Raw genomic sequence first — 53342 nt, 5'->3', positions numbered from 1 at the left:
CCATGCCCCGCTTCCAGCCGAGCCGCGCGAGCAGAGGTGCCGCCGCGTACCAGTACGCCATCGCGAGCAGGTACCACGGGGCGGACGTGAACTGCAGGAAGCGCCCCAGGGTGAGGCTGGCCCCGTTGATCAGCATGAGCGCAAGCTGGTAGAGCGCGGCGAGAAGGGCAAACGAGAGGATGCGGTTTGGGTTAACCCCCCCCGTTCGTTTTTCGCGTGTTTGGCAAAGAGGCCCGAGACAAAGACGAACAGCGGCATGTGGAAGAGGTAGATGACGTCGAAGAGGCAGCTTATGGCCTCATTGTCGTTGTGGACGGGATGCGCCACATGGCCCACCACCACGAGGATGATGAGCAGTCCCTTGATGTTGTCGAAGAGCGCGATACGACCCGCGCCCGCACGCGTCCGATGTTGCATTGCGCCCCCGTGCCGCCCGGCAAAACGACAGCATTCTAGCGCGCGGGCCTGCGGACGACGCGGTCCTTCTCGGCATCCTTCGGAGGCAGTCTACGCGGGGTAGTCCTCGTCCGCGACGGGCTCGAGCCACTCGTTCGTGCAGTTCTCGCCCGGCGCCTCGAAGGCGATGTGGGAGAACCAGCTGTCGCGCGCGGCACCGTGCCAATGCTTCACGCCCTCAGGGATCACCACGACAGTGCCCGGCGTGAGCTCCTGCGGGTCCTTGCCCCACTCCTGGTACCAGCCGCGACCGTCGGTGCAGACGAGGATCTGTCCGCCGCCCTTGTCGGCGTGGTGAACGTGCCAGTTGTTGCGGCAGCCCGGCTCAAAGGTGACGTTGGCGAGGCCGACGCCGCACTCCGCGGCGCTGGTCAGCGGGTTGAGGTACGAGTTGCCAATGAAGTACTGGGCATATGCGTCGTTGGGTGCGCCCAGGCCGAACATGGGCGAGAAGGACGTCCCCTCGCCAGCGTCTGCCTCGTCCCCGTAGACCTTGAGGGCCACGCGGAAGGCCGCCCACGCGTTGGGCCAGCCCGCGTAGAACGCCTCGTGGGTGAGGATCTCCGCCATCTCCTCACGCGTGACGCCGTTTTTGCGCGCCGTGGCCATGTGGTACTCGAACGAGCTGTCCACCATGCCCTTGGCCACGAGCGTCACCACGGTCACGATCGAGCGCATCTTGAGGCTGAGCGCTTCCTCGCGGCTCCACACCTCGCCAAAGAGCACGTCGTCGTTGAGCTGCGCGAACTTGGGGGCGAGCTCTCCCAGCTGGTCCCGACCCGCCGTCTGCTTCACTGCCATGTTGTTCTCCTTTCCTCTGAGTGCCCAGGCGGGCGCCCGTTTTGGTTAGTTCTTCGCGTTTGGGTTCGTGGTGCCCGCAAGGGGCTTCTCGCCGGGACGAGCCGCCGGGCCCACAAGCTCATGCGCCACGTAAGGCTCCTCGAGGTAGGCGATCTCCTCGGACGTGAGCGCCACGTCGAGCGCGGCCGCCGCGTCGTCCACGCGCTCGGGCTTGGAGCAGCCCACGATGGGCGCCTCCACGCCACGTGCCCAGTGCCAGGCGAGCGCGATGCGCGACATGGGCACGTCGTGCTTCTCGGCCAGCTCGGACACGCGCGCGACGATGGGCATGTCGCGCTCGCGGTCCGCATCGTACTTGTTGCGCATCGTGGCGTCGGTCGTCGAGCGCTTGGACGCGGAATCCCAGGTCGGTCGGCACAGGTGCCCGGACGCGAGCGGGCTGTACGGCGTGAGCGCCATGCCAAACTGGCGGCACACGGGAATCATCTCGCGCTCGTCCTCGCGGTAGAGCAGGTTGTAGTGGCACTGCATGGACGAGAAGGGCGTCCACCCGTTCTGGGCGGCTACGTTCTGCATGTTGTGCAGCTGGTAGGCGTACATCGCGCTCGCGCCGAGGGCGCGCACCTTGCCCGCGCGCACGAGGGCGTCGAGCGCCTCCATGGTCTCCTCGACGGGCGTCTCGTAGTCGAAGCGGTGGATGATGTAGAGGTCCAGGTAGTCGGTCTGGAGGCGCCGGAGCGTGCCGTCGATCTCGCGGTTGATCGCCTCGCGAGAGAGGCCGCCCTCGTTGAAGAAGACCTTGCTGGCGAGAACCACCTGGTCGCGCGGCACGCCCAGCTCGCGCAGGGCGGCGCCGATATACTCCTCGCTCGTGCCGTGCGCGTAGCAGTTAGCCGTGTCGATGAAGTTCACGCCTAGTTCGAGCGCTCGCTTGATCACCGCGCGCGTCTCGTCCGGGCCAATCGTCCACTGGTGGAAGTCCGCCGAGGGCGCGCCAAAGCTCATGCCGCCGAGGCAGAGGCGCGGGATGGTGATTCCAGAGTGTCCGAGCGTCGTGTACTGCATGGTCTACCTCCCCTGTTCCGAGATGGCAATGAATGCGTCGTGGAACCCCTCGAGCTCACGCAACGCGTCGAGCGGACCCACCGCGTGGCCCAACGTGACCTGGCCGCCGTAGCGTGCGGAGTTGCGCTCGTCGTCAAAGAAGAGCGCGAGCCAGTCGCCCTCGGGCTTGTAGTTGAGGTCGCCGTCGGACCAGCCAGGGTGGACGTCGGTCGCGTCGCACGGCAGCGAGAAGCCCGGCTGCCCGCAGCACCCCACGCTCGAGACGCTCATGCGGAGCGTCTGCGGCAGGTGGGCGGCAAAGGTCTGGGCGGCTGTGGACCCGTTCAGCTCCACCGGCAGCACGACCTCGCCTATCCGCAGCTCAACCCTCACGTTCGCCTCCCCTGTGGAAAAGGGACTGTCTCTTTTCCACATTCTCGGACGAAGCTGAATGAGGCACAATTGCTTATAATTAATACTGTGGTATTACTAAATATAATGAGGTGCTCATGGAACTCCGCACGCTGCGCTACTTCCTCGCCGTCTGCGAGCACGGCACGATGTCGCGCGCCGCCGAGGCGTTGCACGTGACGCAGCCCGCGCTCTCCCGGCAGATCGCGGCGCTGGAGCGCGAGCTCGGCACCCCACTCCTCGAACGCCACAGCCGCAGTGTCACGCCCACCGAGCAGGGTCTCTACCTGCGACGCCGTGCGCAGGAGATCGTCGGCCTCGCGGACCAGACCACCTCTGACCTCACTCACGGAGAGGACATCGTAGAGGGCGACGTCTTCATCGGCGCCGGCGAGTCCGAGGGCCTGCGTGTGATTGCTCGCCACGTGCGCGCCTTTCGCGAGAAGTACCCCGGTGTGCGCTTCCACCTGCACAGCGGCAACGCGCCGGACCTTACCGAGCGCCTGGAGCACGGCGTCGACGACTTCTCCGTGCTTATGAGCTACCCCGACGTGGACCGCTACGCACACCTGCGCCTCTCCCCCACCGACGCCTGGGGCGTGCTCATGCGCGACGACGACCCGCTGGTCACGCGCGAGGCCGTGAGCCCCGCCGACCTTCTCGGCGAGCCGCTCGTCGTGCCAGAGCGCCACGCCAAGGGCGACAAGCTCACTTGGCTTCTCGCCACGTGGTTTGGCGAGCGCGCTGGCGAGGCCGACATCGCGGCGACCTATAACCTCTCCTACAACGGCGCCCTGCTCGTTCGCGAGGGCGTGGGCCGCATGATCTCCTTCGACGGACTCACGACCGTGGGCCCGGGCACGGGACTGGAGTTTCGCCTGCTCTTCCCGCCGCTCGTCTCGGTCATTGACCTCGCCTGGAAGCGCAACGTCCCCCTCGGCGACGCCGCGCGTCGGTTCCTGGAGCTCGTCCGCCCCGAGTAGACTTCAGCCAGAAAACACCCACCAACAGAGTTATCCAGAATAGCTGACGGCAAAACGTATGACTTGCTACGCCACCGGCGTCAAGGCGTTCTCCCTCACTTGGTTGATAATCTGAACCAGCCGTTTTTGTCGGCCATCGTCAAACAGCCGGAAGAATGAAACAGGCCTGTCAAATGGCGTCTTCATCAAGGCGGACGGGTCCATGTAGCCGTTCTGCTCAACGTAGTCCACCACGCGATGCACGAAGGCCATCTGCTGCTGGCTCAGGGACTCGTCATTGATAAACTCCGCAAACGCTTCCATGGCAGCGTCGTGATCAAGCTTTGCGATCCTTCTCACGAGCAATCCAAGAGGCGTCTCGCCGTACGTCCTGCGATAGTCAGCCTCGGAGCCGAGCTCTTCCATAAACACACGCTCAAGCTCCCGATACTCAAGCTCCGTCATTGGTATGTTATTTCGCAGCTTATGTATGACGGTCATATCCCCATGGTCGATAACGTATCGATTGACCTTGAGCCGGTAGTCAGCGAAGTCCTCCCCGGGACTAATCTCTTCGCCCTCGCGCCTTGAGATGACAGGATCGGTCAGGCTCGTCACAAGAGCGGGAAGCTCGCTTCCGTCAATCAAGAACTTGATGAGTGAGCGCAGTTCTGTTCTAACCCCCTCGAGCATCAGAGCGTCGGCGTGTTCGAGATAATCCTCTTCGACCACAAGGGCAATGGTCCGCTTCCTCTCCTTAACCTGTGGAATGGTCATCTTGTGCTGCAGACGGAAGGCAAGGTCAACCACCCTGCGACGATACGCATCAACAGACTCGCCGAGAAGAACCGCGACCATGTACCCATACATCAGCGCGTCAAAGCGAAGGGCATACTGGTCCGATTCGTCAAGCACAATCAGAGGGGCAACCTCTCGCTCCAGCTCACCCACGTCCCCTTTGTTCAGACTCAAGAAGGCAGATTCGCTCGAGAACCTCTCAATCGCGTGAAGATGGAGCTTCACCGCCACTTTGAGAGGTTCCGCGCGGAGCTCGCCCACGGCCCGGACAATCTCTCCGATCAGCTCGCCTCGCCATGTCTGGTAGTCGCCCGACGAGAACGCAGGGTTCTGGAGAGCCTCAACGATTGCGACCTTTCTCTTGAACACCCGCTCCGAAAGCGACTCGGGATTCTTGCCTTCCGCAACGTCCTTCCCCTGACGGAAGAACTCGAAGTTTCCACAGTAGTCAAAGATGAAGAAGCGTCGCTTGCCCAAGTACTCCCCGTCCAAGCAGTCCGTAACCATAAGGTCGGGGCACAGCCGTGTGCCACGGCCAATCATCTGCCAGAACTTTGTCTTTGAGTGCACCTGCTTAAAGAACACGAGATTGAGCACCTGCGGAACGTCAATCCCCGTATCCATCTTGTCAACGGAGACGGCAATGACCGGCATCTCTTTGAACTTAAAGTCCTCGATGATGGTATCGGAGTAGTCATCACCATGAACAACACGTCGGGCAAACCCTCCCCTCTTGGGATAGAGGGCGTTGAACCTGTCCACTACAAACTGAGCATGCTTCTTGTTTTTGGCGAAGATGATCGTCTTTCCCAAGCGCTCTCCGCCAGCCACCTTTGCACCGTTCTCCATAAGGTCCTGGAGCACCGTATCAACGGTCTTCTCGTTAAAAACCCAGCTGTTGAGCGCAGAAGATGGCATAAACTCCGGAGCTGCGACGTCCTCGCCGTAGGCTTCCTCCCAGTCGTCGTCGAGACGTTCCCGATCCTCTTCCGTGAGATCGTCATAGGAGATTCCCTCGTCGAGGAACTTGGTCGCCACTTCGATGTTGTAGTACGGGACCAGATAGTGATCCTGTTTCACTGCGGTGTCGTACTCGTACACATAGGTCGGCACACCGCGCTCCACCTCAAAGAAGTCGTACGTGTTGCGGTCGACCTCGTCTTTGGGCGTGGCGGTGAGCCCCAGCACCTGAGCGTCAAAGTAGTCGAAGATGGCGCGGTATTTCTTGAAGATGGACCTATGAGCCTCGTCAACGATGATGAGGTCGAAGTGGGCCGGGGTGAAGATGCGACGACCGTCGCCCATCTTCACGGTGTCGATGGCATTGAGGATGCTCGGATATGTAGAGAAGACCATTCGGGCAGAGCTGTTCTCCATTCGGTCTTTGGTGCTGCACAGATTGCAAAGGCTCAGATTGGGCAGATACTCCTGAAAAGCCGCTTTCGCCTGGCTGACCAAGGCCACTCGATCAGCCAAAAAGAGGACGTTTGACGCCCAGTTCGCGCGAGTGAGCACATCTACCAGTCCCGCAGCCGTCCTGGTCTTACCTGTCCCCGTTGCCATGACGAGCAGGTTTCGGCGGTGGCCCTCCTCCATGTTTGCGCATATCGCACGAATTGCCTCAATCTGGTAATACCTGCCAGCAATGTCCTGGTTAACCCGCATGGACGAAAGCGGCAGAGCAATTCCACGACGGTTCGTGAGCCGCTGGAGGTCCTCGGGCGAGAAGACCCCGGAGCAAGGCCTTTCGGATCCGGAGATGTCGTCGCAAAAGTACGTCTCGAACCCATTGCTCAGAAAGATGAAAGGAGCGTAACCGTAGCGCATCTCAAGACACTGTGCGTAAAGACGAGCTTGCTGGAGGCCTTTCTTGGTGTCATGCATGGTGCGCTTTGCCTCAACGATGGCAAGCGGCTTTCCGTCCGCTCCGTTAAGGACGTAATCGATGTACCCAACGCCCCGGGAGTTGGGCATTCCCTGGACCTCGACCTCCGTCTCCACGTTGCGCTCAAGATCCCAGCCCGCATACTCGATGTCAAGGTCGATGTAGCGCCTGCGTGTCTCGCGTTCCGAAATGGTATCGGGATTGAAGTCGTCTTCGACAATGGCCTGAGCCTTAGCTGCAGCAAACTGCGAACGCAGCTGCTTGATCTCCTCTTCTTGGCGCCGGATGACATCTTCTTTCTGAGCGAGAAGAGCCTCTCGCTGTTTGATTGCCTGAACATCCAGCGCTAGCTTGACGAGCGGAACCTTGTGCTCGTCGAAGACGCGCTCCTCATAAGCGTCTCCACCGTAGCAGTAGTCAATCCACTGAACGAATCCAAACAGAGCCTTGAGCGCAAGGAGAGCGTCCTGTGGGGAGACCCTACGGTCTGTGTGAACCGACTTGTTGCCCAGCTTGACGATAAACGGCAGCGTCCTCCACGTAACTCGATCAACGACACGTTGGAACGACGCCTCGTGGATAAGCGAGGACAGGTTGTCCTTATAGGGCATGGTCAGGGAGGAATCAGCCGCATACACCCATTTCACTGCCAGCTCAAACGCCTTGCGACAACCAACGGCACACATCGCGGGGCTAGTGGAGAGCGTTCTCTCGGCCTCGGCGCATGCCGGAGCAAACATGGCATACTCCGCGCGCGTCTTGAGAAAGTCGAAGTTCATGGCCCTCCTCTGGATGCGGAACGGATGTGTGAGACGGAGAGTGCTGGCGTCCTTTCCTCTACTTTAGTCTGTTTGAAGAGAAGCACGGAGATCTTCCCTCTCAGCTGTCGAACTCGTCTCCCGAACGTAGCAATAAAGGACGTCTCTCACTGCTCTGCCAACAAATTGCGATTTGGCGACCTCGGCGGCGAAGGCGGCGAACTCCTTCTGGAGGGAGAGGGGTGGAACCATCATGGGATACTCCTTCAATACGCGCAGGCTCAGATTCTTTTGATTGCCGCCATAACTAAGCTCCCGCAAATCCTGATAGCTGTGCTGCAAGTACGCCAAAGCAAATTGCGAATCAATTTGATTGCCAAATTCCAGAGCAGCACAGGCTTGATTTGTTGCCGCCTCAATTGTGAGCAAGGCGGCCCTACCTCGCGTGTCGCCCTGTCCATACATTGCGACAAGGACGGTGCCAACGCCCAAAATACGACAGGAAGTCTCCTGAAGAGCCTCCTCTGTAATATGCTCCTCCGTCTCAATGATATTCCCCGAAGCAACTTCGCCAGTCTTCACCCACGGAATTGTTCCTTCGTAATATTCCGGATGCTTGCGACTCGGAGTAGCTCCTGAGCTCACTCTGGCAAGCTCGCCAATCTTTGCCTTCGGATACCTCGTCAAAGGATCACACGGATCCCCGAACATCTCGACAAAGCGGGATTTGACCAGGTCGTCGAGGAGGGAGAGTGTGCGGGAGCAATCCGATGCAAGCTTCTCAACGCTCCCCAGAGTAGAGATGACGTTCAGCTGCTCGTCCAAGCTCGGCAGGGGAACCTGCATCGCAGTCAGATTCTCGGAAGTAATGCTACGTCGTCGTGCGGTGGTTCCCCGCATTCTCTCGGCATAGTACGCCATGCTTCTCGGAGAATGCAAAGCTAACTCGAGGTATGCAGGAACGATTCTGTCAGAATCTATATCCCATACGTTATACGCAGGACTCATAATGCCCGGGCAATCGTAGCCCTGAACATAAATCACGCCCTCGTCTATCGGAAAACCCACCACGAGCTGATTGGGGCGCACGACTTTGTACAGGCTGACATCTTTGGATGCGATGGCTTTCTTGAATCGGTCAGTCTGCCTCACAATTCCGTCGTGCATCGTCATCGAGAGTACGGGGAAATCCCTGTCTCCGCATCTCTCAACCTTAGCTTTTGAGATCAGCTCTCCCAGCCGGACGCGGCGCACCTCCCCCGCAAAGGGGGGTTTGCTTACGCGATGTACTTCCGATGCGAGTGTCGAACGTTGCGCTGATCAACCATCGCATACTTGAGAGTCGTATCGATTTTCTGATGCCCAAGCAGCACCTGCACCTGCTCTATGGGCATGCCCTTGTCGATAGCACGCGTAGCGAGCGTCCTTCTGAACTTGTGCGGGTGAACTCGGCACACTCCTAGACGTCGTCCCAGCTCGCGTAGCCGTATCTCAACCCCGCTAATCTGTAGCCTCTTGCGAGGGTTGCACAGCGAGACAAACAGCGCCGGGTTGTCATCCGAGCGCTCCTCCAGGTACTCAAGCAAATGGAGCTTTGTACGAGCATCGAAGTAGACCCGCCGCTCTTTCCCGCCTTTCCCCAGCACAACGCACTCCCGCGCCTCAAAGTCTATGTCCTCGCGCTCTAGGTTCACCAACTCCCCAACGCGAATCCCCGTCGAGGACAGCAGGTCAACGATGGCAAGATCGCGCTTGGTTGTGCAGCCATCCCGCATGAGCTCGATCATCTCGTCCGAGTAAGTCTCCTTCACAGTCTTGACCGTGCGAATCTTCTTGATGCGGCGAGCCGGGCTCTTGTAGATGTAGTCCTCCGTCTCGAGCCACGAGAAGAAGCTCGAAATGATGCGCCTCACATTATCGATCGTCACGTTGCCGGCGTTGTTTTCCTGACCATATCCACCCAGATACGAGCGAATCTGCTCGGTCGTGACCAGCGCGAGAGACCCGTCGAGTGACCCCAGAAACCTTACGAGCGTGCTGCGGTAGTACTTGAGAGATCGCCCGGAACAGCCCTCAAGGCGCTTGGCGTCGAGAAACGCCTCAAGGAGCTCGGCATTGCCGATTCTCTTGTGACGCTCGACGGTCTGCTCGACAAAGCACTCGACAAGAGCATCATGCAGGCGACGCATCTGAGTGCCGTCCAGCGCCGTCACCATCATTCTCTCAACCTGACGAATCGCATCACTCGTGGACATCATCTCTGGCCTCCATTCTGTCGGGAGGCCAGAATAGCGCGAGGGTCGCTCCATCAGATGCGGCTTGCGATGTCCTCCGGCGTCGGAAGGATCCCGCGCATCTCCTCGGGGAGCTCGTCCGCGGTTCTGTACTCGCTCACGCCAATGGGGGCCGACGTACTGCGCAGCGGGCGTTCGGCGAATTTGTGCAACAACCTGCTGCACAAATTCGAGGTCGACTCGCTCGCAAGCCGCAGCATGAACTTGAGGTTGCGAACCGAGAAGCCCCTGATGCCCGGATACGCAAGCCTGATGTCGCCAGGCAGCGAGTCGATGAAGCGCTTGCCCCACTCGGAGCGCTCGTCGATGAGCTTGCCGATCCTCCAGTACAAGCAGATGACCTCACTGTTGACCGCAAGCACGGCGCGCGACTCGACCCGGAAATCTCTCGCTTGACTCGCCCGAGCGTCTCCATGCAGCCGGCACCGTTGCACGGCGGCTCATCCATGGTGACACCTAGCCAAAGTAGTCTTGCGCAAGGCTGTCATAAAGAGTCCGGAGCTTCTCGATCTGTTGCCGCACTGCAACTTGCGATTTGGCGACCTCGGCGGCGAAGGCGGCGAACTCCTTCTGGAGGGAGAGGGGCGGAAGCGGTAGCAACACCTCAGAGAGCATGCGCTGATTAATCTTGAACGTGCCATTGGTTGTTCTTGCCCGAGACTCTATCTGCCTGCGTATTGCGGGACGACCCCACGCATATCGAAGGTAAGCAGCGCTAATCAAGTCGAAATTGATACGGGCAGCAATCATCGTGTCTGGGAAAACGAGATCTGGCAAATCGGTATCTGAATACTCCCCCGCGCCTACCAAGTCTCTGTTTCCATTTCCTCGGCAGATATAGAACTCTCCGGCAGAGACTCGCTTCTCACACGGAGGGTCAGAGGGGTAAGCGCCCTCTTTCCAAGACTCCGCGTCGAAGGATCCTTGGGTAATGGCGGAAAGCGTGAGAACCCTTGCGTGACACAGCCCTTCTTTCGAAGGTGAGACTCCGTTTCTCATTTTTAAAAGCACAGAACCCGCAGGAAACGTAGGCCATTCCGTCGATTCAAACATCTCGACAAAGCGGGATTTGACCAGTTCGTCCAGGAGGGAGAGCTGGCGGCGAGCGAGCTTGATGAGCTCAAAGATCCCATCAAGCTCGTCGCAAACCATTCGCTGAGCCTCCTCATCAGGAACACAAAACGTCGCTTGCTTGAGAAGCTTAAAGTGCCTGCTGTACCCGAGGTTTTCCAGATGTGTGTTCCTCAGCGCGTGATACCAGTAGCGAACGTTATTAGACAGACGCGGCTTGAGTATCTTCACCCCGTCAGCACCGACAAAGAACGGCCGATCGACGTACTTAACGTGCCTTGTGTGATCCCCGAACACAATCACCGGGATATCGGAGAAGAGGCCGTCATCTCTATTGGAATACCCCGCAAACAACTCCTGCCCCTGGTCAACGACCGGGTAATCGCCAGCAGGGAGGTAGTCCCTCTGCTTTATCCTTGAGACCCCTTTTGACACTTCGGCAAAAGCCTTCGAGAAAGGAACCCGCTCCCCCGCAAAGGGGGGTTTGCTGCTTGCGGTCATTCTGAATCACCGCCGAGCATCCTCTTGAGCTCCTCCAAGCCCTCGGCCATCTGTCGGTTCAGGTCCTCTAGCTCCGCCAGAATCTCGCTGGTGGGAGGGTACTCCTTCTTCTCGTACACGATCTCGGTGTACTTGTTGAAGCTAAAGTCGTAGTCGTTGTCTACGATCTCCTGCTTGGGCACCAAGAAGCTCTTCTCGGTGCGTGCTCGGTCCTTCTCGCCCTCAAGGTTGGAAAAGCGGGCGATTACGTCAGGTACGTCATCGTGCTTCTCGTCACGATCGCGCTTGTCGTCAAGCGTATAGCCGTCGCTCTTCATGTTGTACATCCACACGTTGTCCGTGCCGCCGGCGTCGGTCTTGGTGAACACCAGCACCGCCGTGCTCACGCCAGAATATGGCTTGAACACGCCACTCGGCATGTGAATGACGGCATTGAGCTTTTGGTTCTCCACCAGTTCACGGCGAAGCTGTCCGTATGCCTTTGAGTTGCTGCGAAAGAGTACTCCGTTGGGAACGATGCACGCGCAACGACCGCCTCGCTTGAGCATTCGCAGGAACAGGGCAACAAACAGCAGCTCGGTTTGCTTGGTGTTGCAGATTGCCTTGAGCTCAGGGGCAATATCCTCCGCGTCAACGTTGCCGGTGAACGGAGGATTGGCCAGGATGAGATCAAACTTGCCGTGAATGGTGTTGTTCTTGCTCACTGAGTCCATGTAATGGATGTCGGGCAGCTCGACGGAGTGAAGCAGCATGTTCATGGTACTGATGCGCAGCATGGTCTGGTCGGTCTCGAAGCCACTGAACTGCCTACGCCCGTCCTTCTCGCCGCTGAACACCGACCAATCGTCCTCGGTCATAGCGTCGCCAAAGTGCGACCGAATGTACTCGGCAGCCGAGATGAGGAAGCCCGCCGTTCCGCATGCCGGGTCACAGATGAGCTCGCTGGGCTTCGGCTTCACCAGCTCCACCATCATCTCACGAATGTGCTGAGGCGTGCGGAACTGTCCGTTAGCGCCGGCAGTAGAGAGCTTGCTCAGCATGTACTCGTATAGATCGCCGAGGTCACCAATATGATCGTCGAAATCTCTCATGAGCTCTTCGATGCCGGAGACCGCGCGCTGCAGCGTCTTGGGGTTTTGGATGCCGAATGTTGCATCCTTCATGCACTGGGCAAACGGCGTGCCGTCATTCAGCGTCTTGATGAACGGGAAGACCTCATTGGCGATCACGCTGTGCATGGCCTCTGCCTCGAAGTCCTTGAAGACATTCCAGCGCATGCGCTTGCCCTCGGGAGTCTGGGGGAAGACGTGCTTCTGGGGTTCGCCCGTGAGTATCTCCATGCGCTCGGCGTCAAACTCCCGCGCGTCGAGCGAGCGAATGAACATCAGATAAGTGAGCTGCGTGATGACTTCAAGCGGATTGGTGATGCCACCCTCCCACATCTTCTGCCAAATATCGTCTACCTTGGCTTTTGTGGCCCCGGTGATCATCTATCCCGCCTCTCAAACTATCGAACGGCCCTGCCCCTCCCACCTTACCGCAACAGACGAGGACTCCCATCGGGGTGTGACAACGGGACCAATGAAAACCCTCTCAGACAACGCTCAATTTCGGCGCATTATTGAGGTAAATTGCACTCCCAGCGCAACACGATAGGAGAAGCCCATGAAGGTCATGCTCGTGAACGGAAGCCCGCACAAGGCGGGGAGCACCAACCGCGCACTCGAGGAGGTGGCGCGCACGCTGGAGACCGAGGGCATCGAGGCGGAGATCTTCTGGATCGGTGCTCGGCCCGTGGGTGGCTGCGTGGCCTGCGGAGGCTGCGCCAAGCTCGGCCGCTGCGCGTTCGATGACGTGGTGAACGAGTTCCGCCCCAAGGCCGCAAAGGCCGACGGCTTTATCTTTGGCGCGCCGGTGCACTACGCGCACGCCGCGGCGTCGCTTCTGGGCTTCATGGACCGCCTCTTCTACAGCAACGGTCGCGCGGGGGCGCCCAACGTGCTCGCGTACAAGCCGGCGGCGGCAGTCGCGAGCGCGCGGCGCGGCGGCACCACCTCGGCCTTCGACGACATCAACAAGTTCTTCACCATCGCACAGATGCCGGTCGTGAGCTCGCGCTACTGGAACAACGTGCACGGCAACGTGGCCGAGGAGACCGAAGCAGACGCCGAGGGCCTCTGGACCATGCGCCAGCTCGGCCGCAACATGGCCTGGATGCTCAAGTGCCTGGAGGCGGGCCGCGCGGCGGGCGTGCCGCTGCCCGCGCAGGAAGCCGGCCAGCAGACGAACTTCATACGGTAGGGACTGCCGCGCCGGCGGCCAGAGCCCTCCAAGCACTGCATCTCGCCAGCGGCTTACCAAGAGCTGACGTCGACTCCGTAGACTGGCGAGAAGAACGTGGAATTCGCCAGCCGCCGAAAGGGGTCGCCATGAGCGCGGTCGTTGCCTTCTGCTCACAGACGGGCTCTGCCAAGAGATACGCCGACTGGCTCGCGGAGGAACTCGGATGCCAGGCAGTCCCGCTTGAAAGAATCGAGGCCACCGCCGCAGACGCGGACCTCGTGATCCTCTGCAGCTGGTTCCACGCGGCATCACTCAAGGGGGCAAAACGGTTCCAGACCTATATGGCGGCTCACGGTGAGAAGCACTATGCCGTGGTTGCCGTGGGCGCCACGCCCATGCCCTGCGAGCTCTGGCCCGCAGGCGAGCACGAGGAGGCGTTCCGTCGCTCCTTCCCCGCAGGGGCCTACCCGGACCTGCCGTGGTGCTACTGCCAGGGCGGCTTTCACTTCGAACGGCTCGGCGCGGTTGACAAGGTCATGATGCGCGTCTACTTCAAGATGCTCGAGAGCGAGGTGCGCAAGGGGGACCAGCGCTCGGCCACAGCCCTCGCCCAAATGCGCGAGGGCTACGATGGCTGCGAGCGCAGTCACCTCGAGCCGCTGGTCGCCGAGCTCCGGACACGCGGCTGGGCGTAGGGACGACCCACGAGGTTCTTCTCGCCTTCGCCTCTCCCTCACGCGGCGGCGATTGCGAGCGTGCCCGCCACCAGGAGCGCAAGGCCGCCCAGATCGCGGCGGCCCAGCCGCTCGCGCAGCACCAGCGCCGTCACTAGGTCGGAGTCCGTCTCGCGCACGCCGAGCTTGGCGAGAACCGCCGTCGCGCCCGCAAAGAGCGCCGAACCGCACGCCGCCAGCAGAGCCACACGTCGCGCCTCCCTCGTCTGCCGTCCAACGAGCACCGTTGTAGCACACGACACGGCCGTGCGGGAGATCGTGGACGCTACCGCAGCGAGCGCCCCAGCTCGAAGGCGCGCTGCGGGGCGTCCGTGGCACGCGTCATGGACGGCGTGCCGCAGCCGTAGCCGAGCACGCGCCCGCAGTCGCGCAGGTCGAGGTAGCGGACGAGCGTGTCGTAGTGCGCCTCCAGAGCTTCGAAGGTCCAGCTGTCCGCGTTCCACGCATCGGCGAGAAGGACGGAGCGCAGCCGCCGCGCCGTGATGGCGGGGTTCTCGGAGCAGAAGCGGTCGATCACAGCCTTGAGCTGGGCGGACATACCGTAGTAGTAGAGCGGCGTCGCCAGGACAAGCACGTCGGCCGCGAGGACCTTCTCCAGGATCGCGGCCATGCCATCACGCTGGACGCACGGACGCGCACCATAGCCGCAGGCCACGCAGCCCGTGCAGGGGTGCACGTCCGCCTGCGCCACGTCGATGCGCTCAACGTCATGCCCCGCCTGGCGAGCGCCGCGCGCGAACTCCTCGCAGAGGATGGCGGTGGAGCCGTCGCGGTTGGGGCTCCCCTGCAGAATGACGATGTTCATGATCCTCTCCTATAGCTCCAGACCGGATGCGTAGTCTGCCCAGCCGTCGGGCGTGACCTGCGTAAGCTCGGGATTGATCCCGTCCGCGCGCTCGACGCTCGCGGTGGCCGCGGCCTCCGTGTTGCCCGTCGCCGAGAAGTACGCCACGAGCACGTTGCCCGCCGGTGCGGCAGCCTCTTCGAGCACCTCGCCCTTCTCGCCAGCGCAACCGGCTGCAAACAGGCTGGCTGCCCCTGCCGCAACCGCTAGGAAGCTCCTTCTCGTCAGCATGTTCTTCTCCGCTCCCATCCTTTCCCTTGAGTCAATTAACACGCATAATCCAATTTCACTTCATATATTTGCAGGACAAAGTTTGGAGAAAGTCGGATTCTGCATGTTATTTCGGCGAGCCCGTGCAAGCGGGCGAAGGGGCCAAAGGGGCCTAACCCCTTTGGCCTACAGGCTCGCTCGCAGCACCGCCACGATCTCGTCGCGGGAGAGCACGTGGTAGCCACCCTGCATGACGAGGGTGGAGTCGGCGATGGGTTCAATCATGTCCTCGGTGGCACCGAGCTCGGAGATGCTCATGACGCAGCCGATCTCGTGCATCCAGGCCTCCATGGCGTCGAGGCCGGCGGCAGCGAGCTCCTCGGTCGTGCGTCCCTCGGGCGAGATGCCCCACACGTTGGTCGCAAACCGCGCGAACTTCTCCATGCCATAGGGCATGACCAGGCGATAGTACGGCAGCGCCACGGCGGCGAGCGTCATGCCGTGCGTGGCGTCGGTGTGGGCGCCCACGGCCTGGCCGAGCATGTGGACCTCCCAGTCCGTGGACTTGCCGCGCGAGACGAGCGTGTTGAGCGCCCAGGTGGCGCACCACATGATGTTGGAGCGGGCCTCGTAGTCCTCCGGGTTGGCCACGGCGGCGCGGCTGGCGGTCACGAGCGACCGCATGAGGCCCTCGGAGAGATAGTCGGAGGTGTTGTCGTCGGTGCCCGAGAAGTACTGCTCGGTGATGTGGTTCATGATGTCAAAGATGCCGGCGACCATCTGGTACGTGGGCAGCGAGTAGGTGAACTCGGGGTTCAGCACGGCAAAGCGCGGGAACACGCGCTCGTCGGCAAAGACGTGACCGACCTTCATCTTGGTCTCGTGGTTGGTGATGACCGAGCCGCAGTTCATCTCCGAGCCCGTGCCCACCATCGTGAGGACCGAGCCCACGGGGATGACGTCGAGGTCGGCCGCCGGCTCGTCAAAGTCCACCCAGTACTTCTGCCAGGGGTCCACGTCCGCCGGCAGGTTGGCCGAGACGGCCACGCCCTTGGCGTAGTCGATGCAGGAGCCGCCGCCCACCGCGAGGATGAGATCGACGTGGTTCTCGCGCGCGATGGCCACGCCCTCGTAGAGCTTCTCGACCGTGGGGTTGGGCATGACGCCCGCGTCCTCGACGACGGTCTTGCCCGCCGCCGCGAGCGCCGCGACCACCTGGTCGTAGATGCCGTTCTTCTTGATGGAGCCGCCGCCGTAGACGAGCTGGACCGTGGGGCCATAGGCCGCGAGCTCCGTCGCGAGGGCATCCATGGCGTCCTTGCCAAAGATGAGCTTGGTGGGGTTGTGATAGGTGAAGTTGCCGAGCATGTCCGCTCCCTTCCTCGTAGGTTGGCCTCATCATAAGTGACGTCACGTCACTTGTAAAGATATAAGTGACGCGATTTCGCTTATTTGTGGTTTGGCTGCGGTATACTTTGCGCAGCGACCGTACGGAGGAGTCATGGCCGAGTTCATCAGGGCGAGGAGCCCCGAGCAGAAGGAGCAGCGTCTCGACGAGATCAAGGGCGCCGTCCGCCGTCAGTTCGCGGTGCGCCCCTATCACGAGATCACGCTCACCACGATCGCCGAGGAGCTCGGCTGGTCGCGCGCCAACCTCTACAAGTACGTGACCACCAAGGAGGAGATCTTCCTCCTGCTCACGGCCGACGAGTGCGACGCCTACTTCGAGGCCCTTCTCGCCGCCCTGCCCGAGGACGCAGAGCTCGCCCCCGCCGAGGCCGCCGATGCCTGGGCAGACGTCGCTGCCGCCCACCAGGAGTACTTCCGTCTGGGCGACCTGCTCACTACCATCGTTGAGACCAACGTCACCGTCGAGCGCCTCATGGACTTCAAGCGCGGCTACTACGCGCACGTGGACGAGATGCGCGAGCGCCTGCCGCAGGTCACGGGCGTCGCGCCCGGGCGCGTGGAGCCGCTGCTCATGGCCGTCTACTACCACGCTACGGGCCTCGTCAGCTCCTGCTGGAGCAACCCGCTCATCGCCGAGGCGCTGAGACGCCTTGAGATCGAGCGCGCCGAGACGGACTTCCGCGCCGAGATGCGCGACTTCATAGGGATGTGCCTCGGGCACTACGCACGGTAGCACGCTGTCGAGAAGAACCCGGGGCCTGGGCCCCGTGCGAGAAAACCCCTGGCGCCTGATTTCTGGCATCTGCGTGCCGCAGTGCCGAAATAGCCTCATATGCGTGCGAATGGTGCCGGAATTGGGACGTATGCGTGCCGCGCACACGCATACGTCCCAATTCCGGCACCAGGTACTTCTCGCCCAGCGGCCCCATGCGTGACCTTACCGACTCTTTGCAAAGCCTGCTTGTCATTTCTTGCAAAGCGTACTATGCTTATATTGCAAAGCAAGCTTTGCATAACTCCGGCACGAGAGGAGGCCCATGCGAACGCGCATCAAGGAGCTGCGCCGCGCGCGCAAGATGAGCCAGGCCGAGCTCGCCGACGCCGTGGGCACCACGCGGCAGACCATCACGTCCATCGAGGTGGGCAAATACACCGCCTCCCTGCCGCTCGCCTACAAGATCGCCCGGCACTTTGGCCTCACGATCGAGGACGTCTTTGACTTTTCCGAGATAGACGAGGAGCTGTGATCACCATGAAGAACACCGCCGAAGCGCTGCGCACCACCATCCGCCGCCGCCTGCGTCGCGAGAGAATCCTGCTCGCCGTCATGTTCGTCGCATGGGTATCCCTGGTCGCGCTCATCACGACCGACGCGCTCCCCGCCCTGCGCGGAGACGTGCGCGCCTCAGGCTTTCTCTCGGGGTTCATGGTGGGCATGTTTACTGTCGCCGCCGGCATCACCGCACGACAGGTCCTCAACCTGCGCCGCGCCCTCCAAGACGAGACCGAGCTGCGACGCTTCCTCGCCCGCGAGAACGACGAGCTCCAGGCCCACCTCGAGCGCGAGGTCGCGCGCGCCTACGTCCAGCTGCTACCAGCGCTCGCCATGGTGGCCGTCTTCGTCGGGGCGCTCGTGGGCTTTGAGTCCATGGTCTCCGTGGCGGCCACGCTGGTATTTCTCGCGCTCGTCCTGCTCGCCGTGAAGATCTACTACAAGCAGCGCCTCGCCGCTCCCGCAGCGGAGTAAAGTAGCGCCAACAGCCGTTCCCGTGCGAAAGGAGCACCCATGGACGAGGTTCTCGCCTACCTCAAGGCCAATCCCACGTACTTCCTGGCGACCGTGGACGAGAAGGGCGATCCGCAGGTGCGCCCCTTTGGCACCATCGCCAAGTTCGAGGGCAGGCTCTACATCCAGACCGGCAAGGCCAAGGCCGTCTCCGACCAGATGCTCGCCCACCCGCGCGTGGCGATCTGCGCGACGGGCGCCGACGGCTCGTGGCTGCGCGTCGAGGCCGACGCCGTGCTCGACGACCGCCTGGAGGCTCGCGAGGCCGTGCTCGCGGAGTACCCCGAGCTGCAGCCCATGTATGCCGCGGACGACGGCAACTGCGAGGTCTTCGCGCTGGAGAACGTGACCGCCACGTTCTGCTCGTTCACCAAGGACCCCTACACGATCCGCTGGTAGCGTAGCGCCCCGGACTACTCCCCAAACGAGAAGAGCGCCCTGCTCGCGCCCGCCTCGTGCCATGCGGCGAGCGCGGCGAGGCGCTCGACCGTCGACGCCGCGAGCGGCTCCGGCAGCGCGTCGGGCGCGAACCAGCCCACCTCGAGGCTCTCGTCGTCAGCCACGCTCGGCACGGAGCGCCCGCCCTCGGCGAGCCGGCAGACGAACATGAGGTCCAGGTACTGCGTCCGGTCCCCGTTGGCGTAGACGGTCTCGTAGTGCTGGGCGCTCACGCGCACCAGGTCCGTGGGCACCACGTCCACGCCCGTCTCCTCGGCGACCTCGCGGGCAACGGTGTCCGCCGGCTCCTCGCCCGGCTCGTTGATGCCGTAGACGAGCGCCCACTCCCCCGTGTCGGCGCGCCGGCCCAGGAGCACGCGGCCCTCGCCGTCCTCCACGTAGGCGCTCACGCCGATGAGCCACAGCAGGTCGTGGCCGATCTTCTCGCGCAGGCGAAGGATGAACTCGGGCGTCGCCATGTCCCTCTCGCCCCCTAGTAGCGGTCGTCGCGGTCGCGACGGTCGGGGAACTCGACGTGGATCTTGCCGCCGCGCACGAAGAACCAGATGGCCACGATCACGAAGATAGCGGGCAGCATGGAGAGCGCTCCGGCGACGATGTTCACCAAAAACGAGATGACGAGCGAGACGACAAACGCGACGATGAGCAGCGCGAAGAGCGCACTGATGATCTGCATGGGACCTCCCGGGACGACTGGGGCAATTGTACCCCGTCGACGCGTCACACCTCGGCGCGGCTGCCCACGTGCAGGTAGCGCACACGCTCGCCGAGCTCGTCGCGCAGGACCGCGAAGGCGTCGATGCCGGTGCAGTGGAACGTGAGGTAGGTCGCCCGGCGCGACGCCAGCTTCCGGGCGAGCCCGCGCGTGAGCCCCGCGTCCTCCACGGTGCCACCGCTGGGGTCCATGAGGTGAAACCCGGCCACCACCGCGTCGAGCGGTGCGCCGCAGGCCTCCTCCGCCGCGTCCATGAGGTTGAGGATCCCGCCGTGCGAGCAGCCGGAGACCAGGACGCAACGGCCGCTCTCCTCCACCAGGAGGCTCTGCTCGTGCGCGAAGGAGTCCGGTGTGAGAGAGCCGTCGACGCCCCGCATGAGCAGGCGCGCGTTGGAGCGCGCGACGGGGTGGCCGCGGCGCGTGGTCGAGAGGAGCGTGAGCCCGCCGCCCAGGTCGTAACGCTCGCCCACCATGCGGACGCGCGGGTCCGCAGCCAGGGCGGGGTCCAGCCCGATCGCGTGGTGACGCTCCGGCGTTCCCGAGACGTGCTGCTCGAAGGCGTGCTCGCGCACGTAGACGGGCACTTCTCGCCCCGCGGCGTCGCAGGCGGCGAGAAACGCAGGCAGCCCGCCACCGTGGTCGTAGTGCCCGTGGCTGAGCACCGCCAGGTCCGCCGTCGTCACGTCCACGCCCAGCGTGCGGGCGTTGGCGAGAAACGCGTCGTCGGGCCCCATGTCAAAGAGGACGCGTCGACCGTCCCCGAGCTCCAACCACAGGCTGAGCCCGTGCCGCGCAGCGAGGCGGCTCGACGGCGTGCCGTTCTCCATCAGTACCGTGACGCGCATGGCGACCTCCGATTCTCCCGGGCGACGCCCCTTTAGGCAAGTTTTCGCCAACGCTCACCGAGCGCACGCCCTTCTCGCCGAACGAGGGGTATAACGCAGGTAGACGGCTTCTTCGAGACGAGGGAGGCAACCATGTACTTCAAGAACATCCTGGTTCCCTACGACGAGTCCGAGCACGCGAAGAGCGCCCTGCACATCGCGCTCGGCCTGGCGGGCCCCTATCCCGAGGCGAAGGTGCACGTGATGACCGTCATCCCCTCCTCGAGCCTGCCCGACCCCACGCTGATGGCCAACGCGCTCGAGACGCCCTACGCGATGCCGGACCCCGAGAGCTACGAGCGCATCATGAGGTCCGTCGCCGAGAACGCCTGCACCGACGCGCAGCGGCTCATCGACGAGACCCGCGACGACGCCCAATGCCAGGTCGTGGCCGACGCCGTGATAGCGACCTCGCCGGTCGAGGGCATCGCCGACTACGTGAGGAGCCATGACATCGACCTCGTGGTCATGGGTCGCCGCGGCCTCGGCGCGCTGCGCGGCATGATCGGCAGCGTGAGCTTTGGCGTGCTGCGCTCCGTTGACGTGCCGGTGCTCACGGTCAAGTAGCTGGCGCAACAGACTCGCCCGAGGCCCATCCGCCACACATCTCAGGCAGGTGGGCCTCACGCCGACGGGCGTGCGCGTGGCCGTCATAGGCTGCCGGGACGCGCACCCCCTTCCATAAACGACGGCACGCCACCCTCGACAAGCTGGCAGGCCAGCTGCGTCATCTCGGCAATCGTCAGCCTTCGGTCTGAGAGCAGCCACCAGCGATACAGCGAGAAGAGCCCGCCGAGCCCAAAGGCAAGCAGCATCTCCAGCTCGTCGTCCGGGATGCCCCCGCTCACGAACCCCCTCTCCACGCACTGGCGTACGAGCGGGCGGGCAAGATGCTCCAGGAGCAGCTCGGAGGGCACATGCTCGCAGTAGCGCTGCTGCAGCAGGAGGTTCTTGCCCAGATGCTCGGTAAGGGCCGCGAAGAAGGCGTGTAGGGGGCGATCGGCGGGACCGCCCGAGCTTGCCCGCGTGACAAGCTCGACCTTGTCTAGCAGCTCGGAGACCACGTCCTCGGCGATTGCGTCGAGCAACCCGTCGATAGAACCAAAATGCTGGTAGAAGGTCTTGCGGTCGACGTCGGCCTCGCGCGCGATCAGACTCACGGAGATCCGGTCTATCGGCTTGTCAATAATCAGCCGGTCGAAGGCCTCGATGATGGCTCGGCGGCTGCGGCGTACGCGCCGGTCAACGCGCCCGCCGTCCCTCTCGGACCGCCGGTTCTTCTCGCCCTGGGACATATTCCTCACACCCCGCCTTTCTGTGGAATAGGCATCGCCTTCTCCCCTTTCACGGAAGAGACATCCTTATTATTCCACATTTGTTGGTTTACACATAACTGGGTATAAACAGAAAGCCCTTACAAACCAGTGAAAGGATCAAAGATGTCGCTGACCCAGGCGGCGGAGCGCACCGCGCTCTACAAGCTCATCGACTACGTTGACGAGAACCCCGAGGCCCGCATCCCCAAGCTCATGGACACGGTCGACCGGTACGTCCCTGCGGACGTATTCCCGACGCAGCGCGCGGCGTTCCGCCACGCCATCGACAGCCAGAGCAACTGGTACGAGCTCATGCTGCGCGTCTTCCGCCTGAACCCCGAGGTGCGGCGGCGCCTCATCAAGTGCTTCCTGGTGGACGCCAACATCCTTGCGTGGCCCGTTCAGGAGAAGTCTCGCGAGAAGTACCAGTGCAACATCCCGTGGGCGGTCCTCCTGGATCCCACGAGCGCCTGCAACCTGCGCTGCACCGGCTGCTGGGCGGCGGAGTACGGCCACGCGCTCAACCTCTCCTACGAGGACATCTGCTCGATCATCGACCAAGGCCGCGAGCTGGGCGTGCACATCTACATCTACACCGGCGGCGAGCCCCTCGTGCGCAAGGACGACCTCATCCGCATCTGCGAGAAGTACCCCGACTGCGCCTTCCTCTGCTTCACCAACGCCACCCTCATCGACGAGGCCTTCTGCCAGGAGATGATTCGCGTGGCCAACTTTGTGCCCGCCATCAGCGCAGAGGGCAACGAGCACACCACAGACGCCCGCCGCGGCAACGGCACCTACGCCAAGATCGAGCAGGCGATGGTCCTCCTGCGCGAGCACGGCCTGCCCTTCGGCATCTCTGCTTGCTGGACGCGCGCCAACGCCGACGCCATCGCCACCGAGGAGAACATGGACTGGATGATCGAGAAGGGCGCGCTCTTCTGTTGGTACTTCCACTTCATGCCCGTGGGTCGCGCGGCGAGCGCCGACCTCATGCCCACGCCCGAGCAGCGCGAGCGCATGTACCGCTTTGTTCGCCGGATGCGTGGCGAGAAGCCGCTCTTCACGCTGGACTTCCAGAACGACGGCGAGTACGTGGGCGGCTGCATCGCCGGCGGCCGTCGCTACCTGCACATCAACGCCGCGGGCGACGTGGAGCCGTGCGTCTTCATCCACTACGCCAACGCCAACATCCACGAGGACAGCCTGCTCGACGCGCTGCGCTCCCCGCTCTTCATGAAGTACTACGAGGGCCAGCCGTTCAACACCAACCACCTGCGCCCCTGCCCCATGTTGGAGAACCCTGACGACCTGCCGCGCATGGTGGCTCAGACGGGCGCGCGCTGCACGGACCTCGTGGAGCAGGAGTCCCCGGAGGAGCTGCGCGAGAAGACCGCGCCTGCCGCCGCGGCGTGGGCGCCGGTGGCGGAGCGCCTGTGGAACGACCCCGCCGACCCCGACCACGCCAAGCGCGCCGACTGGCACGAGGGGCAGGCCGAGACCGACGTCACGCGCCTCGAGCGCGTGGGGCGCGACCTCACAAAGGAGCCCATGCCAAGGCTGTAGGTCGGGCCCCTAACTGTCCGGCGACTCGGGCATTGGGGGCCGTCCACTTTCCCGATTGTGCGCAGGCGTAGTTTTGTCCTCAGATGAGCCCTAATGAGATGTCCGCGTACAATCGCGACGCATATCCTTCAGCCACTCGACCGCGAGGTCGAGCCAGTGGGCCACGTGCGGGACCACGTCGCCGGGATAGTGCTCGCTCTCGCGCGTCGCCAGCGAGAGGCCGTGACGCCCGGCGTGGAAGACGTGACACTCGTGGTCCACGCCGTGCTCGGCGAGCGCGCCCGCGTAGAGGTAGGAGTTGCGCACCGGGACCGTGGCGTCCGGGGCGGTGTGCCAGAGGAACGTGGGCGGCGTGGCCGCGCTCACGAGGTCCTGCGCACGGCGCAGCGGCGAGTCCTCGGGGCAGAGGCGGTCGACGTCAGACGGGTCTGACAGCCAGCCCAGGTCGAGGTCGATCGCTGGGTAGCAGAGGACCTGCCAGTCCGCCCGCGCCTCCCCGGCGGCGACGCCCGAACGGGCGAGGAACGCCTCGTCGCGCATCAGCGCGACGTACGTGGCGCTGAGGTGCGCCCCGGCCGAGCAGCCGAGAAGCCCGACGCTCCCCTCGTCCACGTGCCACGCGTCCGCGTGCGCGCGGACCGTCGCGACCGCATGGGCGAGGTCGACCTGCGGCGCGGGCAGCAGCGGCGCGGTGGCACCCGGCTCGAGCACCGCGTAGTCGAGCACGAAGGCCTGGAGGCCGCGCGCGACGAGGGCGAGCGCGATCGGCTCCGACTCGCGGTCGGAGCAGAGCTCGTAGCAGCCTCCGGGGCAGACCACGACGGCCGGGCGGCGGCGCTGCGCCTGGTCCTTCAGGTTGTCCTGGACGTAGGCGGTGAGCGTGGCAACCTTGGTCCCGTAGCCGGACGCGGGCAGCTCGATTTTCTCTATGCGCATGACGCCTCCTCGCTGGTGGTTGAGGTTTCAACCATCATACGGGAAGCGTGCGGCGGCCGTGTCTCCCAGCGTCTACAATGACGGGCGGAAAGGAGAGCTCATGACCGACCACGCCCCCACGCCCAGGACCGTCAGGAGGCCCACCCCGAGGGACGCCTCGCACCTCGCGCCCGTCGCGGCCCCACCGACGCCCCGCCAGGGGGCAGAGAAGGGACCCGCGCCCGCGGCCCCCACGCGCCGCATCGGCACCATCGACGGCCTGCGCGCCCTCGCGATCGCGGGCGTGGTGCTCTACCACCTTCGGCCGTCCGCCCTGCAGGGGGGATTTCTCGGCGTCACGGTGTTTCTCGTCATCACGGGCTTCCTCGCCACGCGGTCGGTGACAGGCGCGCTGGAGCGCGGTGACTTTGGCTACGGCCGCTACCTGCTGCGCCGCGGGGCACGCCTGCTACCGCCCGTGCTCGTGACCATCGCGCTCACGGCCCTCGCGACCTACCTCGTGAGCCCGAGCCTGCTGCCCAAGGTGCAGGCGGACGCCCTGCCGTCGGCGCTCTTCCTCGGCAACTGGTCCTACGTCTTCCGCCAGGTGTCGTACTTCCAGGCGGCGGGCCTCCCCTCTCCGCTCACGCACCTGTGGTATCTCGGCGTGGTCATGCAGTTCTACGTGGTGTGGCCCCTCGTGCTCATGGTGGTGTGGCGTAGCGCGGGCTCGCGCCGCCGGCGTCGCGCGCTCGCGACCTCCTGCGCCCTCATGGTCGTCTCGTTCGCGCTGATGGCCCTGCTCTTCGACCCCTCCGGGGACACGGCGCGCGTCTACTACGGCACCGACGCCCGCGCGGCGGAGCTCCTGGCCGGCGCGGTCGTTGCCCTCGCGCTGCCTCAGGCGAGGGACGGGGAGGGCCGTCCGGGCACGGGGGCGGTCATCGCTGCCACGCTCACGGGGCTCGTCTGCCTCGCCGCGCTCGGCGCCGCATTCGTGCTGGCGAACGGCGAGGACCCGCTCATGTACCGCGGCGGCTACCTCGCGGCGGCGCTCGCGACCGCGGCCCTTCTCGCCTGCGTCCAGGTGGTCGGGTGCCCGCTCGGCCGCGTGCTCTCCGCGGCGCCGCTGCGCTGGCTCGGCACGAGGTCCTTCTCGGTCTACCTGGTCCACTACCCGATACTCATCCTCATGAACCCCGCCACGCGCACGACGTCGCCGGCCTGGTGGGAGCAGGCGCTGCAGGTCGCGCTGACGCTGGTCGTCGCCGAGATTTTCTACCGGCTCGTGGAAGCGCCGTGCGCGCGCCTCGGCCGGAAGGGGGCATCGCGGCGCAGGGCGCGAGGGACGGCGCCCGTCGCCGTGCCCGTCTGCCTCGCGGTGCTCGGCGCGGGGGCGGTCGGGGCGCTTGCGGTCGCCCCCGTCGACTGGCAGGCCCTCGCCGATGCGAGGGCCGTGGCGCTGCGACCCGAGCTCGCGGCGCCCCAGCAGGAGCCGGAGCCGGCTGAGGAGGAGCCCGCGCAGGAGGGACCCATCGCCGAGAAGATGCCCGCCAACCTCCCCTGGGAGTCGTGGACCTACGACGAGGCAAGCGGGACCTGCGACGCGCGCGTGCTCATCATCGGCGACTCCGTGACCGAGGGCGCGGCGCCCACGCTGCGCGCGACGCTGCCCGAGGCGCTCGTCGACGGTGCGGTGAGCCGTCAGCTCTACGTGGGCCAGGACGTCTACGCCGCTGACGTCGCAAGCGGGTACGACCCGGACGCCGTCGTCTTCGCGCTGGGCGGCAACAGCCTTATCCGCGACGAGTCCACGGTTCAGGCGCTGATCGACGCCGTGGGCGGCAAGCCCGTGTACTTCGTCACCATCCGCAGCCCCTACCCGCTGCAGGACCTCAACAACGAGATCCTGCGGCGCTACGCGGCCCAAAACGACAACGTGGGGATCATCGACTGGTGCGGGGCCAGCGAGGGGCACAGCGAGTACCTGGTTGATGACGGGGTGCACCTCACCGAGGCGGGCATGACGGCGTTCTCGCAGCTCATCCGCCAGGCGCTCTGCGGACGGTAGTCGGCCTCTACTTTGGCCGACCATACACACCTACCTGTTTTTCACCCCTCGGGACCCATTTTTGGATAGGTGTGTATGGTCGCCCGAGACGTATCATGGTGGGACGCACGTTCGTCCGACTGGAGGGCCATGTCACTCACCCGCAGATCCGCCGTGGCCCTCGGGCTCCTCGCGCCGCTGGCACTGGCGGGCTGCTCCACCGACGAGGGCGACGGCGCTGGCCTCGCCGCGCTCGGGAAGCCCACCCCCGTGGCCCTCTCCCATGCCACGCAGTTCACGCTCGACGCCTACGAGGGCGGCTACCGACTCGCGACCCTCGCGAGCGGCGACCGCCTCCTCGTCGTCCCCGAGGGCGCCGAGCCCCCGGCAGGGCTCCCCGACGACGTCGCCGTGATCCGGCAGCCGCTCTCGAACGTCTACCTGGTCTCCACCGGCATGATCTGCCTCGTGGACGCGATCGGCGCGCTCGACGCCGTGGGCGTCTCCTCCGTGCGTGCCGAGGACTCCCCGGTCGAGGCCTTCACCGAGCGCCTGGAGGACGGCACCGTTGCCTACGGCGGCCTCTACCGCGAGCCCGACTACGAGCTCATCGCCGCCACCGGCTGTCCGCTCGCGATCGAGAACACCAACATCGACCACGTGCCCGAGGTCCGCGCCAAGCTCGAGGAGCTGGGCGTAACCGTACTCATGGAGCAGTCCAGCCGCGAGGAGGACATGCTCGGGCGCCTGGAGTGGATCAAGCTCATGGGCGCGTTCTTTGGTCGCGAGGACGAGGCCGCCGAGGTCTTTGACGACGTCGCGGAGCGCGTGGAGGAGGCTGCGGCCGAGGGCCCGCTCGGCAGGACCGTAGCCTTCTTCTACATCAACGAGGACGGCGCCGCTGTGACGCGCCGCGACGGCGACTACTTCTGCCAGATGATCGAGGCGGCGGGCGGCGAGTACGTGAGCTTTGCCGAGGAGGGGGCCACAGACTCCTCCCCCACCACGATCACCGTGGAGATGGAGCGCTTCTACGAGGGGGCGCGCGACACCGACCTCATCGTCTACAACGGCACGATCGACGAGGGCGTGACCAGCCTCGAGGCGCTGGTCGAGAAGAACTCCCTGCTCGCCGACTTCCGCGCCGTGCGCGAGGGCAACGTCTGGACCTGCGACTCCAACCTCTACCAGCAGATGACGAGCATGGCTGACATCATTTACGACCTGCGCGTCGCGCTCGCCGGGACGGACGAGCCCACGACCTTCGTCTGGAGGCTTGCCTAGCATGGCGCGGGCGGTCGGCGACAAGGACTCGCGGGTGCGTCGGGCGGTCGCGTTCGACCTCGCGGTCCTTCTCGGCCTGGCGGCCCTCTTCGTGGCGAGCCTGTGCCTGGGCAGCGTGGAGACCACGCCCGCGGAGGTGCTCGGCACCCTCGTTGCCGGTCCCGGCGACGCCTCTACCGCAACGCAGGTCATCTGGCAGATCCGCCTGCCGCGCGTCGTCGAGGCGGTGCTCCTGGGCGGGGCGCTCTCGCTCTCGGGCTTCCTGCTGCAGACCTTCTTCGCCAACCCCATCGCCGACCCGTTCGTGCTGGGCGTCTCGTCGGGCGCCAAGCTCGTGGTGGCCGTGGTGATGGTCGTGGTGCTGGGGGCGGGGCAGGTCATGAGCCCGGCGGCGTCCGTCGCGGCGGCGCTCGCCGGCTCGCTCGCCACGATGGGGTTCGTGCTGCTCATCTCGAGGCGCGTGCGCTCGCAGGGCACGCTCATCGTGGCAGGCGTGATGGTGGGCTACATCTGCTCGGCTGCCACCAACTTCCTCGTCGCCTTTGCCGACGACCAGTCCATCGTGAACCTGGACAACTGGTCGCGCGGGAGCTTCTCGGGCGCCACGTGGGCCGACGTGGGGATCGTCGCCGTGGTCGTGCTCGTCGCCGGCGCGGCGGTCTTCGCGCTCTCCAAGCCGCTCGGGGCCTACCAGCTGGGCGAGCCCTACGCGCAGAGCGTGGGCGTGAACGTGGGCGCGCTGCGCATGCTCATCGTGCTCGTGTCCAGCCTGCTCTCCGCGTGCGTGGCGGCCTTTGCCGGGCCCGTCTCGTTCGTGGGCATCGCCGCCCCCCATCTCGCACGGCGCGGCGCAGGCTCGTCGCGGCCGCTCCTCGTGACGCCGGCGTGCTTCCTCACGGGCGCCGCGTTCTGCTGCGGGTGCGACCTCGTCGCGCGCACGCTCTTCTCACCGGTCGAGCTCTCCGTGAGCGCCGTCACCGCCGTCTTTGGCGCGCCGGTCGTGATCGCCCTCATGCTCCGCGGGAGGCCCCGATGAGCGAGAGGGACAGCCTGCTGGAGCTGCGAGGGCTCGACGTGGGGCACGGTCGGCGCGCGCTCGTGCGCGACGTCTGCCTCGCGGTGCGCCCCGGCCAGGTCGTAGCGCTGATCGGCCCCAACGGCTCCGGCAAGACCACGATCCTGCGCACCGTGGCAGGCCAGCTGCGCGCCCTCGGGGGAACCGTGGAGCTGCTCGGTCGCGACCTGCCCGACGTCCCGGCGACCGAGCGCGCCCGCACCATGTCCGTCATGCTCACCGGACGCCCCCAGACCGAGCTCCTCACCTGCCGCGACGTCGTGGAGGCGGGACGCCACCCGTTCACCGGTCGGCTCGGCGTGCTGGGCGAGAAGGACGAGGCGGCCGTCACCGCCGCCATGAGGGCCACGGGCGTGCTCGCACTCGCGGAGCGCGACTTTGCGCACGTGAGCGACGGGCAGCGGCAACGCGTCCTTCTCGCCCGCGCCCTCTGCCAGGAGCCGCGGGTGCTGCTGCTCGACGAGCCCACGTCGTACCTGGACGTCCGATCGCAGCTCGACGTGCTGCGTCTCCTGCGCCGGGAGGCGCGCGAGCGCGGCATCGCCGTGGTGGCGTCGCTGCACGAGGTCGACCTCGCACAGAAGGCCGCCGACCACGTGATCTGCATCAAGGACGGATGCGTCATGTGTCAGGGGACGCCGGACGAGGTCTTCACCGCCGAGCGCGTCGCCGAGCTCTACGACCTGGCGCCGGGCGCCTACGATCCGGCGTTTGGCAGCGTCGAGCTCGCTCGGCCCGAGGGCGATCCCGAGGTCTTCGTCATCGCGGGCGGCGGGACGGGCGCGTCCTGCTTTCGGCGTCTGGCGCGCGAGTGCGTCCCGTTCGCCACGGGCGTGCTCCATGAGCACGACGCGGACGGCCTGCTCGCGCGCAGCCTCGCGAGCCGGGCGGTCTTCGAGCGCGACTTCGAGCCCGTGAGCGCCGAGTCCGTGGCCCGCGCCCGCGAGCTCCTCCTCACCTGCCGCGAGGTCATCTGCTGCATACGCGAGTTCCACACGATGAACGCCCGCAACGCCGAGCTGCTCGACGCCGCGCGCACGGCCGGAATCCCCGTGCGCGACGACGCGCCGCAGCGTTAGCCGAGGGTGTCCAGCGACTGCATCCAGGCGATGTAGACACTCGGATAGTGGCCGTAGAGGACCTGCATGGGGTTCACGTCGGCGAGAAGGTCCTTCACGACGGTGGCGCCTCCACCGAGCGTCGCGAGGTCGTCGGCCGTGGGGATCTCGCGTCCCAAGTTCTCCACGAGCTTGTCCACGCGCTCGCGATCCTCGGGGACGTAGGGGCTCTCCACGCCCGTGTTGGCCTCGAAGACCTCGCACATGGCCTCGTGCGCCTCGTCGAATCCCTCGTCTCCGTAGCCAGGCAGCCACAGGTCGTTGCCGTAGCGTTCGTAGCCCCAGGCCGTGAGCGGCAGGCGCGGCACCAGGTCGCTCGGGTTCATGACGTTGAAGATGTTGTCGTAGAGCGCGTCGTGCGCGGTGTCGAAGGTCGTAACCGTGGGCGTGGCGAAGGTGTAGCAGTAGATGCTCGAGAGCGGCGCGAGCACGCGCATGCCCTGGCTCATCTCGTCGGCATACGCCGCGGCGATGTTGGCCGTGGCCGCACCGCGGGAATGCCCGGTGAAGAGCAGGCAGATGTCATCGGTGCCGTCGAGGCCCGCCTCCTCGGTGATGCGCGCCGCGAGCTCGTCCACGATCTCGCGCGCGGCCTCAGAGAAGCCCTCGTGCGTGATCTCCTCCATGTCGTAGGTCGCAGCGCTGCCCATGTTGAGGTCGCTCAGCCACTCGGAGCCGTAGCTGCCGCGGATCGACACCAAAAAGAGGGTCTTCTCGGCCCCGTCCGCGCTGGTCACGCGCTTGGTGGCCACCGAGTAGGCGACGACGTCGTCCGTGCCGGTGATGAAGTCCACGACCTCGTCGAAGATCTCGCTGCGATACTGGTAGGAGGCCGTGGAAATCTCCTCGAAGCCCAGCTCGGCGAGCGCCTGCTCCATGTACGCCGGCGAGCTCGAGCCCGCCTGGTAGTACGCGGACTCCGAGTTGGCCACGGCCGAGAGCACCGAGCACGTGGTGGCGAGCTCGTGGTTGTAGACCGTGGGGTCCTGGAAGAACCACTCGTCGTCCCAGGCTACCTCGGTGGAGATGGTCTCGGCGCCCGTTGCCATGCTCGTGAAGTCGATGCTCGCGGTGAAGGCACCGGTGCGGCCGGTCGAGTTCTCCAGCGCAGCGAACTCGCTCGGGGCCTGGACCACGCCCTCGCCGCGGCTGCGCTGGTCGAGCCGGTGCTGCACCGCCACGAACAGCGCGATGCCCGCCACGACGAGAAGGACGAGCAGGCCGAGAAGGACGCGCAGCCCCCAGCGCGGACGGCGACGGGCCTCCGGCGCGAAGTCCTTCTCGTCCCCCGTGTTCTTGTCCTCAGCCGCCATTAGCGGTCCAGCGCGGCCTTCTTGGCACGCGAGGCGTTGACCACCGCGGTGAGCGCGGCAGCGACGTAGATGGCGTTCATCCAGACCGTGCCCTGGCCGCCCGTGACGATCAGGACGATCTCGGCAACGTTCACGATTGCGATGATGCTGGCAAAGACAATAAAGCCGCCGAGGTGGGCGGGATTGTTCGCGCCGCGGGCGCCGAGCACGCCGGTCACGAACTCAAAGACGCCGGCCACGATCATGATGACGGCGGCGGTCTGGGCACTGATCGGACCACCCTCCATCTGCGCGGCGACGTCGCCCGCGCTCATGAACATGACGACGCCCATGGCAACGGCGGCGAGGCCGATGAGCATGATGAGCCAGCTGAGGCCCTTGACGATCTTGCACTCTGCGGACATGGAAACTCCCTCCGGGCGCACGCGGCGCCAACGTTTACCAGACTCCTCTTGCTTGCCTATATCACGCGACGTCCTCGAACGTCTCGTCGGCGTCCTTCTCGATCACGGACTCGTCGGCCTCGGCCGCGTCGGTGCGCCCGGCGCCGTCCACACGGGCGGAGTCGTCCGGCGTGATGGTCATGGACTCGAAGCGGTGCGCCATGTAGTCGTTGTCGTAGTGCTCGGCGTAGAACTGCTCGATGGGCGTGGTCTGCGGGATGCCCGAGAGGCGCTCGAACCAGCAGTCCAGCGCCTCGAGCGTCATGACGCCGTTCACGAGCATGAGGACGGCGCAGAGCGTGGTGAACGAGTAGCGGACCTTCCACGGGATGAGGTTGATGAGCTTGAGCATCCACGGCAGGCAGAGCTTGATCCACACAAAGCCGAGCACGCCCCACATGCACATGAAGAGCGTGGAGGTGCGGCCGGCAAAGATGACCGCAATCGGATCGGGGAAGAGCCCGAAGATCGTGGAGCCGGAGTAGTCCCAGGCCACGGCGCCAAAGCCAAGCTCCATGAAGAGCGAGGTCGCTGCCTCGAACAGGCCGCCGATCACGGCGGAGACCACGAAGATGATCACCGGATTGGCCTTGTAGAAACGGTTGAGCGCCACGGTCATGAGCACGGCGCCAAAGCCGTAGATGGGCGAGAACGGGCCAAAGAGCAGGCCGGCGCGGTCCTGGATCTCACCGGGAACCACGACGGCAAAGTGGTAGACGGTCTCGATTATGAGGCCGAGGAAGCAGCAGATCACAAAGACCCAGAACAGGTTGAAGAAGTTGAGCTCGATGTAGCCCTTGCCCTCGTAGTCGCGGCCGAGCATGCCCTCCTCGGCGGCCTCGCGCTCCACCATGTCGCGCACGCGGCGCTGGAGCGCACGCTCCTGCTTGAGCGACGGGTCAACGGTGACCGAGACCGCGATCAGCAGGAAGAGCTGGATGGCGTCGGGGATAAGCGAGAGGTCGACGCCCTGCAGCATCAGCTTGAACAGGATCTGCACCACGGACGTCGCGATGAGCACGTGGGAGATGAGCACGGCGTTGCGCCGGCTGCCCTTGCGCAGCATGCGGCCAAAGACGATGAGTGCGATGCCGTCCGCGAAGGTGATCAGGTACGAGATGACGAGAAGGACCACGGGCAGCGTGGGGTCGGTGCCAACGATGATCATCGACGGGTCGGTCTGGAGCGCCCAGGTCATGAGTGCCGCAAACATAACCACGGCAAAGAGCGTGTACGCGCCGAGCAGAATGCAGAACAGGCCGTAGAGCCGGTAGGCGAGCGGCATTTTCTGCTTGGCGTTCTTGGGTTCGGCTTGTGTCTCTGGGGTCATGCGAGCTCCTTGAAAGGTGACACACATACAGGCATACGGAGTAGACGATACCTGACTGAAGGAGACCTTAAGGCCGCAGCGCTTGCATTTTCCGAATAGTCAAGCGATGGTTGATATTTCGAGCGCACGTCCTTCTCGCCACGGGGCACTCCCGCGGTTCCGTCCTACACTGCTCCTGAACCCACACTCGTCCCACAAGGACACTCACACTCATGAACATTCGGCAGCTTCAGTTCTTCTATCGGGCGGCGCGCACGGGAAACTTCTCCGCTACCGCGCGAGCCGAAGGCGTCACGGTCCAGGCCGTCTCGAAGTCCATGCACGAGCTCGAGGAGGAGCTTGGCGGGGCGCTGTTCGTCCGCGAGGGGCGGGGCATGCGTCTCACGCCCCTGGGGGAGACGCTGCTCGAGCCCGCGCGCAGGGTGACCGAGGGGGTCACTTCGATCGAGCAGATTGCCTCCTCGTGGCAGGACGGCCCCGCGACCAGGGGGGACCTCAGGCTGGCCCTTGTCACGCCGCCCTTCTCCAAGCACGAGTTCATTTGCGGCATCGTGGCGCACCTCATGGCGCACTCCCTCGGGGTCGAGACGAGCCTCTCCGTCCGCGTGGGGGACGACGCGCTCGCAAGCCTGCGAGCCGGCGCGCTCGACGCCCTGTTCACGATTGGTCGGCTGGACGCCCCCGGGTGCACGTGCGCCCAGATCGGGACGGTTGCACCCGGCATCTTTCTGGGTCGCCGGCACCCGCTGCGCGGCAAGCGGCGGCTGTCCTTTGCCGACCTTGAGCCCTATCCCGTGCTCTGGAACGACAGAATCGACGGCTTCAACGAGACGGTGCTCGTCACCTGCCGGAAAGCCGGGCTGGCCTCCCCGCTCGTAAACGTTGACACCAACGAGGGAGTCGTCGACTTCCTCGAGAGCCGGGACGGCTACATAATGGGCGTCTACCTCAAGGCACTCAGCATTCTGCCCTTCGCCACGATGCATGACCTGGACCCGGCCGACGCGCCCACGGTCCCGGTGTGCCTCGTGCTGCCCGAGGGACCGCGACGACCTGAGGTCGAGCGACTCGACCAGTTCTGCAGGAACGAGTTCTCGCTCCTGAAACGGCTCCTGAGCTCCGAGGGCTACTGAGACAAACGAACCTGTCCCCTTTGTCTCGTGCGCGTGCGGCTACGCGGCCGAGGGAGCCTCCTCCCCGGCACGGTCGAGGGCCTTCTTGAAGCCCTTGGACATGCCGGAGAGCTTCTCGTAGACGTCGACCTTCGGCGTGTCCGCACGACCGGCCTCTATGTAGCGGCGCATAACGGAGACGAGAAGGTAGGGCTTAACAAAGGCGCCGTGGATACCGCTCCAGAGCACGAGGGCAATCACGGCGCACAGCACGATCAGCGAGGTGCCGGCGGGCACGGCGGTACCGTCCTCGAGCGTGGCGGTGGCGTCAATCTGAGAGAGGACGGCCGTGAGCGGCTCGATGGAGCCGAGCACGAGGTACGCAACGCCAAAGAATGCGCCGCCAATGAGCGCAAGCGAGACGAGGGTGATCGCGATTACCTTGGCGGAGTTCTTCATGAGGGTCTTCCAGTTCTGGAAGTAGACGACGGCGCCGTCGCAGGTGCTCTTGAACGCGGACTGCTCACCGTGAAGGAAGACCCAGCCCAGGCTGCAGTAGTTGAGGTACTCGAGCACCACGCCCACGACGGCCGAGATAATCCCAGCGACGACGGAGGCGGCGCCGTTCTGGTTGTCACCGTCGATCCCGCGGGCGATTGCGTTCATGCCGGAGGAGATCTCGTTGGTTATGGCCTTGGTGACGCTCCACAGACCGTAGTAGACGCTCGCCGTGGCAAAGCGGCTCCTCACAGCGCGCTTGCCCGCCTCGTAGGTGTCCGCGGGGAGCTGCCCGGTGGCGACGCCCTCGGTGATCATGGCAACCTGACCAGCCGTGAGCAGGTAGCCGCCATAGTGCGCGACAAGGTAGAAGACGACGAGCGCGACAATGAACGCAACGCCCGTCGCGGCAAGCTGCACCGTCTCGTCCAGACCGGCAAGGCCCGTGGCAACGAACGCGACGAGCGGCAGGGCGGCAAGCAGGACGAGGCACAGCACGGTCCGCACGAGGCGCATGACGGAGAACTTCAGCGTGCGGCGGTAGATCTCAGAGTTCTTCACGGTGTTCCCTTCAGGTTTTATCAGCGAAAACTCAGGTATATTAGCAGCCAGACACCACAGTTGTCAGGCAAGGGAGACCAATGTCACCCATTGGTGGAGCATGCGCCGAGAAGAGCGTGCGCTGGGGAATCGTCGGTGCGGGCAGGATCGCGCAGCGCTTCGCGCGCAGCCTCGCGCGCGAGCCGCGCTCCGAGATCGTGGCAATCAGCTGCCGCAGCGCCGCAAAGGCCGTCGCGTCCGCGGCGGCGTACGGCGTGGGCGAGGACGGCACCCTCTCCGACGAGGGACTCGGCAGCGTGGCCGGCTCCGCGCACGCCGCCCTTCTCGCCCGCCCGGACGTGGACGCGGTCTACGTGGCACTGCCGCCCGCCCTGCACCTCGAGTGGTCGCTCGCGGCCCTGCGCGCCGGCAAGGCCGTGCTCTGCGAGAAGCCGCTCTGCGCGAGCCTCGAGGAGACGGTTCTTCTCGCCCGCGCGGCGCGCTCCGAGAACCTGCTGCTCATGGAGGCCACCAAGACCCGCTTTGAGCCGCTTTACCTGCGCGTTCGCGAACTCGTGGAGAACGGCGCGATCGGACGGCTGACGCGCGTGGAGACCGGGCTCTGCAGCGACATGGGTGAGCGCGTGGCCAGCGGCGCGGACTATATGTCCGACCCCGTGGGCGGCGGCAACCTGCTCGACTCCGGAATATACTGCGCCGCCTGGCTGACCGACTACCTGACGGAACCGATCGAGGTCCTCGGCGCCCGCGCGCGCTGGGTGCGCGGCGTGGACACGTTCACGGACGCCGAGCTGCGCGCCGGCGACGTGAGCGCGCGCCTGGTCACCGCCTGCGACCAGGGAAACCCGCGCGAGGCCGTCCTTGTGGGAACCGAGGGGCGCATCGTCGTCGAGGAAATGCACCGGCCACAGCGCGCCCGGCTTGAGCGCGTGGGCGAGAAGCCCGTAGAGCTGGAGGTCCCCTACCCCGTGGACGATCTCTACGCCGAGGTCGCGCACTTTGTGGGGCTTTTGCTCGCGGGCGAGACGGAGTCGCCCGTCATGCCGCTCGCGACCTCGCTACGCTGCGCCGAGCTGCTCGCCGCCGTGCGCGCACGAATGGGCAGCGGCCCGCAGCCCTCTCCGGCTGTTTGAACCCCTCCTTCTCGGGTCCGCGACCCGCTACCCTAGAGAGGCAAGCGCGCCGAGCACCGGCGCACGACGAAAGGAAGCACATGGACGTTCAGGCAATCATCGCGCAGGTCTCCGCTGCCCTCGCGGACGCCCCCGAGAAGCTCCGGGAGCTCATCTCCGACCCCAAGGGCACGATCGAGGGCATCACCGGTCTCGAGCTCGGCGAGGGCGACCTCTCCCAGATTATCGACGGCGTGAAGAACGGCATCGCCGACGGCAGCCTCGACCTCGGCGGCCTCGACCTGGGCGGCATCGCCGGCAACCTCGGCGGCCTGCTCGAGAACAGCCCCCTCGGCGGCATCGCCGACAGCCTCGGCGGCCTCTTCGGCAAGAAGTAGGAAGGCCGACAAGAACCCGCGAGGAGGGGCCGCCCGACGAGGGGCGGCCCCTTTTCGTTAGCTCAGGAGGTAGGCTGAGACGATCTGGGCGTAGTAGGCGGTGTGCGGGGCGTCGGCGGCGTAGTAGCGCTCGCGCAAGTCGTCCGGGAGGAGCGCCTCGTCCTGCTCGCTCTTGTGGAGCACGCGGCACTCCAGCGTGAGCGGCAGCTCCTGGATGGCGGGCGCGGCCACCTCCTCGCCGTCCACGAGCGTGAGGCCGAGCTCGGCCACCTTGTCGATGTCGCGGCCGCTCTTGGAGCCGCAGACCGCCAGAATCTGGTTGATACGCTGATCGTGGTCCTTCTCGCCCGTGCGCATGGGCACGCTGACCGTGAACTCGCCGCTCTCCTCGATGAGGCAGTGCGTGAAGCGGCTGCTGCGGACGTACGCCACGAAGAGCTCCCTGCCCCACTCGATGCCCAACGTGCCCCAGCCGATGGTCATGGGGTTGGCGCGGCCGTCCACGCTCGCGGTGAGCAGCACGCCGCTCGGCAGCTCGCGCAGGATGGTGGGTGCGTACTCGGCGACGTCGATCTTCTCGCGCATGATTGCCTCCGGCTCAACGTAGAATCTGGTTGACCCGATTATAGGAGGGGAGCCGCCATGAGCAGCCTCGAGAACGTCCGCGTGTTCACCCAGAGCGCCATCCGGATCGTTGGCGTGGGCGGCACGGTCGCCTATTTCGACCCCTTTGCGCTGACCGACGCCGAGGCCGCGCACGACGCGGACTACGTGCTGATCACGCACGCCCACTACGACCACCTCTCGCCCGAGGACTACGCGCGTGTGGCGGGCGAGAAGACCGTGCTCGTAGCGCCGGCGGGCACGGGGCGCGAGGTCGCGGGGCTGGACGCGGCCGCGACGCACCTCATGGGCGCGGGCGAGAAGATCGAGCTGCCGGGGCTCTCCGTGGAGGCGGTGGGCGCGTACAACGTGGAGCCGGAGCGCCTGGCGATGCACCCGCGCGAGAACGGCTGGCTCGGCTACGTGGTGACGCTCGACGGCGAGCCCACGCGCTACTACGTCTCGGGCGACACGGACCAGAACGCCGACAACGAGACCGTGAGCTGCGACGTGGCGCTCGTGCCGATCGGCGGCACCTACACCTGCGACCCGCGCCAGGCCGCGGCCTTCGTGAACGCGCTGCGGCCGCGCGCCGCGGTGCCCACCCACTACGGCAGCATCGTCGGCACCTACGCCAACTTCGACGCCTTCGCCGCTGCGGTGGACCCCGCGATCGAGGTCGTCAAGAAGCTCGAGCGCTAGCTAGAGCGCGTAGAACTCCGCGAGGTCGGCTCCCATGGCCTCGAGCGTGGGCACGTCGACGTAGGCCATGTGGCCGCAGCCGTAGAGCCGGTAGCTCACGCGCTCCTTGAGGGCGGGCGGCAGGAACAGGCAGGACATGTCGTGCACCACGTTCCAGTAGGTGGTCGCCGCGTCGTAGCGGCCGCCGAGGATGAGCAGGCGCATCGTGGGGTTGCGCTTCATGGCCACGGCGATGTCGTAGGTGACGTTGGGCGCGGTGGCGGGCTCCTCCGTGCCGGGCTCCTCGTGCGTCCAGTTCCAGGCCACACCCACCTTGCCGTAGTTGCTCACGAGGTAGGTGGGCGCGCCGGCAAAGCCGATCTCGTCGAGGTGCGCGCGGAAGGCGGCGTGCCAGACGCTCTCCACCGCGTCGTCGGCCGGGTCCTCGGCAGCGAAGAAGGCCGTGGAGCCCTGGACCGGCAGCGGCGCGGCCGAGGTGAAGCGCGTGTCCAGGCGGCCGGTGACCAGGCCCTCGTCTGCGAGCAGGCTGCGACGGAAGGTGTCGAGGTCCACGCGCAGGTTGCAGCGCTCGATCTGCTCGGCGGGAAGGCCGATCAGCTTGGAGATGCGCCGCGCCACGGAAGCCCTCTCGCGCGCGGGCAGGCGGTCGCCGCGCAGCAGCGCCGGGGCGTAGACGCGCTCGGTGAAGTCCATCGCGTCCTCGAACCACTGGAGCTCGTCGAAGCCCTTGCCGGCGCGGCCGAAGTAGCGGGCCGTCGCGGCGAAGGTGGGAAGCATGCCCAGGTAGTACAGGTCCTCGCCGGGCAGGGTCTGCACCCAGTCAAAGATCGCGGAGAGCATGACGACGCCGCGCACGGGCACGTTCTTCTCGCCCAGCACGCGCATGAGGACGGCGTTGCGGATTGTGCCGTACGACTCGCCAAAGAGGTAGACCGGCGAGCCCCAGCGGTGGTTGGCCGTGAGCCACGCGACGATGGCGCGGGCGAAGGCGTCCGCGTCGCCGTCCACGCCCCAGACGGTCTTGGGGTCCACACCCTCGGCGATGGCGGAGTAGCCGGTGCCGAGCGCGTCCAGGAAGACGAGGTCGCTCTGGCGCAGCAGCGTGTGGGGGTTGTCCTCCACGCGCGCGGGCAGCGAGAGATGCGCGGTGCCGTCGGTGGCCACGCGGCGCGGGCCGATGCCGCCGAGGTTCACGGGGACCGACGAGCTGCCCGGGCCGCCGTTGTAGCAGAAGGTCACGGGGCGGTCGGCGCTCTCGCCCTCGGGCTTGGCCACGTAGGAGAGGCTGAACATCTTGCCGATCAGCGAGCCGGTGTCCGCGCGGACGTCGAGGTGGGCAGCCGTGGCGGTGTAGTCGATGCGCTGGCCGTCTGCCTCCCACGTGAAGTCCTTGCTCGCGGCCTCCGGGAGGTCCAGGCGCTTCTCGGCCGGGGCCGTGATCACCTCGTCCGTCGCCTGGGTTGCCTGCTGCTGGACGCTCTGCTCGTCTGCCATACTGTCTCCTGACGTCATGTTCCTGGCCACATGGTAGCGCTGCGGGAGGTCCGCATGTACGGAAAAGCCGAGACGCTGGTGCTGCTTGACCGCGAGGAGATTGCCTACGAGCTCTACGAGCACGTGGCGGTCTACACCGTCGCGGAGGCCGTAGCCGCGGGCATTCCCCATCGCGAGCTCGGCGCCAAGAACCTCTTCCTGCGGGACGACAAGCACCGCGCGTACTACCTCGTCTGCCTTCCGGACGAGAAGAACGTCTCGCTGCGTGAGGTTCAGGAGCGCCTGGGCTCACGGCGGCTCTCGTTTGCGAGCGAGAAGGACCTGCGATCGATGCTCGGCCTGGTGCCGGGCGCCGTCACGCCGCTCGGCGCGCTCAACGACGTCGAGCGACGCGTGGAGGTCGTGATCGACCAGGCGCTCGTCGACGCTGGACACCTGACCGTTCACCCCTGCGACAACACCGCAACCGTTCTTCTCGCCACGTCGGACCTGATCGCGCTACTGCGCGAGCGCGGCCACGACGTCCGCGTGGTCGACCTGTAGCGCCCCGTCAATTCGACACGCTACGTGTGCCGGATCTGAATTGTGAACGCGCTGAGTTCACAATCGCCCTACCTATAGAACGTGACGTCAGCTTCTCCGAAGACCTCGCGCCAACGATTGCAGATGTAGCCATGGTTGAACGTTATCAGCTTTGCAATATCCCGAAGGTCCTTTTCGGGAATTTCGCTCCCGTTGCTCGCCAGAATGCAACCTCCTGCCGCAGTTAGCCAAAACTTAGTTGCACCTTCGCTTGGCCTTCTGACCGCAACATGGACATGAACGGGCTCACCGTTCTCGGCAATCCAAAAGAACAAGATGTATTGCCCAAACGTCAGGATTTTCGGCATTAGGCAATCGCCTGCCCTGAGGCACGACGCTCTGCCAGCTCAAAGATAAACGGCGCATTGTTCCGGACAAAAGAGTCGAGCTCTGCCATCTCTTCACCCGAAAAACCCGATACATCAAACCACCTATGAGCCGGCAACAGGCATCGCGCGGAATCGAAGCCCATGTCAACGGGCCTCTCTACGGCAACCTCGAGCGTGCCATCCTCGCGAAGGTCGGAGTAGGCAATCTGTGTCTCGTCGGCGAGTTGCACATAGCTCCACATCACCTGAACCAGCCCCCTCAGTCTCCTTCCCACTAGTTTACCCATAGCATTCATCATCTCCTTTGGCCGTTTCAAGACAGAAGGAAGCATTGGCATCCAAATGAATGAATCATTCCTCTCGCTCCGCCCGGGCCTCCGCGATCGCGCGGCGCGTGGGCTCGAGGGCGTCGGTCAGCTCCTCCTCGGTAGGCAGGCACGTGACGTAGCTCGATGCGAAGAGCCCCTTGCCGTCGGCAAGAGCGGAGTACTTCGCTACCGTCCGATCGGAGCTCGAGCAGAGGATGAGACCGATGGTCGGGTTGTTGTCAGGGCCCGCGTGCTTCTCGTTGAACAGGCGGACATAGAAGTCCATCTGGCCCACGTCCTTGGCGTTGAGCGGACGAGTCTTGAGCTCGATAAGCACATAGCACTTGAGCTTGATGTTGTAAAAGACGAGGTCAACGTAGTAACTCGCCCTGCGGGGAGAGCAGGCGCTCGCGATAGAACGTCGCGATCTGGTGGTCGAGCTGACGGACCGTCCAATGTTCCTCAGCCGCTGCACGCATGTAAAACTCACGCTGCTCTCGGTCAGGTATACGCGTTAGACGCCGATAAATTGACCAGCTCAATTCGGCACACAATGTGTGCCGAATTGGAAACGCCAGATAGAAAGAACGCATCTGGCGCAAGTTCCTCTCCGTAAATCCCTTCCCATACTCCGCCGTCAGCCTCTCGGACAAGTACTGAAGAAGATGCTTCCCGTACTCCGCGCGCTCGCCCGTCGCCTCCACGATCTGACGCCCGATCTCCCAGTACGCCTCGACCATGGCGCTGTTGACGGCACGCTCCACCTTGCCGCGCACGGACTCCAACGTCTCGCGAACGGACACGTAGACTCGCTCGTCGTTCTTCTCGTCAAACTGCTTTATGGAGTTCTTGGCCATAGTTGAGCCCCCGTTTCACTCACGGCAAATAAACCTGCACAGACTGTGAGCTCCGGACTTTGCGGGTGCCGGAAGACGGGGGCGCGTGACCGCCCGAGAGCTTCAAGTGTGACCAGTCCCTATTACCCCTAGTCACCCGCCGACACGTACCATTGGGGGGCCTCCGTGCCGCTCTCGTCGCCCTCGTACCTTGCTGAGAGTATAGCACAGTTTAGAACATTTGTTCGCTAGAAACGCAGAGTTTCTTACGGATTTCTACCACCAGCCTCGCCTGTTGCGAAGGTCATCGATCTCGAGTAGCGCTCGATAGAGCCCCTCCTGCAGCTCGACCTTCTTGAGCCCCCTCACGTACTGCCAGGTCTCGGCTCGATGCGCCTCCTCGCGCGCGGCCTCCTCCGCCTCCCACTGCTCCTCAGCATGCAGGAGCTCGTCCACCTCAGCGGGATAGACGGAGAAGTAGAGTGCGACCATATGCTTGCAGATGACGTGACGACCCTCCGCAAAGGGACAGGTACAGGTCGACTTCTTCGGATGCGCTATATCGATGTGCACCTCGTATGGTTTATCACCGTTTCCTGAGACGACCCCGTCGAACTGCTGCGGGCGCTCGCCCGACTCTGTAGGTTCCCACGAGAGCACCTTGTGGTCGGTGTAGTAGTCGTACCCCCTCCACAGTAAGGCGCCACTCGCCAGATACGGAAGCTTGGTCATTCCCGTTCCTCTTACTCGTAGTGGCGGACGCCCTTCTCGAGGTAGCGGCGCTTCTCGATCGTGGGGCCCAGGGCGTTTATCGCAGCGTAGCGCGGGCAGTCGCGACCATGGTCGTTAATGATTCCGCAGGCCTGGAGGTGCGAGTAGGCCGTCGTGGGACCCAGGTACTTGAAGCCGCGCTTTCGCAGGTCGGCAGCCACGCGCGCCGAGAGGCCGTTGCTCACGGGAATCCACCCATCGGCGTGCTTGTTGTAGAGGATCGTCTTACCGTCGGAGAAGCCCCACAGGTACGCGTCAAAGCTGCCAAACTCCTCGCGCACCTGCTGGAAGCAGCGCGCGTTGCCGATGATGGCCTCAACCTTGCGACGGGAGCGGATCATCCCCGGCGTCTCCAGGATTCGTTCTACGTCGTCCGGGCCAAACGCCGCCACGGCGTCATAGTCGAAGCCCGCAAAGCACCCGCGGAACACCTCGCGCTTGTGCAGCATCATGGTCCAGTTGAGCCCGCACTGCATGACCTCGAGCGAGAGGAACTCAAGCTGTCCGCGGTCGTCGTGCAGGGGCACGCCCCACTCCTCGTCGTGGTAGCGCAGGCAGAGCTCATCGGTGGTGTCCCAGTCGCAGTACGACATGCGGTCCTCCGCTCTTCTCGGCTTGCCGGGTCTATTATCTGACAAAGGGGAGGAGCATCACATGACCGAGAGCTTTGACATAGAGCGCTTCGTCCGAGCGCAGGACGGCAACGTCTACGAACGGGCGCTCGCCGAGATTCGCTCGGGGCGCAAGCGGAGCCACTGGATCTGGTTTGTCTTCCCGCAGGCACGCGGGCTCGGGCGCAGCCCCATGGCGGAGCGCTACGGCATCGCCAGCCGTGCGGAGCTCGACGCGTACGTCAGCCACCCCCTCCTCAGGGCGCGCCTGCTCGAGATCTCGCACGCACTTCTCGCCCTGCCGGGAAGCGACCCCGTGGCCGTGCTGGGGGACATCGACGCGCTCAAGGTCCGCTCGTCGATGACGCTCTTCGAGCTCGCGGACGTGGACCCCGTCTTCGGTGCCGTGCTGGACAAGTACTACGCCGGCAGCCGCGACGAGCTCACGCTGCGAATCGTAAACGAGTCCTGGGGGTGTGACCCTGAGTGAGGCACCTTTGAGAGCCGCAAACGCACCGATGCCGACGCAAGCAATCGCGAGTGAGCCGGCGGCAATTCGTTGTCTGGGTACTTTTTTGCCCTCGGCCGGAGTATAGATTTTTCTTATGAGCCGTCTACCAGCAGTTATAGAAGACGGAATATCGATGCTACTTTGACGCAGCGAAAAAAGTACCCAGACAATGGGCGTCATCGACTAGGGACGACAACGGCTCTTCGCGACGCTCGTTCCGGCAGCAAAACGGTCTTCCTCGTCACGATTTCTCGATGCCGCGAATAGCGGGGATTGCCCAGGTCACACAGGCGAGAAGGACCATCGCAGCACCGGCGCCCACGAACCACGCCGACGCGCCCACGGCATCCGCGAAGAGCGACGAGAACGCCAGCCCCAGCGGCATCGCCCAGGACATGATGGCGCCGTAGAGGCCAAAGACACGACCCAGGTACTCGGGCGGGACCTTCTCCTGCATGAGAGCGGTCTGCGGGCCGGAGTAGAACGGCGAGCTCAAGCCCATGAGGAAGCTCATCACAAAGAAGAGCTGCATTCCGCCGGCGTTGGGCCCCGCACAGCCTGCGACCAGCGTCGCAAAGCCGTAGAGCGCAGTGGCAAAGCAGACGGTGAGCGCGCGGTTCCTGAAGCCGCCCCACGCGGCGAGCAGCGCGGAGCCCGCGATCATGCCCACCGAGAACACGATCTCCGCCGTGGCGGCGTCACCCGTGGTGCCGCCGAAGTGGTCGAGCGTCATGAGCGGGAAGAGCGCCGATATGGGCGAGAAGACCAGCGTGAAGACGAAGCCGCACCATAGCAGCGCGAAGAGGCCGCGGTAGCCGCGCAGGACGCGGTAGCCGTCTGCGGTTTCGCCCGCAAGGGCGCGGGCCTGGGCGACAAGGCCGAGGTTCTTCTCGCCTGCCTGCGCTCCGGAGCCGCCCACGTCGAGCCGCGCCGCGAGCACCGCGACCGTGGCAAAGAGCGCGCCCGCAACGTCGAGCGCGATCATGGCCGTGAGCCCCCAGAGCGGGTAGATCACCGCCGCGATTGCCGTACCGAGGATGTAGCCGCCGGACTGGACGGCCTGCGTCACTCCGGCGAGGCGCGTGAGGTGCTCGGCCGGCGCCACCAGCGGCGTGAGCGCCTGGAAGGCCGGGGTGTGGAAGGCGCTGCCAACAGCTCGCACGAAGAGCGCCACCATGACCACCCACACGGGCAGCGTCCCCGTGAGCGAGACCACCGCCACGACGGCGCTCACCGCCGCGATGAAGAGGTCGGCGCCCACGAGCGTGACCCTGAGCGGCAAGCGGTCCACGACGGTCCCCGCGAAGGTGCCGAAGAGTGCCAGCGGCAGGAACCCCGCGAGCGACGCCAGCGAGAGCATGCTCGCAGAGTTCGTGGTGAGCGTGATGTGCCAGACGAAGCCCATCTGCAGGATGGAGCTCGTGAGCACGGAGACCAGCTCGCCGCCCCACACGCACGCGAGCTTGAGCTTCCAAGAGGTTTTTTGCATGGGTAATCCGCTTCCAGAATCGCAATCAGAAAAGGTTGGGTACTTTTTCGTGGCCACCGAAAGTATAGTGCATTTTCCCCAAGGCATCTACCAGCAGTTACCTGAATCGAATAGGGGCTAATACTCGGGACATGCGCAAAAAAGTACCCAACCTTTGTTCGACCGCCCTAGCAAGCCGTCGCCGACTCAATGTGTGACAATCGAACCCGCCCTTCACAACAGGAAAGGACTCGCATGGACGAGCTCGAGGAGATAGAGAAGAACGCCGCGCCCAGCTCGCAGGCGGTGCTCTACCGGCCGGCACCCACCGTGGAGGAGCGCCGCGCCGCCGGCCTCGCCGCGCGCGAGGCGTGTCCGATCGCCTCGCTCGGCGCATGGGAGCCCCGCACATCCAGCGATTCCGCAATCGGCCTCATCGAGCAGCAGTCCGCCACGCGCGACCCGAGCCTCGTGCCGCTGCGCTACGAGCGCATGGGTGTCTCGCCGTTCACGTTCTACCGCGGCAGCGCCGTCATCATGGCCGCTGACCTTGCCACCATGCCCGTCACCGGCCTCGAGGTGCAGTGCATCGGCGACGCGCACGTGGGCAACTTCGGCATCTTCATGAGCCACACGCGTCACCTCGTCTTTGACGTCAACGACTTCGATGAGACCGCGCCCGGTCCCTGGGAGTGGGACGTCATGCGCCTCGTGGCGAGCATCGAGATCTGCGGGCGTGACCGCGGCTTCTCCAAGGCAGACCGCCGCGACGCCGTGCGCGCCTGCGCCAGGCAGTACCGCCGCGCGATGGCGCGCTTCGCGGAGATGGGCGAGCTCGACGTCTGGCACGCCCACCTCGACGTCGAGCGCATGCTCGACGAGTTTGAGCTCGACGGCAAGACGGGCCGGACCATCCGTAAGGTCGTGGAGAAGGCGCGCGAGAAGGACAGCGTGCGCGCGGCTGACCGCCTCACCGTGCACGACGACGGGCGCCTCCGCTTTGACACACGGCCGCCCGAGCTCGTGCCACTCGCGGAGCTCTCGTCCGCTCAGGGCTACGACGCGGCGCAGCTCTCCCATGCGCTGCGCGAGCTTCTGGACGCGTACTTCGAGAGCCTCCCTCGCGACTGCCGCGTTCTTCTCGGCCGCTATCGCCTGCAGGACGCCGCGCGCAAGGTGGTGGGCGTGGGCTCGGTAGGACGGCGCGCCTGGATCGCGCTGCTCACGGGCCGCAACGAGGACGACCCGCTGGTCCTGCAGGTCAAGGAGGCCGAGGAGTCGGTCGTGGAGCGCTACTGGCGACCGAGCGGCTTTGCGAGCCATGGCGAGCGCGTGGTGGAGGGACAGCGCCTCGCGCAGTCCACGAGCGACTTTTTGCTGGGCTGGACGAGCGTGCCCACGGCGAGCGTCGGCACCCGCGACTACTATGTGCGCCAGCTCTGGAACGGCAAGGGCTCGATCGATCTCGCCGCGGTGGGCCCGGAGAGCCTCGAGAACGTCGCTCGGCTCTGCGCGTGGTCGCTCGCGCACGCGCACGCCCGCACCGGTGACGAGGTTGCCATCGCCGCCTACCTCGACGACGGCCACGCCTTCGAGGACGCCATGTGGGACTTCGCCCGCGCCTACGCCGACCAGAACGAGGCCGACTACCTGGCGTTCATTGAGCGGTTCTGTTCGTAGTTGCCGAACCTCACGAAACGTTCAACGGCCTTTCATTCTTTCAGAGGTCCGAATAGTGTGAGACGTCGCCCCATCAGACGCGGCTTGCGATGTCCTCCGGCGTCGGAAGGATTCCGCGCATCTCCTCGGGGAGCTCGTCCGCGGTTCTGAATTCGCTCACGCCAATGGGGGCCGACGTACTGCGCAGTGAGTACTCGGCGATTGTGTTGTCCTTCGTCTTGCAGAGCAGGAGACCGACAGTGGATCCGTCATGCTCGTTGCGGAGCAGGTCGTCCACGGCGGCGACGTAGAACCCGAGCTTTCCCGTATACTCCGGCCGGAACTCGCACGCCTTGAGCTCAATGACAAAGTAGCGCGACAGCCTCGTGTTGTAGAAGAGCAGGTCAATGTAGAAATCCCTGCCAGAGACGACCAGCTGGTACTGTCTGCCCATGAACGCGAAGCCGGTGCCAAGCTCGAGGAGCAGCCCCGTGATGTTCCTGACTATCTCATTCTCAAGTGTCTTCTCCTCGACTCCCTCGTCTGCGGTTATGAAGTCGAAGATGTAGGGGTCCTTAAGCGCCTGCCGCACCATCTCGCTGTCCGCCGGCGGGGGCAGGCGGTCGAAGTTAGTCACCTTCTGGACCTCGGATTGGCGCTCGAACAATCCGGTAGACACCTGGTGCATGAGCGTCGCGCGGCTCCAGCCGTGCTCTGCCGCCTTCCTCATATACCAGTCGCGCTCAACTCGGCCGCCCACCCTGTCGAACAGGTGCGTCGTGTGGCCCCATGGTATTTGTGCAACAACCTGTTGCACAAATTCGAGATCGTATTCGCGTGCAAGCCGAAGCATGTACTTGAGGTTGCGAACCGAGAAGCCTTTGATTCCCGGATACGCAAGCCTGATGTCGCCAGACAGGGAGTCGATGAAGCGATTGCCCCACTCGGAGCGCTCGTCGATGAGCTTACCTATCCTTCAGTACATACAGACAACTTCACTGTTGACCGCAAGCACGGCACGCGCCCTCGATCCGGAAATCTCTTGCTTGACGCGCTCGAGCGTCTCCATGTAGCTTGCGTCGTTGCACAGCAGCTCATCCATGGCGCCCCCTAGCCAAAGGTCTCGAGGTACTCCGCGCAGGTCATGGCGCGCACTTTGGAGCGCTTGAACGCGTCCACGTCGCGCGTGAGGATGACGTCCACGTCGTTGAGCTCGGCGCAGGCACGGATGAGGCCGTCCTCGAAATCCGGTTCGCCGCAGCCGAGCGAGAGCTCGCACTCCTCCGCGCCCATCGGCGCGATCACGAGCAGTTCGCGCAACCATTCCACCGATCTTCTCGCCTGCACCTCATTGTATTGGCGCTGAAGCACGTAATACGCATCCTTGAGAGACCCTACGGCAACAAGCCCCAGGTCTCCCCCGCCGTTGCAACGGCGAAGGACCTCGCATGCCTCCGCAGACTGCGGTCGCTCCTTGCAGACCGCGTCGAGAAGAACGCCGGTATCGAAGAGCAGCCTCCTGCTGTTGAAGTCACGCATAGCGGCTCGCAATCATATCGCGCATCTGCTCCTCGGTGAGGTTCACCAGCCACGGCTCGGCCTTGGGAAGGCTCTCTCGGAACTCCATGAAGCGTTCCCAGGTACCGCGGGGCTCCTCTGCCGGCACCTCCTCCGGCACCTCGCCCGTGCGTGCGATGTTCTCCCAGACCACCTTGATGACCTCGGCCGGCGTGGACCCCGCTGCGCGGATGTAGGCGTCCGCGCGCTGGCGGACCTTCTCGTCCACCCGTCCCGACACCACCGCTGTTGCCATGCGAGCCTCCTTTGTAGACGTGTCTACATAATAGCAGAGGCGCAGGACAAAGAGTGGAGCGCTACTCCTCGCGGCTGAACGCCTCCCAGAGCAGCGTCACGATGCCGCAGACGAGGCCACCCACCGGCCAGGCCACCCAGAACCACATGGCCGAGGTGCCCTCCGGGGTCCAAGAGTCCATGCTTGGCGCCGAGAACACCGGCGCAAAGAGAAGCGCCAGGCCCACAATCGTGGCCACGATCATGATGACGCCGCACACCGCCCCGAGCTTCTTGCCGTGCCTCTTCTGGGCGAGAAGGGCCTCGCGCCGGGCCTCGTCGAGCTCTGCGGACACGATGTCCTCCACCTCGAGGTCCTCGGCAACGGACTTGTTGTACTCCTCGACGTTGACGCGACCGAGCAGCATGCCACCGCGCACGATCCACCACACTCCCAGGGCGATGAACAGCATGAGAAGGAAGAGCGCCCAGTTCTCCGCGGTCTTCTCGAGCATGAGCAGGCAGCCAATGCCCGCGAAGATGAGCGCGAGCCCGGCGATGAGCGCCGTCGAGAACTGCCGGCGGGCGGCGGCGCGATCCTCGTCGGTGTAGAAGTCCTCCACGTAGGGGTGCGCCTTCTGGAACGCCGTGTGCTCCATGCCCGCAGGCACGAGAAACGCGAGACCCGCGAGGATGCCCACGAGCACGATGATCACGAAGAGGCCGTCGCGCCCGTTCCAGGACGCCAGCTCGACCGATCCCTCAAAGAGAAGGCCGAGCGCGATGCCCAGAAGGATGAGGGCGACGCCGGTGGGGACCTTGAGCGCCATCATGCGCCAATGCTCCTCGTAGCCGCAGACGTCGGTGGGCGGGCCGGCAGGGATGGGCGCGGCCGTCGCGGGCGCGGCGCGACCGGTGAGGTCGCCCGTCACGAGCTCGTCGAGCGTGCAGTCAAAGATCTCGCACATCTTGAGGAGCTTGTCCATCTCCGGCTGGCTCTTCTCGGCCTCCCACTTGGTGACGCTCTGGCGGGAGACGCCGAGCAGCATGGCCAGCTGCTCCTGGGTCATGTTGCGCTCTGCGCGCAGGTGCTGGAGGTTGTCGCGAAAGCTCATGATCTGCCCTTCGTCGGGGGTGTACTCTGTCTGCCGGCACCTCTAGTCTGCGGGCGCGCACGGCGCAATTCTACCAACCGACGGTGCGCAATTTGGCCGATTTCGCGGCAACCAGAGGGCGCCCGCCGGTTGCGCGCCGCAGGTAGATGCGAGGTTGGCCGCAGCGAGCGGGCGAGAAGGACAGTGTCACGCTTTGCAGTGTACGGGCACCCAGATCTCGCTGTAGGCGGTGCCGTCGTCGCGGACGTCACTGAACGAGAGCATGCGGAATCCGTCAAGCTCGTAGGGTGCCTCGGCGAGCCACTCGGCATAGATGCGGGCAGTCGTCTGCTGCATGGTCTCCGGATGGGGACCGTCATTGGGGAAGACCGCCCAGGTGAGCGCCGGCACCTCCACGAGCGCGAGGTTCTCCCCCGCCTCATGTGCCATGGTCGGCACGCCGATGAGGTGCGTGAGCTCGCCCGCTTCCTCCTGGAAGTTGGTGTCCGAGTTCCAAGAGGCGTTCACCACGCGACGCGGCTCCGTGTCCATCAGGCGGTGCATCTCGGCGCGCTGCGCCTCCGTGATGCTTAGCGCAAGCTCCGCGATCGCGGGGTTCTCGCCCTCGAACTGCATCGGCACACGCGCCGCGACGCCAGCAAGGCGAAACTCGCCCTTCTCGATGATTCGATACTCCATGAGATGTCCTTCCCTTGGATGAAAAGGGACAGTCCCTATTCATCATCAGAGAAGAGATTACTTCTTTCTCCTGGTTAGACTGACGGTAACGGCACGACCGAGGAGGTGTCCCATGGAGAAGCGTCTCGTCAGGGCCGCGCTCGTCTACGGCGCAGTCTGGCTCGCGTGTCTTGCGTTCTACTGGGGATTCCTTGCGACGGGCACCCTCGGCGGGGGCGGCATCATGGGCTACGTGATCCTGGCGCTCGGCATTGCCCTGCCGATTGCCGGCGTCGTGGCGGCGTTTCTGATTGGCCGCGCGGCCGAGCTCGGCTGGCGGCGCCTCGCCGCGCCGGTTGTGATCGCCGCGCTCTACGTGCTCCACACCGTGGCGACGTTCAGCCTCTCGAACGTCCTCGGCCTCACCAACATCGCACCGGCTGACCTGGCCGTCTTCTTGTACGGCCTCATCCCCGCCGCGATCGGCCTCGCCATCGGCTGCGCCACCGCCAAATGAAGCAAAGGAACTATCCCTTGGGATCACTCACACGCCGAGGCGGGGAACTTTCGGATAACGGCCCTCTTTGAGACCGATTATTCCGCAGCCCCCGCCTCGGCAGGAAAGGGATCCGTCACGACCGCGACTGTCTACTCAACCTCGATCGCAGCGGAGGCAACCTGGCCGGTGGCGTCGCGGGCGGTAATCGAGACCTGCCCCCGCTCACTTGCTCGCACGACGGCAACGGCTCGTCCGTACCAGGTCTGGCACTCGCTGGAGAGGTAGCTCTCCTCCGGGTTTGGCTGCGCGCTGCCAAAGCCGAGCAGCTCGCCGCCCTCCACCTCGAGCGTCACCCGTCGGTCGGCGTTGGACTCCAACACGTCGTTCTCGCCTCTCAGCTCTATCGCAACGTAGGCAATCTCTCCGACGCGCACGCACGAGACCTCCGGCCGCACGTCCAGACGCACCGCCCCGGTCGCCGAGACGAGCTCGCTGCGACCCAGCTCCTTCCCGGCTCGATCGTAGACCACCGCCGTGAGCGTGCCGGGCTCATAGCGCACACGGAACAGCGCCCTAAACTTCTTGAGGCGCCTACGGCCGCAGCTCCTCCCGTTGACGAGAAGCTCGGCGATCTCGCCTCGTCCGTACACCTCGACCGTGGTTTTGTTGCCTTCGCACGAGGCCCATGACCAACTGTCAAACGCGTTGGTCCCGCGCCACGCAGCCTTCGTCACGCGAACGCCAGGGTGATTCACCGGTCGCACGCCCAGATAGGGCTTCTCGCGCGCACCCCAAACCGTCGCTGCGTATGCCGCCTGCGCGTCCGGGCGCCCGCAGATGTCGACGACCCCGGCCCCGGAGAGCAGCCACGGATAGCGCACGTTCACCATCGACACGCCCTCGTAGTTCCACGACCCAATGGCAGCCTCGCCCAGATAGTCCCAGCCCGTCCACATGAAGTCACCGATCACGTACGAAAGGCGCTCGACCTTCGCCCAGTTGTCGGCAATGTCTTGCGGGTAGGTCTCCGAGCCAACGATGATGCGCCCCGGATGGACGCTTCCCTCCTTGGCATAGCGCCCGTTCGCGTAGTTGTACCCGCACACGTCAAGCAGGTCGAGCACCGGCGTTGTGGCACGGTCAGCCTTCTTCGAGTTTCCCATGCGGTTGATGCCCTTGCCCAGGACCGACATCATCGTGTTGAAAAGCAGGCTGCCCGACTTTCGCTCCGCGCGACGACCACCGTCCTTCTCGGCACGGTTCCCGTCGGCATAGTCCTTCGCCAGGCCGCCCTCGTCGTAGAGGCCCTTACCGGAACTCGCCATCATGAGCACCATGAAGTTGATGCCCGCCGTCACAGGACGGCTCGGGTCCAGGCGATGAGCGAGGTCGATCATGTTCTGCGCAACCTCCAGACCATGCGGCTTAACCGGCTCGGAGACCTCGTTGCCGATGGAGTACATCACGACGCTGGGGTGGTTGCGGTCGCGCTCGATCATGGCACGCACGTCATCGAGGTAGCACGCCTCGAAGTCGCTCGCGTAGTCATAGGGGTTCTTGTGCTGGAACCACATGTCGAACGTCTCGTCGATGACATACATGCCCAGTCGGTCGCACGCTTCGAGCAGCGCCGGGGACGCAGGGTTGTGCGAGCTGCGAAGCGCGTTGAAGCCCTGCTCCTTGAGAATGCGGACCTTGCGTTCCTCGGATGCGTCATAACTCGCCGCACCCAGCATCCCGTTGTCATGGTGTACGCACGCGCCACGGAGAAGCACCGTCTCGCCGTTCACCAAGAAGCCCTTCTCGGCAGACCAGGCCAGCGTGCGAACGCCAAAAGTGGTCTCCGCAACATCGATCACTGCACTCGTGGCGTCCTCGAGCGTCACGCGACAGACGTAGAGCTCCGGGCGCTCCGCGCTCCAGAGGCGGGCATCGGGAATCGTAAGCGTCGCGTCAGCATCCTCGCCTCGAGCGACAACTTCCCCCTTGTCAAGAATCTCCACGCGTACGCGCTCCCCCACAACAGAAGGACCCGTGAGCTCAGTTCTCACCCGCACGACCGCCGGATCAGTGGAAACCGTGTCAACTTGGACACCCTGCCACGTTATGTGGTGCATGGGCGCCACGAGCAGACGCACGTCACGATAGATGCCGCCACCCGTGTACCAGCGTGCATTGGGGAGCTCCGAGTTGTCCGCGACGACCTCCAACACGTTCTCACACCCCGGAAGCAAGGCTTCGGTAAGACGAGCCGAGAAGGGCGTGTACCCGTACGCGTGCCATGCGACCTGCGTACCGTTGAGTGTCACCGTGGCATTGCGATACACGCCGTCGAAAACGAGCACGACCTCCTGGCCCGCCCACGCCTCCCGAGGGACGAAGCGCTTTTCATAGTGATAGACGTCTCCGTAGAAGTAGCCACCGGCGTCCTTGGCGGGACTCTCGGGACCACGCTGGGCATAGAGCATCGCGTCGTGCGGCAAGCGGACTGTGCGACGCACACCTTCGCCGTCTGTCCAGAACGTCCAGCCTTCGTTCCAAAGCTCGTCTCTCATAGATGTCCCCTTTCCACATGCGCGTGCAGGCATGCAATCTGCTCGCGTTCACCTTGACGCTCACAGTAGGTCGAGCAACCGTCGTCTTCGCGTTTTGTTTTCGCGTGATACGGGCAAATGGTGTACTGTTTCCACAGTTCTTCTCGCCTGCCGTGACAAGCGGAAGGAAAGGTCGTGGACGCAGGACTGTTTGGCACGCTTACCAATGTGCTGTCTGCCAACCAGGTCATTGACCTCTCGCGGAGCGGCCAGTTTGAGGCGGGAGGCACCTCACCGATCATCAGCTCAGTAAAGGGGAGCGAAGTCTGGCACCAGACTATCGAGGACGACTTTCTCCTTATTGTTGACTGGTGCGAACCGGGCGAGCGAAGGTACTTCCTGTTTGCTCCAAGCAGCGCACTCTGTGTCCTGCTGCCGCAGCCTGACCAGCCGATTGCCAACCCTCACAAGCACG

Annotated in this window: 61 protein-coding genes (2 of these 61 only partly in view); 22 read left to right on the top strand and 39 right to left on the bottom strand. The window is 64.7% G+C overall.

Features of this window, described 5'->3' with window-relative positions; all coding sequences use genetic code 11:
• From B5F73_RS04625 to B5F73_RS04610, 5 genes are all read right to left on the bottom strand, one after another.
• Positions 1-136 carry the 5' end (the start) of an acyltransferase family protein gene (locus B5F73_RS04625; RefSeq protein WP_239379803.1) on the bottom strand. Its footprint begins 623 nt before the window's first position, so only the first 136 of its 759 coding nucleotides appear in the window; its start codon is at positions 134-136; its stop codon lies beyond the left edge, outside the window.
• A complete protein-coding gene (locus B5F73_RS09490; RefSeq protein ID WP_239379802.1) occupies positions 130-417 on the bottom strand; it encodes an acyltransferase family protein in 288 nt (95 codons plus the stop codon). The genes B5F73_RS04625 and B5F73_RS09490 overlap by 7 nt, the downstream gene beginning before the upstream one ends.
• Before the next feature lie 90 nt (positions 418-507).
• The gene (locus B5F73_RS04620; RefSeq protein ID WP_087227040.1) at positions 508-1257 is read right to left on the bottom strand and encodes a carboxymuconolactone decarboxylase family protein; all 750 of its coding nucleotides are present in this window, start codon (positions 1255-1257) and stop codon (positions 508-510) included.
• Between the two features lie 45 nt (positions 1258-1302).
• Positions 1303-2322 carry an aldo/keto reductase gene (locus B5F73_RS04615; RefSeq protein ID WP_087227039.1) on the bottom strand — a complete coding sequence of 340 codons (1020 nt, stop codon included), beginning with the start codon at positions 2320-2322 and terminating at the stop codon, positions 1303-1305.
• A 3-nt stretch (positions 2323-2325) separates the two neighbouring features.
• Positions 2326-2694, bottom strand: a complete 369-nt coding sequence (locus tag B5F73_RS04610) for a cyclophilin-like fold protein (protein WP_087227038.1) — start codon at positions 2692-2694, stop codon at positions 2326-2328.
• A 116-nt stretch (positions 2695-2810) separates the two neighbouring features.
• Here B5F73_RS04610 and B5F73_RS04605 point away from each other — a divergent pair, with 116 nt between their 5' ends.
• On the top strand, positions 2811-3695 hold the full coding sequence (locus B5F73_RS04605) for a LysR family transcriptional regulator (protein ID WP_087227037.1): 885 nt from the start codon (positions 2811-2813) through the stop codon (positions 3693-3695).
• A 66-nt stretch (positions 3696-3761) separates the two neighbouring features.
• On the opposite strand, the gene B5F73_RS04600 is transcribed toward B5F73_RS04605, so the two are convergent.
• The 6 genes from B5F73_RS04600 to B5F73_RS04575 all read right to left on the bottom strand — a co-directional run bounded on the left by B5F73_RS04600 (position 3762) and on the right by B5F73_RS04575 (position 12471).
• Positions 3762-7136, bottom strand: a complete 3375-nt coding sequence (locus B5F73_RS04600) for a DEAD/DEAH box helicase family protein (protein ID WP_087227035.1) — start codon at positions 7134-7136, stop codon at positions 3762-3764.
• Positions 7137-7199: 63 nt separating this feature from the next.
• Positions 7200-8369, bottom strand: coding sequence for a restriction endonuclease subunit S (locus B5F73_RS04595; RefSeq protein WP_143803137.1), 1170 nt, complete (start codon positions 8367-8369; stop codon positions 7200-7202).
• Between the two features lie 23 nt (positions 8370-8392).
• Positions 8393-9370 carry a site-specific tyrosine recombinase/integron integrase gene (gene xerA / locus B5F73_RS04590; RefSeq protein WP_204206264.1) on the bottom strand — a complete coding sequence of 326 codons (978 nt, stop codon included), beginning with the start codon at positions 9368-9370 and terminating at the stop codon, positions 8393-8395.
• 53 nt (positions 9371-9423) lie between these two features.
• Complete coding sequence (locus B5F73_RS04585) at positions 9424-9771, bottom strand: DUF1016 N-terminal domain-containing protein (protein WP_158094763.1); 348 nt, start codon at positions 9769-9771, stop codon at positions 9424-9426.
• Positions 9772-9865: 94 nt separating this feature from the next.
• The gene (locus tag B5F73_RS04580) at positions 9866-10981 is read right to left on the bottom strand and encodes a restriction endonuclease subunit S (RefSeq protein WP_087227027.1); all 1116 of its coding nucleotides are present in this window, start codon (positions 10979-10981) and stop codon (positions 9866-9868) included.
• Positions 10978-12471: a class I SAM-dependent DNA methyltransferase gene (locus tag B5F73_RS04575; protein WP_087227025.1), complete on the bottom strand. Its 1494-nt coding sequence runs from the start codon at positions 12469-12471 to the stop codon at positions 10978-10980. The genes B5F73_RS04580 and B5F73_RS04575 overlap by 4 nt, the downstream gene beginning before the upstream one ends.
• A 175-nt stretch (positions 12472-12646) precedes the next feature.
• Between B5F73_RS04575 and B5F73_RS04570 the strand changes: the two genes are divergently transcribed.
• Entirely contained in the window at positions 12647-13282 is a 636-nt protein-coding gene (locus B5F73_RS04570) for a flavodoxin family protein (protein ID WP_087227023.1), read from the top strand.
• Positions 13283-13410: 128 nt separating this feature from the next.
• Positions 13411-13959: a flavodoxin domain-containing protein gene (locus tag B5F73_RS04565; RefSeq protein ID WP_087227021.1), complete on the top strand. Its 549-nt coding sequence runs from the start codon at positions 13411-13413 to the stop codon at positions 13957-13959.
• Between the two features lie 38 nt (positions 13960-13997).
• Here the strand turns inward: B5F73_RS04565 and B5F73_RS09435 are convergent, their stop codons facing one another.
• From B5F73_RS09435 to B5F73_RS04550, 4 genes are all read right to left on the bottom strand, one after another.
• Positions 13998-14186, bottom strand: a complete 189-nt coding sequence (locus B5F73_RS09435; RefSeq protein ID WP_087227019.1) for a hypothetical protein — start codon at positions 14184-14186, stop codon at positions 13998-14000.
• Between the two features lie 77 nt (positions 14187-14263).
• Positions 14264-14803 (bottom strand): flavodoxin family protein, encoded by a 540-nt coding sequence (locus B5F73_RS04555; protein ID WP_087227017.1) that lies wholly within the window; start codon positions 14801-14803, stop codon positions 14264-14266.
• Between the two features lie 9 nt (positions 14804-14812).
• Entirely contained in the window at positions 14813-14989 is a 177-nt protein-coding gene (locus B5F73_RS09365; RefSeq protein ID WP_158094762.1) for a hypothetical protein, read from the bottom strand.
• A 249-nt stretch (positions 14990-15238) separates the two neighbouring features.
• Positions 15239-16420, bottom strand: a complete 1182-nt coding sequence (locus tag B5F73_RS04550; RefSeq protein WP_087227015.1) for an iron-containing alcohol dehydrogenase — start codon at positions 16418-16420, stop codon at positions 15239-15241.
• A 133-nt stretch (positions 16421-16553) separates the two neighbouring features.
• Here B5F73_RS04550 and B5F73_RS04545 point away from each other — a divergent pair, with 133 nt between their 5' ends.
• From B5F73_RS04545 to B5F73_RS04530, 4 genes are all read left to right on the top strand, one after another.
• Positions 16554-17195: a TetR family transcriptional regulator gene (locus B5F73_RS04545; RefSeq protein WP_087227013.1), complete on the top strand. Its 642-nt coding sequence runs from the start codon at positions 16554-16556 to the stop codon at positions 17193-17195.
• A gap of 304 nt (positions 17196-17499) precedes the next feature.
• A complete protein-coding gene (locus B5F73_RS04540) occupies positions 17500-17709 on the top strand; it encodes a helix-turn-helix transcriptional regulator (protein ID WP_087227011.1) in 210 nt (69 codons plus the stop codon).
• A 5-nt stretch (positions 17710-17714) separates the two neighbouring features.
• A complete protein-coding gene (locus B5F73_RS09485; protein WP_239379801.1) occupies positions 17715-18209 on the top strand; it encodes a hypothetical protein in 495 nt (164 codons plus the stop codon).
• Positions 18210-18248: 39 nt separating this feature from the next.
• The gene (locus tag B5F73_RS04530; RefSeq protein ID WP_087227007.1) at positions 18249-18647 is read left to right on the top strand and encodes a pyridoxamine 5'-phosphate oxidase family protein; all 399 of its coding nucleotides are present in this window, start codon (positions 18249-18251) and stop codon (positions 18645-18647) included.
• Between the two features lie 14 nt (positions 18648-18661).
• On the opposite strand, the gene B5F73_RS04525 is transcribed toward B5F73_RS04530, so the two are convergent.
• Genes B5F73_RS04525 through B5F73_RS04515 form a run of 3 tightly spaced genes read right to left on the bottom strand, consistent with a single transcriptional unit; the run spans position 18662 to position 20267 of the window.
• Entirely contained in the window at positions 18662-19165 is a 504-nt protein-coding gene (locus tag B5F73_RS04525) for an NUDIX domain-containing protein (protein WP_087227006.1), read from the bottom strand.
• A gap of 14 nt (positions 19166-19179) precedes the next feature.
• On the bottom strand, positions 19180-19383 hold the full coding sequence (locus B5F73_RS04520; RefSeq protein ID WP_087227005.1) for a hypothetical protein: 204 nt from the start codon (positions 19381-19383) through the stop codon (positions 19180-19182).
• Between the two features lie 44 nt (positions 19384-19427).
• Positions 19428-20267 carry an MBL fold metallo-hydrolase gene (locus B5F73_RS04515; protein WP_087227003.1) on the bottom strand — a complete coding sequence of 280 codons (840 nt, stop codon included), beginning with the start codon at positions 20265-20267 and terminating at the stop codon, positions 19428-19430.
• A 132-nt stretch (positions 20268-20399) separates the two neighbouring features.
• On the opposite strand from B5F73_RS04515, the gene B5F73_RS04510 reads away from it, so the two are divergent.
• On the top strand, positions 20400-20873 hold the full coding sequence (locus B5F73_RS04510; protein WP_087227002.1) for a universal stress protein: 474 nt from the start codon (positions 20400-20402) through the stop codon (positions 20871-20873).
• 83 nt (positions 20874-20956) lie between these two features.
• Here the strand turns inward: B5F73_RS04510 and B5F73_RS04505 are convergent, their stop codons facing one another.
• Positions 20957-21601: a TetR/AcrR family transcriptional regulator gene (locus B5F73_RS04505; protein ID WP_143803134.1), complete on the bottom strand. Its 645-nt coding sequence runs from the start codon at positions 21599-21601 to the stop codon at positions 20957-20959.
• Positions 21602-21745: 144 nt separating this feature from the next.
• On the opposite strand from B5F73_RS04505, the gene B5F73_RS04500 reads away from it, so the two are divergent.
• Entirely contained in the window at positions 21746-23188 is a 1443-nt protein-coding gene (locus B5F73_RS04500) for a radical SAM protein (protein ID WP_087226998.1), read from the top strand.
• 90 nt (positions 23189-23278) lie between these two features.
• On the opposite strand, the gene B5F73_RS04495 is transcribed toward B5F73_RS04500, so the two are convergent.
• Positions 23279-24124 carry an alpha/beta hydrolase gene (locus B5F73_RS04495; RefSeq protein ID WP_087226996.1) on the bottom strand — a complete coding sequence of 282 codons (846 nt, stop codon included), beginning with the start codon at positions 24122-24124 and terminating at the stop codon, positions 23279-23281.
• A 100-nt stretch (positions 24125-24224) separates the two neighbouring features.
• Here B5F73_RS04495 and B5F73_RS04490 point away from each other — a divergent pair, with 100 nt between their 5' ends.
• The 4 genes from B5F73_RS04490 to B5F73_RS04475 all read left to right on the top strand — a co-directional run bounded on the left by B5F73_RS04490 (position 24225) and on the right by B5F73_RS04475 (position 29591).
• Positions 24225-26174 carry an acyltransferase family protein gene (locus tag B5F73_RS04490; RefSeq protein WP_087226994.1) on the top strand — a complete coding sequence of 650 codons (1950 nt, stop codon included), beginning with the start codon at positions 24225-24227 and terminating at the stop codon, positions 26172-26174.
• A gap of 129 nt (positions 26175-26303) precedes the next feature.
• Complete coding sequence (locus B5F73_RS04485; RefSeq protein ID WP_158094761.1) at positions 26304-27437, top strand: ABC transporter substrate-binding protein; 1134 nt, start codon at positions 26304-26306, stop codon at positions 27435-27437.
• 1 nt (position 27438) lies between these two features.
• Positions 27439-28473 carry an iron ABC transporter permease gene (locus B5F73_RS04480; protein ID WP_087226990.1) on the top strand — a complete coding sequence of 345 codons (1035 nt, stop codon included), beginning with the start codon at positions 27439-27441 and terminating at the stop codon, positions 28471-28473.
• Positions 28470-29591 (top strand): ATP-binding cassette domain-containing protein, encoded by a 1122-nt coding sequence (locus B5F73_RS04475; protein ID WP_087226988.1) that lies wholly within the window; start codon positions 28470-28472, stop codon positions 29589-29591. The genes B5F73_RS04480 and B5F73_RS04475 overlap by 4 nt, the downstream gene beginning before the upstream one ends.
• On the opposite strand, the gene B5F73_RS04470 is transcribed toward B5F73_RS04475, so the two are convergent.
• The 3 genes from B5F73_RS04470 to B5F73_RS04460 form a co-directional block, all read right to left on the bottom strand.
• A complete protein-coding gene (locus B5F73_RS04470; RefSeq protein WP_087226986.1) occupies positions 29588-30943 on the bottom strand; it encodes a hypothetical protein in 1356 nt (451 codons plus the stop codon). The two genes, B5F73_RS04475 and B5F73_RS04470, sit on opposite strands and share 4 nt — an antisense overlap.
• Positions 30943-31347 (bottom strand): tetraspanin family protein, encoded by a 405-nt coding sequence (locus tag B5F73_RS04465; protein WP_087226984.1) that lies wholly within the window; start codon positions 31345-31347, stop codon positions 30943-30945. The genes B5F73_RS04470 and B5F73_RS04465 overlap by 1 nt, the downstream gene beginning before the upstream one ends.
• Before the next feature lie 61 nt (positions 31348-31408).
• Positions 31409-32716: a putative ABC transporter permease gene (locus B5F73_RS04460; RefSeq protein WP_239379800.1), complete on the bottom strand. Its 1308-nt coding sequence runs from the start codon at positions 32714-32716 to the stop codon at positions 31409-31411.
• Positions 32717-32928: 212 nt separating this feature from the next.
• Here B5F73_RS04460 and B5F73_RS04455 point away from each other — a divergent pair, with 212 nt between their 5' ends.
• A complete protein-coding gene (locus B5F73_RS04455) occupies positions 32929-33849 on the top strand; it encodes a LysR family transcriptional regulator (protein ID WP_087226980.1) in 921 nt (306 codons plus the stop codon).
• Between the two features lie 39 nt (positions 33850-33888).
• Here B5F73_RS04455 and B5F73_RS04450 read toward each other — a convergent pair whose 3' ends face one another.
• Positions 33889-34887 carry a hypothetical protein gene (locus tag B5F73_RS04450; RefSeq protein WP_087226978.1) on the bottom strand — a complete coding sequence of 333 codons (999 nt, stop codon included), beginning with the start codon at positions 34885-34887 and terminating at the stop codon, positions 33889-33891.
• Positions 34888-34967: 80 nt separating this feature from the next.
• Between B5F73_RS04450 and B5F73_RS04445 the strand changes: the two genes are divergently transcribed.
• Both B5F73_RS04445 and B5F73_RS04440 read left to right on the top strand, forming a co-directional pair.
• The gene (locus B5F73_RS04445) at positions 34968-36020 is read left to right on the top strand and encodes a Gfo/Idh/MocA family oxidoreductase (protein ID WP_087226976.1); all 1053 of its coding nucleotides are present in this window, start codon (positions 34968-34970) and stop codon (positions 36018-36020) included.
• A gap of 80 nt (positions 36021-36100) precedes the next feature.
• Complete coding sequence (locus B5F73_RS04440; protein WP_087226974.1) at positions 36101-36397, top strand: hypothetical protein; 297 nt, start codon at positions 36101-36103, stop codon at positions 36395-36397.
• Between the two features lie 57 nt (positions 36398-36454).
• Here B5F73_RS04440 and B5F73_RS04435 read toward each other — a convergent pair whose 3' ends face one another.
• Positions 36455-36982: a flavin reductase family protein gene (locus B5F73_RS04435; RefSeq protein WP_087226972.1), complete on the bottom strand. Its 528-nt coding sequence runs from the start codon at positions 36980-36982 to the stop codon at positions 36455-36457.
• 57 nt (positions 36983-37039) lie between these two features.
• On the opposite strand from B5F73_RS04435, the gene B5F73_RS04430 reads away from it, so the two are divergent.
• Positions 37040-37702 carry an MBL fold metallo-hydrolase gene (locus tag B5F73_RS04430; RefSeq protein WP_087226970.1) on the top strand — a complete coding sequence of 221 codons (663 nt, stop codon included), beginning with the start codon at positions 37040-37042 and terminating at the stop codon, positions 37700-37702.
• On the opposite strand, the gene B5F73_RS04425 is transcribed toward B5F73_RS04430, so the two are convergent.
• Positions 37703-39196: a peptidase S10 gene (locus B5F73_RS04425; protein WP_087226968.1), complete on the bottom strand. Its 1494-nt coding sequence runs from the start codon at positions 39194-39196 to the stop codon at positions 37703-37705.
• Positions 39197-39250: 54 nt separating this feature from the next.
• Between B5F73_RS04425 and B5F73_RS04420 the strand changes: the two genes are divergently transcribed.
• Positions 39251-39739 carry a prolyl-tRNA synthetase associated domain-containing protein gene (locus B5F73_RS04420; RefSeq protein WP_087226966.1) on the top strand — a complete coding sequence of 163 codons (489 nt, stop codon included), beginning with the start codon at positions 39251-39253 and terminating at the stop codon, positions 39737-39739.
• A 346-nt stretch (positions 39740-40085) separates the two neighbouring features.
• Here B5F73_RS04420 and B5F73_RS04410 read toward each other — a convergent pair whose 3' ends face one another.
• The 5 genes from B5F73_RS04410 to B5F73_RS04395 all read right to left on the bottom strand — a co-directional run bounded on the left by B5F73_RS04410 (position 40086) and on the right by B5F73_RS04395 (position 42615).
• The gene (locus tag B5F73_RS04410; RefSeq protein ID WP_143803133.1) at positions 40086-40394 is read right to left on the bottom strand and encodes a hypothetical protein; all 309 of its coding nucleotides are present in this window, start codon (positions 40392-40394) and stop codon (positions 40086-40088) included.
• A 64-nt stretch (positions 40395-40458) separates the two neighbouring features.
• Positions 40459-40752: a PDDEXK nuclease domain-containing protein gene (locus B5F73_RS09480; RefSeq protein WP_239379799.1), complete on the bottom strand. Its 294-nt coding sequence runs from the start codon at positions 40750-40752 to the stop codon at positions 40459-40461.
• A gap of 34 nt (positions 40753-40786) precedes the next feature.
• Positions 40787-41272, bottom strand: coding sequence for a DUF1016 N-terminal domain-containing protein (locus B5F73_RS09475; RefSeq protein WP_239379798.1), 486 nt, complete (start codon positions 41270-41272; stop codon positions 40787-40789).
• 255 nt (positions 41273-41527) lie between these two features.
• The gene (locus B5F73_RS04400; RefSeq protein ID WP_087226960.1) at positions 41528-41983 is read right to left on the bottom strand and encodes an SWIM zinc finger family protein; all 456 of its coding nucleotides are present in this window, start codon (positions 41981-41983) and stop codon (positions 41528-41530) included.
• Positions 41984-41994: 11 nt separating this feature from the next.
• The gene (locus tag B5F73_RS04395) at positions 41995-42615 is read right to left on the bottom strand and encodes a DNA-3-methyladenine glycosylase I (RefSeq protein WP_087226958.1); all 621 of its coding nucleotides are present in this window, start codon (positions 42613-42615) and stop codon (positions 41995-41997) included.
• Between the two features lie 61 nt (positions 42616-42676).
• On the opposite strand from B5F73_RS04395, the gene B5F73_RS04390 reads away from it, so the two are divergent.
• A complete protein-coding gene (locus B5F73_RS04390) occupies positions 42677-43123 on the top strand; it encodes a DUF1810 domain-containing protein (RefSeq protein WP_087226955.1) in 447 nt (148 codons plus the stop codon).
• 262 nt (positions 43124-43385) lie between these two features.
• On the opposite strand, the gene B5F73_RS04385 is transcribed toward B5F73_RS04390, so the two are convergent.
• Entirely contained in the window at positions 43386-44633 is a 1248-nt protein-coding gene (locus B5F73_RS04385) for an MFS transporter (RefSeq protein WP_087226953.1), read from the bottom strand.
• A 234-nt stretch (positions 44634-44867) separates the two neighbouring features.
• Here B5F73_RS04385 and B5F73_RS04380 point away from each other — a divergent pair, with 234 nt between their 5' ends.
• Entirely contained in the window at positions 44868-46292 is a 1425-nt protein-coding gene (locus B5F73_RS04380) for a DUF2252 domain-containing protein (RefSeq protein ID WP_087226951.1), read from the top strand.
• A gap of 73 nt (positions 46293-46365) precedes the next feature.
• On the opposite strand, the gene B5F73_RS04375 is transcribed toward B5F73_RS04380, so the two are convergent.
• The 6 genes from B5F73_RS04375 to B5F73_RS04355 all read right to left on the bottom strand — a co-directional run bounded on the left by B5F73_RS04375 (position 46366) and on the right by B5F73_RS04355 (position 49855).
• Complete coding sequence (locus B5F73_RS04375; RefSeq protein ID WP_255376238.1) at positions 46366-47232, bottom strand: PDDEXK nuclease domain-containing protein; 867 nt, start codon at positions 47230-47232, stop codon at positions 46366-46368.
• 15 nt (positions 47233-47247) lie between these two features.
• Positions 47248-47373: a hypothetical protein gene (locus tag B5F73_RS09525; RefSeq protein ID WP_255376235.1), complete on the bottom strand. Its 126-nt coding sequence runs from the start codon at positions 47371-47373 to the stop codon at positions 47248-47250.
• Positions 47374-47381: 8 nt separating this feature from the next.
• A complete protein-coding gene (locus tag B5F73_RS04370) occupies positions 47382-47810 on the bottom strand; it encodes a PIN domain-containing protein (RefSeq protein ID WP_087226949.1) in 429 nt (142 codons plus the stop codon).
• Entirely contained in the window at positions 47803-48084 is a 282-nt protein-coding gene (locus B5F73_RS04365; RefSeq protein WP_087226947.1) for a type II toxin-antitoxin system RelB/DinJ family antitoxin, read from the bottom strand. The genes B5F73_RS04370 and B5F73_RS04365 overlap by 8 nt, the downstream gene beginning before the upstream one ends.
• Before the next feature lie 61 nt (positions 48085-48145).
• A complete protein-coding gene (locus tag B5F73_RS04360; protein WP_087226945.1) occupies positions 48146-49177 on the bottom strand; it encodes a helix-turn-helix transcriptional regulator in 1032 nt (343 codons plus the stop codon).
• A 186-nt stretch (positions 49178-49363) separates the two neighbouring features.
• Positions 49364-49855, bottom strand: coding sequence for a GyrI-like domain-containing protein (locus B5F73_RS04355; RefSeq protein ID WP_087226943.1), 492 nt, complete (start codon positions 49853-49855; stop codon positions 49364-49366).
• A 112-nt stretch (positions 49856-49967) separates the two neighbouring features.
• Between B5F73_RS04355 and B5F73_RS04350 the strand changes: the two genes are divergently transcribed.
• Complete coding sequence (locus B5F73_RS04350; protein WP_087226941.1) at positions 49968-50351, top strand: hypothetical protein; 384 nt, start codon at positions 49968-49970, stop codon at positions 50349-50351.
• A 131-nt stretch (positions 50352-50482) separates the two neighbouring features.
• On the opposite strand, the gene B5F73_RS04345 is transcribed toward B5F73_RS04350, so the two are convergent.
• A complete protein-coding gene (locus B5F73_RS04345; RefSeq protein WP_087226939.1) occupies positions 50483-52888 on the bottom strand; it encodes a glycoside hydrolase family 2 TIM barrel-domain containing protein in 2406 nt (801 codons plus the stop codon).
• A gap of 174 nt (positions 52889-53062) precedes the next feature.
• Here B5F73_RS04345 and B5F73_RS04340 point away from each other — a divergent pair, with 174 nt between their 5' ends.
• Positions 53063-53342, top strand: the 5' end (the start) of a protein-coding gene (locus tag B5F73_RS04340; protein WP_087226937.1) for an AraC family transcriptional regulator. Its footprint extends 797 nt past the window's final position; the window shows 280 of its 1077 coding nt (coding positions 1-280); the start codon lies at positions 53063-53065; its stop codon lies beyond the right edge, outside the window.

It is taken from the genome of Olsenella sp. An270 (genome assembly GCF_002159735.1).
Classification (GTDB): domain Bacteria; phylum Actinomycetota; class Coriobacteriia; order Coriobacteriales; family Atopobiaceae; genus Thermophilibacter.
This window is presented reverse-complemented; position numbering and strand designations above follow the sequence as displayed.

Coding starts and splice junctions, on each gene's coding strand:
- B5F73_RS09490 (WP_239379802.1), bottom strand. CDS start 417: ATGCAACATCGGACGCGTGCGGGCGCGGGTCGTATCGCGCTCTTCGAC.
- B5F73_RS04620 (WP_087227040.1), bottom strand. CDS start 1,257: ATGGCAGTGAAGCAGACGGCGGGTCGGGACCAGCTGGGAGAGCTCGCC.
- B5F73_RS04615 (WP_087227039.1), bottom strand. CDS start 2,322: ATGCAGTACACGACGCTCGGACACTCTGGAATCACCATCCCGCGCCTC.
- B5F73_RS04605 (WP_087227037.1), top strand. CDS start 2,811: ATGGAACTCCGCACGCTGCGCTACTTCCTCGCCGTCTGCGAGCACGGC.
- B5F73_RS04600 (WP_087227035.1), bottom strand. CDS start 7,136: ATGAACTTCGACTTTCTCAAGACGCGCGCGGAGTATGCCATGTTTGCT.
- xerA (WP_204206264.1), bottom strand. CDS start 9,370: ATGTCCACGAGTGATGCGATTCGTCAGGTTGAGAGAATGATGGTGACG.
- B5F73_RS04580 (WP_087227027.1), bottom strand. CDS start 10,981: ATGACCGCAAGCAGCAAACCCCCCTTTGCGGGGGAGCGGGTTCCTTTC.
- B5F73_RS04575 (WP_087227025.1), bottom strand. CDS start 12,471: ATGATCACCGGGGCCACAAAAGCCAAGGTAGACGATATTTGGCAGAAG.
- B5F73_RS04570 (WP_087227023.1), top strand. CDS start 12,647: ATGAAGGTCATGCTCGTGAACGGAAGCCCGCACAAGGCGGGGAGCACC.
- B5F73_RS04565 (WP_087227021.1), top strand. CDS start 13,411: ATGAGCGCGGTCGTTGCCTTCTGCTCACAGACGGGCTCTGCCAAGAGA.
- B5F73_RS04555 (WP_087227017.1), bottom strand. CDS start 14,803: ATGAACATCGTCATTCTGCAGGGGAGCCCCAACCGCGACGGCTCCACC.
- B5F73_RS04550 (WP_087227015.1), bottom strand. CDS start 16,420: ATGCTCGGCAACTTCACCTATCACAACCCCACCAAGCTCATCTTTGGC.
- B5F73_RS04545 (WP_087227013.1), top strand. CDS start 16,554: ATGGCCGAGTTCATCAGGGCGAGGAGCCCCGAGCAGAAGGAGCAGCGT.
- B5F73_RS04540 (WP_087227011.1), top strand. CDS start 17,500: ATGCGAACGCGCATCAAGGAGCTGCGCCGCGCGCGCAAGATGAGCCAG.
- B5F73_RS09485 (WP_239379801.1), top strand. CDS start 17,715: ATGAAGAACACCGCCGAAGCGCTGCGCACCACCATCCGCCGCCGCCTG.
- B5F73_RS04530 (WP_087227007.1), top strand. CDS start 18,249: ATGGACGAGGTTCTCGCCTACCTCAAGGCCAATCCCACGTACTTCCTG.
- B5F73_RS04525 (WP_087227006.1), bottom strand. CDS start 19,165: ATGGCGACGCCCGAGTTCATCCTTCGCCTGCGCGAGAAGATCGGCCAC.
- B5F73_RS04520 (WP_087227005.1), bottom strand. CDS start 19,383: ATGCAGATCATCAGTGCGCTCTTCGCGCTGCTCATCGTCGCGTTTGTC.
- B5F73_RS04515 (WP_087227003.1), bottom strand. CDS start 20,267: ATGCGCGTCACGGTACTGATGGAGAACGGCACGCCGTCGAGCCGCCTC.
- B5F73_RS04510 (WP_087227002.1), top strand. CDS start 20,400: ATGTACTTCAAGAACATCCTGGTTCCCTACGACGAGTCCGAGCACGCG.
- B5F73_RS04505 (WP_143803134.1), bottom strand. CDS start 21,601: ATGTCCCAGGGCGAGAAGAACCGGCGGTCCGAGAGGGACGGCGGGCGC.
- B5F73_RS04500 (WP_087226998.1), top strand. CDS start 21,746: ATGTCGCTGACCCAGGCGGCGGAGCGCACCGCGCTCTACAAGCTCATC.
- B5F73_RS04495 (WP_087226996.1), bottom strand. CDS start 24,124: ATGCGCATAGAGAAAATCGAGCTGCCCGCGTCCGGCTACGGGACCAAG.
- B5F73_RS04490 (WP_087226994.1), top strand. CDS start 24,225: ATGACCGACCACGCCCCCACGCCCAGGACCGTCAGGAGGCCCACCCCG.
- B5F73_RS04485 (WP_158094761.1), top strand. CDS start 26,304: ATGTCACTCACCCGCAGATCCGCCGTGGCCCTCGGGCTCCTCGCGCCG.
- B5F73_RS04480 (WP_087226990.1), top strand. CDS start 27,439: ATGGCGCGGGCGGTCGGCGACAAGGACTCGCGGGTGCGTCGGGCGGTC.
- B5F73_RS04475 (WP_087226988.1), top strand. CDS start 28,470: ATGAGCGAGAGGGACAGCCTGCTGGAGCTGCGAGGGCTCGACGTGGGG.
- B5F73_RS04470 (WP_087226986.1), bottom strand. CDS start 30,943: ATGGCGGCTGAGGACAAGAACACGGGGGACGAGAAGGACTTCGCGCCG.
- B5F73_RS04465 (WP_087226984.1), bottom strand. CDS start 31,347: ATGTCCGCAGAGTGCAAGATCGTCAAGGGCCTCAGCTGGCTCATCATG.
- B5F73_RS04460 (WP_239379800.1), bottom strand. CDS start 32,716: ATGACCCCAGAGACACAAGCCGAACCCAAGAACGCCAAGCAGAAAATG.
- B5F73_RS04455 (WP_087226980.1), top strand. CDS start 32,929: ATGAACATTCGGCAGCTTCAGTTCTTCTATCGGGCGGCGCGCACGGGA.
- B5F73_RS04445 (WP_087226976.1), top strand. CDS start 34,968: ATGTCACCCATTGGTGGAGCATGCGCCGAGAAGAGCGTGCGCTGGGGA.
- B5F73_RS04440 (WP_087226974.1), top strand. CDS start 36,101: ATGGACGTTCAGGCAATCATCGCGCAGGTCTCCGCTGCCCTCGCGGAC.
- B5F73_RS04435 (WP_087226972.1), bottom strand. CDS start 36,982: ATGCGCGAGAAGATCGACGTCGCCGAGTACGCACCCACCATCCTGCGC.
- B5F73_RS04430 (WP_087226970.1), top strand. CDS start 37,040: ATGAGCAGCCTCGAGAACGTCCGCGTGTTCACCCAGAGCGCCATCCGG.
- B5F73_RS04425 (WP_087226968.1), bottom strand. CDS start 39,196: ATGGCAGACGAGCAGAGCGTCCAGCAGCAGGCAACCCAGGCGACGGAC.
- B5F73_RS04420 (WP_087226966.1), top strand. CDS start 39,251: ATGTACGGAAAAGCCGAGACGCTGGTGCTGCTTGACCGCGAGGAGATT.
- B5F73_RS04410 (WP_143803133.1), bottom strand. CDS start 40,394: ATGGGTAAACTAGTGGGAAGGAGACTGAGGGGGCTGGTTCAGGTGATG.
- B5F73_RS09475 (WP_239379798.1), bottom strand. CDS start 41,272: ATGGCCAAGAACTCCATAAAGCAGTTTGACGAGAAGAACGACGAGCGA.
- B5F73_RS04400 (WP_087226960.1), bottom strand. CDS start 41,983: ATGACCAAGCTTCCGTATCTGGCGAGTGGCGCCTTACTGTGGAGGGGG.
- B5F73_RS04395 (WP_087226958.1), bottom strand. CDS start 42,615: ATGTCGTACTGCGACTGGGACACCACCGATGAGCTCTGCCTGCGCTAC.
- B5F73_RS04390 (WP_087226955.1), top strand. CDS start 42,677: ATGACCGAGAGCTTTGACATAGAGCGCTTCGTCCGAGCGCAGGACGGC.
- B5F73_RS04385 (WP_087226953.1), bottom strand. CDS start 44,633: ATGCAAAAAACCTCTTGGAAGCTCAAGCTCGCGTGCGTGTGGGGCGGC.
- B5F73_RS04380 (WP_087226951.1), top strand. CDS start 44,868: ATGGACGAGCTCGAGGAGATAGAGAAGAACGCCGCGCCCAGCTCGCAG.
- B5F73_RS09525 (WP_255376235.1), bottom strand. CDS start 47,373: ATGGATGAGCTGCTGTGCAACGACGCAAGCTACATGGAGACGCTCGAG.
- B5F73_RS04370 (WP_087226949.1), bottom strand. CDS start 47,810: ATGCGTGACTTCAACAGCAGGAGGCTGCTCTTCGATACCGGCGTTCTT.
- B5F73_RS04365 (WP_087226947.1), bottom strand. CDS start 48,084: ATGGCAACAGCGGTGGTGTCGGGACGGGTGGACGAGAAGGTCCGCCAG.
- B5F73_RS04360 (WP_087226945.1), bottom strand. CDS start 49,177: ATGAGCTTTCGCGACAACCTCCAGCACCTGCGCGCAGAGCGCAACATG.
- B5F73_RS04355 (WP_087226943.1), bottom strand. CDS start 49,855: ATGGAGTATCGAATCATCGAGAAGGGCGAGTTTCGCCTTGCTGGCGTC.
- B5F73_RS04350 (WP_087226941.1), top strand. CDS start 49,968: ATGGAGAAGCGTCTCGTCAGGGCCGCGCTCGTCTACGGCGCAGTCTGG.
- B5F73_RS04345 (WP_087226939.1), bottom strand. CDS start 52,888: ATGAGAGACGAGCTTTGGAACGAAGGCTGGACGTTCTGGACAGACGGC.